This window comes from Pseudomonas sp. PSPC2-3, assembly GCF_049898265.1.
In the GTDB taxonomy this organism is placed as follows: domain Bacteria; phylum Pseudomonadota; class Gammaproteobacteria; order Pseudomonadales; family Pseudomonadaceae; genus Aquipseudomonas; species Aquipseudomonas veronii.
Genome location: NZ_JAFCXJ010000005.1, coordinates 1 through 56,645, shown reverse-complemented (window position 1 = coordinate 56,645; position 56,645 = coordinate 1). Strand labels below are relative to the sequence as shown.

Here is a 56,645-nt window from a genome sequence, read left to right as displayed (position 1 = left end):
GCCTTGGTCGCTACAGCCTGGCGCGTTGGATCAAGGGTTCGGTAATGCCGCCGGAAGACCAAAACACACTCAGTGACTGGTTGTGTCGGCAGCGACATGTCAGCCCTATTGTCGCGGCAGAGGGTTGGCAATCTCTGATTTGGCCCGAGTGGTGTGACGGACAAATCGTCTGGCGCCTGAGTACCAGCGCTGAGGCGGTTGTCACTCGATGTGAGGCTCAACATGGTTTCGACGAGTTATCGAGTTACCTCGTGCAGGGGGGCGCGTATGCGCAAACCCGCAGTCTTGATGCAGCAGGATCCCGAAACATATATGAGCGCCTACTTAAGGCTGAATGCATTGGATTGATGGCAATTGCGGTGGGGGCTTTGGAGCGAGGGCAAACCCTCGCCGTCGAGTATGCCGCCATTCGCAAGCAAGGAAGCAAGCGTATCGATCACCACCCAGCCGTACAGTTCATGCTCGGTGAGGTGGAGATGACGCTCCAGCACGCAGAAGCAGTGCTCAGCATGTTGACGCGCCCGCTCGATGAGCTGGATTTAGGCGTGGTGTTGTCCATGCGAGCGAGGCTGCATGAAAGCCTCTGCCAGGCAGCCAACCATGTCGTACAGGTGCACGGAGGCATTGGATACATGCGCGAGTGTGGGGCAGAAAAGATTGTCCGCGATCTGAACATGCTTAAGTTGCAAAGCGGTGGCACGAGAGAGATCCCTTTATTCCTTGCTGCATGGATGGAGAAGTAACCATGTCCCTGAATATGCACCTTGATGGGCATCTGCCATCCAATCATCAACTCTCGCCACACTGGCAGTATGGCGAGTTTTCAGCCCTCGCTCGACCGTTCACCCACTACGTTCGTGGGGATTTGTGGGAAACCGATACAGCTCGGCTGCCAAAGGCGCTGGCCAAGATTCGTCGCTCCGCGCGCCTCTTCGCCGATCAGCATATTGCTCCCCTGGCCAGCGAAGTGGATTTAGCAGCACACCTGCCGGTCGGTGAATGCCTACCCGTAGTCCAACGACTTCTGGTTGAGGCGGGAAAAGCCGGATGGTTGAGCTACTTTATGCCGGCACCGCTCGGAACCATGCCGTGGGGGGCCGTCACTCAACCGCCGATTTGGCAGTGCGCGCTAGTCGTTGAGGAGTTCAGCCGCGCTTGCGGCGGCCTGATGTTATTGCTGTCAGCGCATCACCTCGGCTGCATGCCATTGCTTCTTTCCGGCAGCCTGGGAACTATCACGCGGCACCTGGCCCCGGTATACCGCAGCTGCCTGAGCGGTGACCCGCATCTGGTGGCATTTGCGATCACCGAACCCGGTGCAGGGTCAGATGCAGAGGAAGGTCATGGCGCAGAAAGCTATCGCCCCGGCGTAATAGCGACGCCGACACAAGGCGGCTTCCTCCTCAATGGCCGAAAGTGCTTCATCAGCGGCGGAGATCTTGCAAAGAGTACAACCGTGTTTGCGGCGCTCGACGGCGAAGGAATGGACTCGTGGACGTGCTTCTACGTCGATGCTGATAGCCCAGGTTACAGCGTTCCACGTATCGAACTTAAGATGGGGATGCGAGCTTCCGGCGCCGCCGAGCTTGAATTTAATGACGTCTTCGTTCCCCACAGCCGGGTCATCGGTGGATTGCGCAAAGGATGGGCACTCAACAGAGCAACCCTCAACGCCTCCCGAATGCCTGTTGCCTCCATGGGTGTTGGCTTAGCGCGTGCAGCCACAGAGATCGCCGTTGACTTCGCACGCACGTACAAGCTTGGCGGTAAAGAACTCATTCACTACCAAGACGTGCAACTGCACCTTGCAACGATGGTGGCGGAAACCCGTGCCATACGCAGCTTGGTTTGGCAGGAGGCAAAGAGCGCCTGGAAACCTCGTCAGTTGCATGCATCCCTCTGCAAGTTCCACGCTACTGACCGGGCGCAGCATGTCGTCGAAATGGCGATGGATCTCTTGGCTGATCATGGTGGTCTTCATGAACAAAAGATCGAAAAGATTTTCCGGGACATACGTCTGACACGGATTTTCGAAGGCACCAACCAGATAAATCGCTTATCGCTCATTGAGGATTGGCAGGAGCAGATTCTGCCGCTCAATCCACATAACCCTATTGTTGGAGTTTGAGTCATGACTACCTTGCTCCAGGATCCATTCTTTCAGTACCCCTTGACGCCGTTCGAAAGCTCGGAAGGTCATGTTGACTTACCCATACTTTATTTCGACAACTCCAATTTCATGGCCATGTTTGAGGTCGAGTTCGAAATCGCAAATGCCTTCCTCAAGGATGCGGGTGTAACTGCCGTTCAATTCGCCAAGGGGAAAGCATTGGTGGTTGTCGGCTTCTACGAATACAGGAAAACAGCGATCTCTGCCTACAACGAGGTCGGTGTAGCCATAGCCTGTGTTCCCAACGGCGTACAGACGCCGCACTGTCCACTGCTTTCGCTTTATAAGTCCTTGGACAAACAACAGATTGGATTCCATGTGATCGATTTGCCCGTCACCACTCAAGCAGCGTGCGCAGCGGGAAAAGAGATCTGGGGATACCCTAAATTCGTTACTCCCATCGGATTTTCGTTGGAGGCGAAGCGCTTTAAAGGAACGGTAAGCGATCCCGAATCCGGGGACACTATGGTGGAGCTATCTGGAGATCTAGGTATAGGCCTACCAGCCCCGCAGTTGGACTTGGTTCTGTACTCCCACCACAACGGATCGCTGCTGCGCACGCTGATCAACACCCGCGGTGGCGGCAGAAGCTGTCTTCCAGGATCGCTTCGTCTGAAGCTCTCAAACAGTACGCATCCGATGGCGCAACGACTTGCCCAACTGGGACTGGCCAATGCTGCGCCAAAAATGGTTTTCCATAGCCATGGGCTGCAACTTCGCCTGAATGCTGGGGCGGACATTACGCATGCTAGAGGCATTCACACGTGAACGTGCGGAGGCTGAGACTGCTAACACATACGCCAGTGCCTCGTTACAAGGACCTTGATTCATGACAGCGGCTCTTATCGAGAAGCGCCAGAGCATTCTCATTACGGGTGCTGCAAGCGGAATCGGCCGAGCAGCCGCGCGATTGTTTGTAGAGCGCGGTTGGTTTGTCGGGCTGGGTGATATTAATAACGCGGCGCTTGCGGAACTGAAAGCTGAGTTAGGTGCACAGAATGTGCTTTCGATGCAATTTGACGTCGCTAGCCCGGAAGAATGGAGTCAAACCCTTAGTGAATTCCATCGACGCACGGGGCGACTGGATGTGTTGCTTAACAATGCCGGCATTTTGATTTCAGGCCCTTTTGAGTCCAGTCCACTTGAACGCCACCACACGGTGATCGATATCAATATCAAGGGACTGCTTAATGGTTGCTATCTGTCCTTGCCGTATTTAATTGGCACCCCAGGCGCTTGTGTTATCAATCTATCTTCGACCGCAGCAATCTATGGCCAGGCGTCATTGGCTACTTACTCAAGCACAAAATTTGCCGTGCGCGGATTAACCGAAGCGTTGAACATTGAATGGCAACGTCATGGGATTCGCGTGATCGACATCATGCCGCCCTTCGTGCAAACCGACATGATAAAGGGTATGAATGCCCGCAGCATTGAGCGTCTTGGTGTTCAATTAACCCCCGAGAATGTTGCCGAATCGATCTGGGCGGCAGCCAATGACCAAGGAGATTTTAGCAAGCCTCATCGTCCGGTTGGTTTCATCGCGGCGTGGCTTTTTCGCTTGACGAACCTGGCGCCGAGCAGACTTCGTCGGTATATCGCAATGAGGATAGCCACCTAGTAACGAATAATCTGGTAGCCATCCAATTAGTTAACAAACTTATCACCACAGAAGTTTTCGCCATCACCACCAATACCAAAACACAACTTCACTAATGCAGTCTTCTGTTTCATGTTTCATCAGGACAGGCTGGTTTGTTATTAATAGCATCCAGTATCATTTCGCACCTGAGACTGTCAGGATGGCATTGACACCGCAATGACAGGACAAGTATTAACGCCACTTAAAGGAATGACACGTAGTGGCAATTGCTTTAGTATTTAGGCCATTACTCTATCTAAAAAAGAGCCTGCCTGATGAGCTTCTGGGACTTCACCCGCGACGTCGGTAGTGTGCGACTTCTCGTCGAGATCGGACATAACCTAGGTATGAGTGCAGCCACATTGTTAAGAGGAACAGGCCTCTCATTCAATCAGCTAAGGGACCCTAACGTGCAGGTATCCGCTTCGGCTGAGCTTCGCGTGATATCCAACTTGTGTCAGTCTTCGTTGTTACCGGAGACGCTGGGATTCCAGGCCGGTTTGCGTTACAGCTTTTCCACCTATGGTCTGTGGGGATTTGGTCTTATCAGCAGCGCGACCTTAGGCGATGCGATGACTCTGGCCCTGCGCTTTTTACCACTGACTTATGCCTTCACGTTGATCTCCTTTCACCGAGATGGGGAGCTCGGTGTACTGAGTTTCGGAGAGCCCGAATTGAAGGATGAGCTTAAGCGCTTTCTGGTAGCGCGAGACATGGCAGCAGCGTATGTACTCATGCGAGAGCTCGCCGGAAGCGGTTTCTTGCTAGAGCGATTAACACTGCGCAACCCTCTTCCCAGGCATGCAAAACTGGAAATCAGTCCAGAGAGCTTCGGAGGGGCTCATCCACGATTTGGAACAGGCATAAATAGCCTCGCGTTCGGATTGAGGTTTCTCGAACATCAGCTCCCTCAAGCCAATCCTGTGACTGCTTTGATGTGTGCTCAACAATGTAGCGAGCTATTGGAAAAACGCCGTGTGAAGGCAGGTACAGCGGGCATTGTCCGTCAGTATCTCAGCATTGCCGGAAGTATGCCGCCGGATCAAGTATCCATGGCCAAACTGATGAACACCAGTGAGAGAACCTTCAAGCGTCGTCTCAGCGAGGAAGGTACTTCATTTCGCTCGTTGCTCATGGAGGTCCGCTATGCAATGGCCAAGGAACTTCTGGAAAGTCACTCGCTATCAATGAGAGATATTGCGGAGCGGTTGGGATTCAGCGACGCCTCAAGCTTTTCTCAGGCATTCAAGCGTTGGCATGGCTGTGCGCCCCAGAATTACCAAAAAAATCGCTGAACTGGGGACGTCTGCGTTGCTTCTGACTACACCTACTCCAATCGAAAGGTTCGGAGCATTTTTCTGGATCAATCGAGCGCCATTTTTTTCAAGCGTGATGCCAAGGTCGTCGGCTTGATCCCCAGCAACTGCGCGGCACCGTCCTTGCCGAACATCTTGCCGCCGCAGGCCGCCATTGCGGCGCTCAAATTATCCCGCTCAAGTGTGCGCAACTCCTGCTCGGTCATGATCCGTACATTGTCCTGCACCGCGGCCACCTGTGTGGACGTCGCGGTATTGGGCAGGTCGATGTTCAGTTCCGCTCCGGTCGCGGTAATCAACGCGCGCTCGATGACGTTTTGCAGTTCGCGGATATTGCCTGGCCATTCGTAAGCCTGCAGGCGCGCCATGTCGCCCTTGTTCAAGCGATGACCGGGCATGTTCAAGCGGGCACCAATGAGCTGGAGAAAATGCGAGGCCAACAATGGCACATCGGCACGACGCTCACGCAGGCTCGGGGAGTGAACGGGGAATACATTGAGCCGGAAAAACAGGTCTTCGCGAAAGCGCTTGGCCTGCACTTCCGCACGTAAATCGCGGTTGGTGGCGGCAATGATCCGTACATCCACACTGCGGGTTCGTTCCTCACCGACCCGTTCGAACTGCCCTTCCTGCAACACACGCAAGAGTTTGCTCTGCAACTCCAGGGGAATCTCGCCAATCTCATCCAGAAACAAGGTGCCGCCGTTGGCCAGTTCGAAGCGGCCGACACGATCACGTACCGCCCCGGTGAACGCGCCACGCAAATGGCCAAAGAATTCGCTTTCAAACAGTTCTGCCGGAATCGCCGCACAGTTGACCCGGATCAGCGGCTGATCCCGACGCTTGCTGGCCTGGTGAATGGCCCGGGCAATCAGTTCTTTACCTGTGCCTGATTCACCGTGGATCAGTACGTTGGCATCGGTCGGGCCGACCACATCTATCTGCTGGACGATCTTCAGAATCGGCTCGCTCTGCCCGACGATATCGCGGTAATTGTGCTCAATATGAATTTCCTCCTGCAGGTAGGCGTTCTGCTCTTCGAGTCGCTGCTTCAGGGTCTTCAATTCAACCAGCGCGTTCTGCAACTGCAACTCGGTGGTGCGCCGCTCGGTGATATCACGAAACACCACCACCGCCCCGATGATGCGGCCGTCACTGATTACCGGCGTGCTGGTGAACTCCACGGCAAACGATGTGCCATCGCGCCGCCAGAACACCTCTTGCCGGCCCTCATGCACCATGCCGTCATGTACGGCCTTGTAGATCGGACAGTCCTCCACCGGATAGTGGGCGCCATCGGCATGCGTATGGTGATGGATACGATGGATATTCTTGCCGATCATTTCTTCGGGCGCCCAGCCCAACATGCGGGCACCGGCTGGATTGACGAAGGTCGCCAGCCCATCGCTGTCGATGCTGTAGATACCATCGCCCACCGAACTGAGCAGTAGTTGCTTGTCACGCTCGGTCTCCTGAAACAGGTTCAGGATATTGCGCCACTCGATAAGGCCACCACGCATGGTGCGCTCGGTTTCAGCCTGATCGCGCTGGTAGCGCTGCTGACTCTTTTCACGCAGCACCAGGATCAGTTGCTGTACGCCCTTGACCAGCAGGCGGGTGGCGGAGATTTCCAGCTCGATCCGCTCGCCACTCTTGCAATTGCAACTGAGTTCATCGGTCCAGCCCCGCCCTTTGTCCATGACCGCCTGGGTAAACACGATCAAGTCCGCCAATTGGTGGCCGAACAGCTTGCTCACGGGAAATTCCAGCAGCTCCTGGCGCGGGTAGCTGAGCAACTGGCAGGCCGCGATGTTCAAGTCCACGAAGCGGTCGTTATAAGGGTCGAGTAACGCAATGGCTTCGGCACAGTGCTCGAACACCATATGACGTGAGGGGTAGGCCAGGTCGGTCCAGCCGTCGAGGGAGTCAGTGTCACGCATGCTACGAAGTCCCGTAATTACCAGGTTTGGCCAACCTCACTTATACGGAATTTCGTAACCCACCGACAGTCCCAGTTCACCCTGAAAAAGCCGGTTCAGACCTCCGTTCAGGCGCGGCCAAAAACTACGAATATTCGTTAAAACCAGTACGAATATTCGTACATCTACGTAATTAAGTAGTGTTCCGCGCAACCTCAATTGATCCTTTTCCCATCGTATAAAAAATAAATATCGATATTTATCAGTTAGATAAGCAATAACTCAGTGGGTTACGCACAACCTGGCACGCCCTTCGCTCTCTGTCTCTCGACGACTCGCCGATTCCGGCCGTCGATGCCAGCCATTCAGCACTGCGGAGTAAGACATGCCAAATGTAGAAATTGCCCACTATCAGGACGGTGACTTTCTGGTCAATTACGAGGAGAAAGTCTTCGAGGACGTCAAAGCCGAACCGGGCGAAAAAGCCTTGCTGACATTCCACACCATTGCCTTTGAAGGCTCCATTGGCCTGGTCAACATGCTGCAAGCCAAGCGCCTTCTGCGCAAAGGCTTCGAAACCAAGATCCTGCTCTACGGGCCTGGCGTACAACTGGGCGTGCAACGCGGTTTTCCGACCCTGGGCGCCGAAGCCTTCCCTGGGCATCTGGCCGTCAACAACCAGATCAAGGCATTCATGGCCGAAGGCGGTGAGGTGTACGCCTGCCGCTTCGCCTTGCAGGCCCTGTATGGCCAAACCGAGAAAGCACTGATCGAAGGTATCCGCCCCATCAACCCGCTGGACGTGATGGACCTGCGCCTGCTGATGCGTCGTGAGGGCGCCATGATCATAGATACCTGGACGGCTTAACGCCCCCCTTCTGAAAGGAGCGTGCGGTGGCAACCTTCCGTGCCATCGCCGACACCGAACGCTCAAGGCCATTGAAACGTCGATCATCCCTGACAGGATCCCATCACATGCCAACTATTCGCGCCGCAGCCGTTCAGTTCAGTCCGGTGCTGTATTCCCGTGAAGCCACGGTCGCCAAACTGTGTGACACGCTCCTGGACTTGGGTCGCAAGGACGTTCAGTTCGCGGTGTTCCCGGAAACTGTGGTGCCTTACTACCCTTACTTTTCTTTTGTGCAACCGCCCTTCGCCATGGGCAAGGAGCATCTGCGCCTGCTTGAGCAAGCAGTCATCGTGCCCTCTGATGTCACTCGGCAAATAGGCGCAGCGTGCCGCGAAGCCGGTATCGTGGCCTGCATCGGCGTCAACGAGCGGGATGGTGGCACGCTTTATAACGCCCAGTTGCTGTTCGACGCTGACGGCACGCTGATCCAGCATCGCCGCAAAATCACCCCCACCTACCACGAGCGCATGGTCTGGGGGCAAGGCGATGGCTCGGGGTTGCGCGCCACCGACAGTGCGGTCGGTCGCATCGGCGCGCTGGCCTGCTGGGAACATTACAACCCGCTGGCACGTTATGCGCTGATGGCCGACGGCGAGCAAATCCATGCTGCGATGTTCCCAGGCTCACTGGTCGGGCAGATCTTCGCAGACCAGATCGAAGTCACCATCCGCCACCATGCGCTGGAGTCCGGTTGTTTCGTGGTCAACGCCACCGCGTGGCTGGACCCCGAGCAACAGGCGCAGATCATGGCCGACACCGGCTGTGCCGTCGAACCGATTTCCGGTGGCTGCTTCACCGCCATTGTCTCGCCAGAAGGGAAATTGCTTGGCGAACCGCTGTGCACTGGCGAAGGCGCGATCATCGCCGACCTCGACTTCGCGCTGATCAACAAACGCAAACGCATGATGGACTCGGTCGGTCATTACAGCCGCCCCGAGCTGCTCAGCCTATTGATTGACCGGCGCGTCACCGCACATGTGCAAGAACGGCGCGAAAGCGTCGAGGACGCGCTCCATGAATAATCTGACTGCGTCCTCGCCCGACAGCCTGCTGTTGAACGCATTGCAATGCCACGGTGTGCGCTGGCAAGGTGCCGACGGCCTCACGCGCAAAGGCGGCGCAGGCCCTTCGGACCACAAGGCGCTGACCCTGGGCGAACACACCGCGATGGTGCCGATGCTCAACCATGCGTCGCAAAACTCCCCCTACTCCGCCGTACCTGATGCGTCGGGAGCTCAAGCGCTGATCTTTCGCGAAGGGCTGCAGGTGGGCCAGGTGCAGTTGCCGGGCATCCCCAACTTCTACGCCCTGAACACCGAAGACGGCACGCCCTACTGGAAAATCGCCACCCTGCACAGCAAGGATGTGCTGGCCACGACCGTTCTACAGCACTGCATTCGCATGAACGAGGCCGCCACGGCCTGCCAGTTTTGCGCCATCGGCCATTCCCTGGCATCGGGCAAAACCATCGCCCGCAAACGCCCGGCGCAATTGGCGCAAGTGGCCAAGGCCGCGGTGGAGCTCGATGGCGTCAAGCATATGGTCATGACCACGGGCACGCCGCTGACATCCGATCGCGGCGCCGCCATTCTGTGCGAGTCGGCGGCGGCCGTCACCGCCGCTGTCGACCTGCCGATCCAGGCCCAGTGCGAACCGCCGGATGACGATGCCTGGTTCATGCGGCTCAAGGACAGTGGCGTGGTATCGCTGGGCATGCATCTGGAGGCGGTCACTGATGCCGTGCGCCAACGCATCATGCCGGGCAAGGCCCAAGTGCCGCTGGAGCGCTATTTCAGCGCCTTCGAAGCCGCCGTCAACGTGTTCGGGCGCGGCCAGGTGAGTACCTACATCCTGGCTGGGCTGGGCGACAGCGAAGAGGCAATTGTGCAGATGAGCGAGCGTCTCGCCCACGCCGGCGTTTACCCGTTCGTTGTGCCGTTCGTGCCCATCGACGGTACCCCGCTGGCCCATCACCCCAAGCCCGACAGCGCCTTCATGCAGCGGCTCTACCCGCGCATCGGTGCCAGCCTGCGCAAGCACGGCCTGCACTCGGAGAACATCAACGCCGGCTGCGCCAAATGCGGCGCGTGCTCGGCCCTGAAACATCACGAGTAACGGGAGCCGCCAGCATGCCAACACAGACCTTTGCCCTGATCGACGATACGTTCGCCGACTTCCTCGCCGATGACCTGCTGGTCAAGCCCGCACTGGCCACATGGGAGCGTCAGGACTACTACACATTACGCCGCGCGGTGTTTTCCGACGAGCAGCAATTACTGGCTCAGGACCGCGACGAAAAAGACTTTCAGGCGATTCCGATCGTTGCCGTGGCGCATCACTGCGGCATGCCCGAACGGGTGGTCGGCGCGGTACGCATCTATGAAACCGAACCGGGCGTCTGGTACGGCGGACGTTTGTGCGTGGAGCGCGCTTACCGACGCCACGGCATGATCGGCAAGGCCCTGATCAATGAGGCGGTGTCGCGTGCGATCGACCTGGGCTGCCACACCTTTCTGGCCACCGTGCAACAGGCCAACGAGGGCTACTTCCTGGGCCTGCACTGGCAAACCTTACAAGCAATCGATGTGTTCGGACACGCGCACTGCCTGATGCAGGCCCAACTGGACTGCTACCCCTTCATGCCTCGCAACGTGGCACTGCCGCCACGCAAGGTGGTGCGGCATGGCTGACCCGCAGACCACCCTGCACGATCTGCTCGCGGCACTGCGCAACTCACCGGCCATGCTGGCCAAGCAAGCCATCGGCCAGGCGGCAGCGGCACAGCCGAGCCAGGGCGCCAGCGGCGACGACCTGTACGCGTTGCCCGGTGATGACACTGCGGCTATCCGCTGCGGCGATCAGTACCAACTGCTGGCCATCGAAGGCATGATCCCGGCGTTTGTCGAACAGGCGCCGTGGTTCGCCGGTTGGTCGGCCGTTATGGCCAATGTCAGCGACATCACGGCCATGGGGGGGCGCGCCACTGCCGTGGTCAATGCCTATTGGCACCATGACCAACAGGCCACCGACAGCCTGTTGGCCGGTATCCGTGACGCCTGCGCGGCCTACGGCCTGATCATGGCCGGCGGTCATACCAGCCTGGCGGCCGGCAATCCTGTGGCGCTGGCAGTCGCCATCACGGGCTGGGCGCGCAATCTGCTCTCGACCCTGCACGTCGCGCCAGGCCAACTCATCGTCATGGCGGTGGACCTGGATGGCCAGTGGCACGGTAACGCGCCCTATTGGAAAGCCTTCGAGAACGTGCCCGCCGCTCGTTTGCGCGAGAAACTCGAGGTGATCCCACGCCTGGCCGAAGCCGGCCTGCTGCTGGCGGCCAAGGACATCAGCAACGCCGGGATTCTAGGCACCCTGTTGATGCTGCTCGAACCCACCCACTGCGGGGCGCGGGTTCACCCTGAAGCGCTGCCCATCCCGGTTGACACGCCGATGGAGCGCTGGCTGCAAGCGTTCCCCAGTTACGGCTTCCTGCTCACGCTTGAGCGCGAAAACCTCGCCGCCGTGGAGGCTGCGTTCGCCGCTCAAGGCATTCACTGCGCCTGTATCGGCGAAGTCGATGACAGCGCCCGGCTGCAAGTGATTCAAGGCCAGGAACAGGTCGAGTTCTGGAACTTGGCCAGCCACGCTTTTACCGGATTCAGCTATCGCGAATTCGCTCACCCCGTTTTGTTAAAGGAGCACTGACATGCCCGCCGTGAACATTCGCCTGCGCTGGCCCGATGGCCAGGAAAGCAACACCTATTCACCGTCAACGACCATCTACGAGCACCTCCAGGAAGGTTGCACGTATCCCATGGCCGAATTTTTACAGCGCGCGGAAACCGGTTTGAACGCGGCCTCGGAGCGCGTCAAACAGGTCAAGGGTTTCTACTGCAGTTCGGCAATGGACAGCCTGGGCGGCCTGCGTATGCGGGCGCGCAACTTCGCCGACCCGCACGCTCAGGTCGAGGTCGTGGAAATCAAACATCAGGGCACCGGCACGGTTCATTACTCAGGCTTCGGCGACATCTGACGGCGCTGTTCATTTTTTCAAGAGGACCTCAACATGACTCACTACACCACCATCGTGGTCGGCGGCGGCCAGGCCGGCCTGTCGGCCAGTTACTACCTGCAACAACAGGACATTGATCACGTGGTCCTGGAAAAACATACCCTGACGCACACCTGGCGCAGCCAGCGCTGGGATGCCTTTTGCCTAGTGACGCCGAACTGGCAGTGCGCCCTTCCAGGCCACCCATATACGGGTGATGCGCCCCATGGTTTCATGACAAAAGATCAGATCATCGATTACCTCGACGGTTTTATCGCCAAGGTCAACGCCCCGACCAAGGAAGGGGTTGCGGTACAGCGCATGACCGCACGCCCTGAAGGCGGCTACCTGCTCAATACGTCCAAGGGCGACTTCACCGCCGACCACGTCATTATCGCCAGCGGCGGCTATCACACGCCGATCATTCCGCGCCTGGCCGAACGGTTGCCGGCGCAGATCACGCAGATTCACTCCGAGCAGTATCGCAACCCGCAGGCCTTGCCCGAGGGCGCCGTGCTGGTGGTGGGTTCCGGGCAGTCCGGTGCGCAAATCGCCGAAGACTTGCATCTGGCCGGGCGCAAGGTGTACCTGGCCGTCGGCGATGCACCGCGTTGCGCGCGCTTCTACCGTGGCAAAGACGTGGTCGACTGGCTGGCGCAGATGGGTTACTACGACATTGGGGTGGACACTCACCCGCTTCGCGAAGGTGTGCGCGACAACACCAACCACTACGTCACAGGGCGTGATGGCGGACGCGATATCGACCTGCGCCGCTTCGCCCACGAAGGCATGCAATTGTTTGGCAGGCTCGAAAGCCTGGAAGGCACCACGCTGAAATTTGCCTGCGACCTGGGCGCCAACCTGGAGGCCGCCGACGCGGTCTACAATCGCATCAACGCCAGCATTGACAAGTACATTGCCGAGAACGCGATCGATGCACCAATCGGCACGCCCTACACGCCGCTGTGGGCGCCGCAAGAAGAGCGAAGCGAACTGGAGCTCACCGCCAACGCCATCACCAGCATCATCTGGTGCATCGGTTTCCAGCCGGATTTCAGCTGGGTCGATGTGCCCGTCTTCAACGGCCGCAGCTATCCCGGCCATACCCGTGGCGTTACCGCTCGGCAGGGCTTGTACTTCCTCGGCTTGCCGTGGCTGCACACCTGGGGCTCCGGGCGGTTTTCCGGGGTGGCACGCGATGCTCAATACGTGGTGCAACACCTGGCAGCGACAGGCCTGTGCCAGGAACGGCAACAGACAGCCGCGCGCTGAAGGCGCTTTGCCCAATTGGCGCAGCAACATGGGCCTTGGGGGTGGCCCATGTCGGTTGAGTTGAAAACCGGCGCGGTTGATTGGCTCGCATACACGTGCTGCGCAAACTCGGCGATGGCGTCGGCCATTGCACGAGGCTGCTCGGGCGCCATGGCGCGTCCGGCGTTGGCGATTGTTTTGTGTTCGACCTGCCGCAAAGCGGCGCCCTGACGCCGGTGCAGAGCAATGCGGCCAATACGCTGCGCGATCTGGCGCGTGCGGTCGCCGGCAGCTGGAACGTGCGCCGGCGTCGGTCCCGACGGGCAATGGCCGCAGGTCTGGGCATTGACCGCAGCGGGCTCGATCCTGGTCCAGCGCAACCAGAAACTGCTGGGGGCCGACGGGCCCTCGACCAATCCGGCGTTCGTGTTCCAGACCGACCGGGCTGGAGCAACGTTGACGCCGCTCAGAGGATGATGTGCGGCGTGACGGCTGCACATCCGAGGGGGCTCTCACCGTCCTGCCGTTTGTCAGCCTTACCCCCCTGCCGACTTGGCAGGGTTGCGGAACGCATGGCGGCAACTGGAGGATGCCGCCGTTCGTTGCTGATTCAAGGCTTCAGGGCCTCAGCAGATTCTCGGCAGCTGTTCGCCCGACAACCAGTCCACCACCCTGCGCCCGCCGAATCGGGTCTGCATCTGCACAAAACCGTGGGCGTCTTCAAGGACCGTGCCGATACGCACCGCATGTTCGCCCAACGGGTTGAGGCGCATACAGTCGAGCAGCGGCTGGGCGTCTTCTTCGGCGCAGATTGCGATCAGCTTACCCTCGTTGGCGATGTACAGCGGGTCCAGGCCCAACAGTTCGCAGGCGGCTTCAACCTGCGGCAGCACGGGAATCGCCGCTTCGTCCAACAGCATGCCGACTCCGGACTGACCGGCAATTTCGTTCAGCGTGGTCGCCAAACCGCCTCGGGTCGGGTCGCGCAGTACGCGCAGGCCGGGAGCGACCGCGAGCATCTGCGCCACCAAGCCATGCAGCGCCGCACTGTCAGACAGGATTTCGGTCTCGAACGTCAGCCCTTCTCGCTTGGACATGATCGCCACACCGTGTTCGCCGATGCTGCCGGACACCAATATCGCATCGCCGGGGCGTGCGCGATGCCCGCCCGTGTCGACCCCGTTGGGGATAATGCCGATGCCGGTGGTGCTGATGAACACGCCGTCGCCACTGCCGCGTTCCACGACTTTGGTGTCGCCGGTGATGATCGGCACCCCGGCATCGCGGGAGGCGCGGCCCATCGACTCAACGATGCGCTTGAGGTCAGCGAGGGCAAAGCCCTCCTCGATGATGAAGCTGGCAGAGAGATAAAGCGGCCGCGCGCCGCCCATGGCGACGTCGTTGAGGGTGCCATGCACAGACAAGCTGCCAATGTCGCCACCAGGGAAAAACAGCGGCGACACCACGTGTGCGTCGGTGGCCATGACCATGCGTTCGCCGGGTTTGAGTTCCGGGCTGAAGGCGGCGCCATCGTTGCCCTGGCGCAACCACGGGTTGTCGAAGGCGGCGACAAATAGCTCTTCGATCAACTGCGCCGAAGCGCGCCCGCCAGCACCGTGGCCCATATCGACCACGCCGTCGCGAAAATTGAGGGGGCGTACATAACCGCGTTTTACGGGGGAACGGCCGGTCATACTGCAACAACCTCGATGTCTTTATAGCGCCCGTAGGCGTAATGAGCGGCGCAGGCGCCTTCGTTGGAGACCATGCACGAGCCCATGGGGTTTTCCGGGGTGCATACGCTGCCGAACAGGCGGCAGTCGGTGGGCTTTTTCTGGCCGCGCAGGATCGGCCCGCATTCGCAGGCTTTGTTATCGGCCACGGCGCGGTAATGCAGGTCGAAGCGTTTTTCTGCATCGAAGGCGGCGAATTTCGCGCGAATGCGCAAGGCGCTGAACGGCACCTCGCCAAGCCCGCGCCATTCGAAGCTCTCACGCAGTTCGAAGATCTCGTCCATCAAGGTCTGGGCGGCGCTGTTGCCATTGCGGCCGACGGCGCGGACGAATTCGTTTTCGACCTCGGCGCGCCCGTCGTTGACCTGGCGCACCAGCATCAAAATCGCCTGTATCACGTCCAGCGGTTCGAAACCGGCAATCACCACCGGCTTGCGGTATCGGCGGGCGAACTCGGCGTAGGGTTCGGAGCCAATGATAATGCTCACATGCGCCGGGCCGACGAAGCCGTCCAGTTCCACCGCCGCCGGATCTTGCCCGGGGGCCGCAAGGATATGCTCGATGGCCGCCGGGGTCAGGACATGGCAGCACAGCACGCTGAAGTTTTTCAGGCCGCGAGCGGCGGCGTCGCGGATCACCAGGGCGGTCGGCGGCGTGGTGGTTTCGAAGCCAATGGCCAGGAACACCACTTCACGCTCGGGGTTGGCCTCAGCGATTTTCAGCGCATCGCTGGGCGAGTAGATCATGCGGATATCCGCGCCTTGTGCCTTGGCGCGCAGCAGCGAGAGGCCACCGGACGCCGGCACGCGCAGGGTGTCGCCATAGCTGCAGAGGATCGCTCCGTCCTCCAGCGCCAGCTTCACCGCCAGGTCGATACGCCCAATCGGCAAGACACACACCGGGCAGCCGGGGCCGTGGATCATGCGGACATTGGCGGGCAGCAAATCGCTCACGCCGTAACGCGATATCGCATGGGTGTGGCCGCCACAGAATTCCATGAAGCGGTATTGGCGTTCCGGCCGGACTTCGTCGCGGATGCGCTCGGCAATGCGTTGTGCCAGTTCGCCGTCGCGGTATTCATCGATGTACTTCATAGGGCTTCCGGTTGCAGGCGGTCCAGTTCTTCGAACATGGCCAGGGTCCGCTGGGCTTCTTCGGGATCGATCAGGCCGAGGGCGTAACCGACGTGGACGATCACGTAGTCGTCGACCTGGGCTTGCGGCACCAGCGCTAGGGAGATTTCCTTGCGGATACCGCCCAAGTCGACGAGTGCGTTATCGCCGGCGCGCAATTCGATCACGCGTGCGGGAATGGCTAGGCACATGCTTGGGATTCCTTCAATGGCAAAGCGGGTTGGCGCTGCGGGTCGCGCCAGTGCGCGGCAACCCAGGCTTGACCCAGGGCCAGCCCGGCATCGCCGCACGACACAGCCTGCGCGCTGAAAACCGCTAAGCCCCTGGCGCTCAATCGTTGCGTGAGCCGGGCACTGAGCAGGCGATTGGCGAAGCATCCGCCCCCGAGCAGCACCGGCAGCGTGGTGGATTGGTGCTCGACCCAGTCAGCGAGAGCGGCGGCCAGCGTCAGGTGAAACAGCGCCGCGCCTTCTGCGCTGCGTGCGCTGTCGGCGAGTTCGAACAGGCGGGTCAGCAGCGGGAGCAGATCGAGCACGCCGTCAGCGCGGAGATGCCACAGGCCGTCGATGACGGGCTCGGCGTGGGTTGCCAGGTATTCAGCGGCCAGACGCTCCAGGGCAATGGCCGCCTCGGCCTCGAATTGTTGACGCACGCTGATGCCGAGAATCCCCGCAGCAGCATCGAACCAGCGGCCGGCGCCACTGCTCGGCGGGCAGTTGAGATTGCGCGCGAGCATCTGCGCGACAGTGTTCGCGCTTTGTTCGCCGACCAGCGGCCCGAGCCGCCTGAGGATTTCATCGTCGCGCCCCAGCAGGTGCAGCGCCGCGGCGGCCAGGCGCCAGGGTTCGCGGGCGGCCACATCGCCACCGGGCAGCGGCAGCGGCAATAGATAGCCAAGTCGGCGCCAGGCATCGCTGGCCACCCAGAGCAACTCGCCGCCCCAGGCTGCGCCATCGCTGCCAAGGCCCACGCCGTCCAGCGCCAGGCCGAGTACCGGGCCGTCGAGGCCATGTTCGGCCATCAGCGCGGCAATGTGCGCGTGGTGATGCTGCACGGCTACGGCGGGCACGTTGAGTTTTTCCGCCAGCGTCACCGCCAGTTGCGAGCTATAGAAATCCGGGTGCAAGTCATGGGCGATGGCTTGCGGCGTGACTTCAGCGCACGCCAACAGAGCGTCCAACGACGCCGCCAGGTCCAGGCAGCTTTGCGGGTCGCCCAAGTCACCGTGGAGTGGCGACCACAGCACCTGATCGCCCTGCAACAGGCAGGCGGTGTTCTTCAGCCACGCGCCACAGGCCAGCACCGGCGGCCAGACCTGCGCGCCGGGCAGTTTTTCGCTACGCATGCGGGGCCTCCACCTGAGCTTTGAGGCGGGCCAGTTCAGCTTCCAGTTCGGCGATGCGCGCGGCGCGGCGGTCAACCGCGGGGGCGCCGGCCAGCAACCAGTCGAGCCAGGCATCCAGCCCGGTGCCGTCGCGGGCGCTGAGCTGGATGATCTGGATCTGCGGGTTGACCTGTCGCGCATAGTCCAGGCAGCGCTGCACGTCGAAATCCAGGTGCGGCAACAGGTCGATCTTGTTGAGGATCATCAGGCGCGCTGCGGCGAACATGTCCGGGTACTTGAGGGGTTTGTCTTCGCCCTCGGTCACCGACAGGATCGCCACTTTGCCCGCCTCGCCCAGATCCCAGAGCGCGGGGCAGACCAGATTGCCGACGTTCTCGATGAACAGCATGCCGGCCGGCTCACCGCCGTCATGGGCGTGATGGCTGTGTTGATGCTGTTGAGTCTGTACGTGGGCGTGCGGCTGCTGATCAACGTGGCTATGCATAGGCGACTGATGCGTGTGACCGGCCGCGTGCAGCGCGTCGTGCAGCGGCAGGCGGCTGTAGGCTTCGGTGATCATCCGGGCATCGAGGTGGCAGCCTTTGCCGGTGTTGATCTGGATCGCGGGTACGCCGGTTTCGCGGATGCGCTCGGCGTCGTGACGGGTTTGCTGATCGCCCTCGATCACCGCCAGCGGCAAGTCGGCGCGGCGCTGGCGCAGGGCCATGAGGGTGCTGCACAACAGGGTGGTCTTGCCGGAACCGGGGCTGGACACCAGATTGAGGGCCAGTACGCCGTGGGCGGTGAAGTTTTCCCGGTTACGCGCGGCGTGCCGGTCGTTTTCGCCGAGGATGTCTTGCTCCAGGCGGATGGTGCGGGCCTGGCTCATGCCGGGCACTGAAACCCGCGCCTGACCCGCGCCGTAATGCAGGTCGCCGGTAGCGTCGACCTGCACATCGCTATCGGTGGCCGGAGCTTCGGTCTTGTCGTGTGAATGCCCGGTTCCGCAACCGCAGACGACGCACATGGTGTACCTCCAAAATCAAACGATTAATGATCCTCGACCTGCAGGTCGAGGATGCGCAATTCAGTCCCACCGGTGGGTTGCAGCCAAAAGCCGCCGCATTGCGGGCAGCCGGCGCCGCGCTCGATCAGCGGCACGCTGATGGCGCAATCCAGGCACCAGGCCTGGCCCGGGGGTTGTTCAATGTCGATTTGCGCACCGGCCAGCAAGGTGCCGGGCGCCAGTGCTTCAAGGGCGAAACGCAGCGCCTCGATTTCAACGCCGGCCAGCTTGCCGGCCTCCAGGCGCAGGCGGCTGACCCGCACGAACGGATCGCGCCTGGCCGCCGCCTCGACGGCGCTGAGAATGCCGCCCGCCAGACTCACTTCATGCATGAATAATGTCCTCGCTCGGTACGGCTTCAAGCTCAAGGGTGAAGCCGATGCACGGGTCGAAAGCCGCGATCAACAGCTCAGCGCGACGTCGCGTGGCCGGATCGCCGGCTGACATCGTCGCCAAACCCTGGGCCAGCGCGCCGTGGGGATGAAGGTTCCATTCGGTCGGCGCGATGACCTGATAGTCGCGGATCAACACACCGGCATTCATTCGCTCCAGACAGACCCGGTGCAACAACAGGCCGCGCGACGTTTCGCTCCAGGCCAACGCCTCGTCGGGCCCCAGCGCCAATGCGCCGAGTGCCAAGCCAGCGGGCTGTGGCAGCGAGAGCCGCGCCAGTTCGGCGAGGCGCGCGCCCAGACGCAGCCAGACGCTGGCGTAGCGTTGTGGGTCGGCCTCACGCGCGCGGGTCCAACTGCCCGTCTCACAGGGTAGCCCGAAGGCCACCGGATGCAACGCAAAATCGCTGGCCTCTCGCAGTTGGGCGGCCACCACCTGCAGCGCTTGGGTGTTGCCGGCCAGCGACAGGGCATGCACCGGCAGTTGCAGGGCGTGGGCATCCTCGCGGCAATCGGCCAGGGCGTGCGCCAGCCAATGATCGCTGCGCTGGCTCCACTCATCGAGCGCGCTGAACGGCTCGGCGTCCCACCGTTCAAGCCATTGCGCCACCGATTCGCCCAGCCAGGCGGCCATCGCCTGTTGCGGGGCGTGTTCCCAGGCATGCAGTAGGCTGAGATCGGGGCGCACCGACGGGTTACCCAGCAACCGCGGCCATTCGAGCAGCATACGCCGCACATGCTCGCGGCGGGTTTCGGCCTCCAGCATGCGCTGGGTGTTGGGGTCGATGGGGGTTTCGCCATGCAGTGCGGTGTCGACGGCCAACGCTGCGGTCAAGCGGTGCGCTTGCCCGCACAGGCTATAGAGCAACGGCAAGTGGTGCGCGGCAGTCTGTGGCGGCTGGCCGCGCAACAAGGTGGCGGCCAGCGCCGGACGCCCGCCGACAATCGCGGGCTGCTGACCGGGACGCACCCGCAATGAGCCGCCGAGCCGCGCCAAGCTTGCCATGGCGGTCATTGCGCGCCCCCGGACACGCGTCCGAACAGCAAGCCACGGCGGCTGATGGCCGGGCGTTCGGGTGCGCGTTCGGGCGCGTCCCGCAACAGCGCCAGCACCTGTTCGGCGGTTTGCCGGGCCGCGTCCTGATCGGCAAATTCAAACATCGGTGAAAACAGCGAACAGCTCTCGTAGCCACCGATGCCTTCGCCGTCTGCGCCAATGAAGGTCAGGCACTGCCCGCCAAATTGATGTTCGCCTGACGCCCCCTGGGCCAGGAGTGTGTCGCGGTTCTCCGGCAGCCAGATCAGGTTCATGAACCAAGGGCTGATCAGAACACCCAGCACCCCGGTTGCCGCGTTTTCCCCGGCGATTTGCGCGCTGAAGCCCACCGCCTCGACCGCCAGCTGTTGATTGAGAAACGGCAACCCGCGCATGCGTGTCTCGGCGATGCCCTGGAAGTGCGCGCACAGGGTTTGTGCCTGTTGCGCCGGGCCGTCTTGGCGCTCAGACAGGTTCATCGATCACCATGAACTGCTCGGCATCGCCATCGCAATTCGGGCAACGCCAATGTTCCGGCAATGCGGAGAACGGCGTACCCGGCTCAATCTGCCAGACCGGGTCGCCGTCGCGCGGGTCATACACCCACCAGCAGATTTTGCATTCCAGGCGGGTGGCGTCGCTGATCCGCGCGTTGTCGCCGCCGTAGCTGCCTTCGAAGCCGGTTTTTTCGTTCATCGTGACCTCACTGCCCTTCGAACCACTGGATAACGTCTTCGAAGCGCTCCAGTGAGTCGGCCAGGTCTTCGGGGGCGGCGCAGATCACTTCCGGCAGGTCGGTGATTTCGATGGTGTCGAGGATCTGCGCATCCTGTGAGTTGAAGTACGTGATGCGCCAGCAGTTCTGTATCCGGGTCGCGCTGATCAGGCAATTGCCATAGCCACGGGCCAAGGCGCGCACCGGGCCGGCGGGCAAGTAGGCGTCGAGGAAGGCGATGTCCTGTTCGGACAACGGCAGCAAGGTCAGGTTGATGACATGCACCTGATCGCCGGGTTGCCAGTGTTGGCTGCGGTCTTGTACCTCGGTCAGGATCGCCGGGGCGTTCATGACGCCCAGCGGCAACGCTGACGACAAGTCGAAATCCGCCGGTCGGGCCGCCGCGCGGGCATTGCCGCGCAGTTGCGAAGGCGCGGCGCCCACTTCGACGTGATCGTAGCCCTGGCCGTAGATGCGCCATACGCCGGCGAAGATCGATTCCTGGATACGCAACGACGGCTGCGCGGCAATGATCGCGCTGACCTCGCCTTCGCCCAGCAATTGGTCGAGCAGCTTGCGGTCGCCTGTTTCCAGGCCACTGAGGTCGACACTTTGCGTGGTCAGGCCGTTATTGCAGTCGCGCAGGCATTGCAGCAACGCTTGCAACGCGTGCCGCGCACCGGGCAGCGCCGCAAGCTCTTCAGGTTCGGGCAGCACCGGAATGCTATGGGTATACATGCCCTGAGGCATGCTGATGTATTCGAGCACGTCCTCATCGTCGGGTTGCGAGCCGGGGCCAATATCCACCACGGGGATGTAGCTCAGCGGATCGAACTCCACGGCGTGGCTTTGTGCATCGCGGTGATTGGCATCGTGGTTCATTGGCAACCTCCGGGGGCGCTGACCGGGGCACCGGCAAGCAATGGAATGCGCGCGTTGCTTTGGCTCACGGCAGCTTCCGCCAGGCGCAGGTATTCGTCCCAGTCGAGCATGCCGCTGAAGGTGCTGACGTAACCCGCATCGCGCAGCCACACCAGCGACGGCCAGCGGCGCACGGCAAAGCGCGCGGCGATGGCTTCTTCATCGGCGCGACCGACCACGCCCAGGCGCAGGCTCAATTGGTGGCGGCGCGCGATTTCCACGCGCAGTTCCGGCAACACCACGGCCACGTCCAGGCATTCGGGATGGCGTACCGGGTCACCGCACAGCAGCAACAGGCAGTCGCCCCCTTCGGCAAGCCAGGCATCGAGGTTGTCGGCGTCGATCCAGGTCGCGTCGAATTGCTCCACCAGCCGGCTGATCAAGGCCGGGATGGCGGGTGTCACGGGAATGGGCGCCATGAAAACAGCGGAGTCGCTCATGTGGGGTCCTTGACTGACGGTTGAGGTGGGGTGAGCGCGGCAGGCGCAAGGGGTGGCGACGCGTGGCCCAACAAGGCCGCCAGTTGCTCGGCGTTCATGGCCGAGGGCAGGCTGAAACCCGGCACGCTGTCGGGCTGCGGGGCCGTGCCGAACAGGGCCGCTTCGAGCAGGCGCAGGGTGGAGTCGATTTCGCTGGCGCGTTGGGCGTCGAGGCGTTCACGGGCGGCGTCGAGAAAGATCAACAGCCAGTCGCCGACCGCACACGGGCCGACCAGTGACAGGTCGATACGGCGTTCTTCGCCGTGGCGGTCGCGGCAGCGGGCGAAGCCCAACTCGGCCGCGATCACTTGCATGGGCAATCCGATGCACATATCAGGCGCGCCTGGCGAGGATGCGTTCGTCGCCGATCCGGCAGGCTTGCTGTTCGGACGGGCGTTCGTTTTCGTAGCGTTGCAGCTCGAGGTGCGGCAGGGTCACCGCCTCTTCACCCGCGAGTGGCGAGGCGCGCTTGTGCGGTGCCGCGCCCCAACCCTCGAGCACGCGCAGCGCCTCATCCAGCGCACCTTCCATGGCGGCCCTGACGCTGGGGCGCAGGCTGCCGCCGTAGTCCATCATGTTTTCCGGCTGGCAACCGATCAGCAGCACGCGTGTCGGGTAATGGCCGGTCAGTTGCGCGAGCATCAGCACCTCCTGAAAGCCGGTCTGGTGCAGGCTGAGCTTTTTGATGCCGAGGAATTTGGGGACATCGTCGTCGGCGATGAACTTCAGTTCGCCAGGCGCGAGGTTGTAATCCACGGCGTCGAAAATCAGCAGGTAATCGGCTTGCTGGACATGCTGGATCAAGTACAGGCCTTGCGTGCCGCCATCGATCAGCGCCACGTTGTCGGCGAACTCATAACGCTGTTGCAAGGCTTCGACGCAACGAACGCCGAAGCCTTCGTCGGCCCACAGGAGATTGCCGATGCCCAGCACAGTGATCTGCGGCAGTGTCGGTTGGAGAGGACTCATGGCGGTTTCTACCATTCTGGTCATTTTTTAAAGGTCTTGTAGCCGGAAATCATTGCCCCGACCAAGCTCAGGCGCCCGTTGATTTCTTCGCGCACGGCGGCATAGATGTGGAACATGACGAATAGCACAATCACCCACATGCCCAAGTGATGCAGGACATGCACATTGTTGGATTGCCCCAGCAGCGGCAGTACCCAACCGAAGGTGCGTTCCTGCCAGGAGCCCATTTGCGCGCCTTCGCCATACAGCGCGAAGCCGGTCAGGATCATGAACAGCGAGGACAGCAAGAAGATGAAAAACATCGCGAAACGCGACAGCGGGTTGTGGCCGAACATCGGTTTTGGCGTCGGCCCGATGAACAGGTAGTAGCGCACCCAAGCGAGCATGTCGGTCCAGTAGACCTTGCTGGTCAGCGGCACCGAGAACAGTTCGCGGGCGTGGTGATTGCCCACCAGCGCCCAATAGGCGCGCCCGATCATGGCGATGGTGAAAATGTACGCCGCGCTGAAATGCGCAAAGCGGATGTAGCCCATCACGAAATGGTCGCTGGCTTCGCCCGGTTGGGTCGCCAGCGGCGAACCGATCAGGTAGCCGGTGATGGCCAGCACCACAATGCAGGCGGCATTGATCCAGTGCCACAGGCGCACGGGCGCCTCGTACACGTATTCCGACGCGTCGAGGGGGCTTTGAGTAGGTTGGGTCATAGCGTCACCTTTGGATGGGCAGGCGCCGTGGCGCCTGCCGAATGCAGCGTTGAACAATCGATCAACTGACCTTGACTGTGCTCAGCTCCGCGCCGTCCTCGCTCATCACGTGGGTGGCGCAGGCCATGCAAGGGTCGAAGGAATGCAGCGTGCGCAGGATTTCCACGGGCTGATCGGGGACGGCCACCGGCGTGTTCATCAGCGCGGCCTCGAAAGCACCGATCTGGCCCTTGGCGTCACGCGGGCTGCCGTTCCAGGTGCTGGGCACGACGCACTGGTAGTTCTCGATCTTGCCGTTCTTGATCCGGATCCAGTGGCCGAGTGCGCCGCGTGGCGCGGCAACGATGCCGACCCCTTTGGCCTCGGCAGGCCAGGTGGACGGGTCCCATTTTTCGACGTTGGCGGTGGCACGGTCGCCGTTGCGGATATTGGTCATCAACTCGTTCCAGTCGTCGACCATCATTTCTGCGCAGTACTCGGCTTCCAGGGCGCGGGTCAGCGTTCGGCCGATCGTGCTGGGCAACAGTTGCTTGGCACTGAGGTTGGTTTCCGCCAGGCCCAGGGCTTTTGGCAAGTCGAGGTTGACGGCTCGCAGCGAACCTTCCAGTTGTTCCTTGACCCGCTGGCAATGCGGGTTGCCTTTGAGGGCATGGGCATAGCCCAGGATGTAACGCGCCAACGGCCCGACTTCCATGGCATGACCGCGCCAGCGCGGCGATTTGACCCACGAATATTTGGCGCTTTCGTCGACTTCTTCGATGTTGGTGCGGGTGCCCTTGGTCTTGGCGCCCAGCTCGTAGTTCGGCTCGGTGATGCCGTCCCACGGGTGCAGGCCCTTGTCGTTGTCCGGGTAGTTGTACCAGGAGTGGGTCACGAACTCTTGCACTTGCTCGGGGTCGCGCGCGTCGACAGGCAGGATTTCGTCCCAGTTACCGTTGAGGATCGCCCCGCCCGGCAATTGGTTGGTGCTGTCGTCGTAATTGACCTTGGCGTAGGTGCCGTAATCCATCACGTTGGTCGCCGACAAACCGCCGCCGTGCAGCCAGCCTTTTTGCTTGTAGATAGTGCCAATGGCCAGCACGTCCGGCACATACACGTTGCGGCAGAAGGTCAGCGCTTCGTCGATGCGCGCCCGCACGAAGTTCAGGCGTTCCATATTCAACGGCGCACCGGCGGCCAGGTCGCCATCGATATTGATCGCGCAGGGCACGCCGCCGACCAGGTAGTTGGGGTGCGGGTTCTTGCCACCGAAGATGGTATGGATCTTCACCCACTCTTTCTGCAGGTCGAGGGCTTCAAGGTAATGGGTCACGGCCATCAGGTTGGCTTCAGGCGGCAGTTGGTAAGCCGGGTTGCCCCAGTAACCATTCATGAACGGCCCGAGCTGACCGCTTTCGACGAACTTCTTCAGACGGTTTTGCACGTCGCGGAAATAACCCGGCGAAGACAACGGGTGAGCCGGCGAAACGGTCTGCTGCAATTCCGAGGTGCGCTTGGGGTCAGCCTTGAGCGCAGACACCACGTCCACCCAGTCCAGTGCATGCAGGTGGTAGAAATGCACGGCGTGGTCATGGACTTGCAGGGTCTTGGCCATCATCTCGCGAATCAAGTGCGCGTTCGGCGGGATGCGAATGCCCAGCGCGTCCTCTACCGAGCGCACCGAGGCCAGCGCGTGGCAACCGGTGCAGACGCCGCAGATGCGCTCCACGAATGCCCAGGCGTCACGTGGGTCGCGGCCCTTGAGGATGACTTCGAGGCCGCGCCACATGGTGCCGGTGGAAACGGCGTTGCGGATAACGTTGTTGGCATCGAGGTTGACCTCGACGCGCATGTGGCCTTCGATACGGGTCACAGGGTCGACAACGATACGTCGGCCTGTGTTGTTGAGGTCGAAACCCTGAGTCGAATAGGTGCTCATTGGTGCTTATTCCTGTCTTGTCGCTGGGGCGTCGGGCGAGGTAGTGGGCGCTTTGCCGTTGCTGGCGCGTTTGAGGGCGGTGACGGCAGCGTGGGCAGTGATCGCTGCGCCGACGGTGACGCCGGCAACCAGGCCGATTTCGTCCGCGTTCGCTTCAACGCCAAACTGGTTGATGCCGCTCAAGTGCTGATAGAACGAGCCCTTGTCCCAGAACCCCTCCTCCGAACAACCGATGCAGCCGTGGCCGGACTGAATCGGGAAGCTGGTGCCGCCATTCCAACGCACGGTCGAGCAGGCGTTGTAGGTGGTCGGGCCTTTGCAGCCGACTTTGTAAAGGCAGTAGCCCTTGCGCGCCGCGTCGTCGTCCCAGGACTCGACGAACTGACCGGCGTCGAAGTTCGGACGGCGGTAGCACTTGTCGTGAATGCGCTGGCTGTAGAACATTTTCGGCCGGCCCTGACGGTCCAGCTCAGGAATGCGGTCGAAGGTCAGCATGTAGGTGATCACCCCGGTCATGACTTCGGCGATCGGCGGGCAGCCCGGCACTTTGATGATCGGTTTGTCGGTGATGACCTTGTGAATCGGCACCGCCTGGGTCGGGTTCGGCTTGGCGGCCTGTACGCAGCCCCAACTGGCGCAGGAGCCCCAGGAAATGATCGCCTTGGCATCGCGTGAAACGCGCTTCAACTGCTCGACGAAGGGCTTGCCGCCAATGATGCAACTCATACCGTCCTGGTTCAGTGGCGGGTTGCCCTCGACGGCCAGGATGTAGTTGCCCTTGTACTTGGTCATGACCTCGTCAAGGATCGCCTCGGCCTGATGCCCGGCGGCGGCCATCAAGGTGTCGTCGTAATCCAGGGAGATCATCGACAGCACCACGTCCTTGGCCAGCGGATGCGCGGAGCGGATGAATGACTCCGAGCAACAGGTGCATTCCAGGCCGTGCAGCCAGAGGACTGGCGTGCGTGGCTTGTTCTCCATGGCCCAGGCGATTTTGGGCATGAATGCCGGGCCCAGCCCCAGCGACGTTGCGGTCAAGGAACAAAATTTGAGAAAGCTGCGGCGCGAGATGCCTTGTCTGCGCATCACCTCGTAAAACGTTTCCATTACTTTATTTCTCCTCCCCGAGAAGGTGCTTCAACGGGGGCTGCACTCGGTGTGTTGGAAATCTGTGCCCGACCAGGTGAGTCAGGCGCCATGCCGTCGGCTACAAAGGCCATCAGTTCTATGGGGTGTTGAGGCTGCAGCCTGGGCATGATTGCGACGGCTGCTGGAAACATGCGGGTAACCCATGACGTTCAGTTATCTGGTAAGTACAAGACCTGTGCCATTTCGCCGCGGTGTAGATAAATTGCTTACTAATTAATTTATCTATCTGTTTTTAAAGGACTTTTACTTTTTTACCGAGCGCATTGAGACACCTTGTAACAAACCTAAGCTGGAATGTTTGTTTCCACTATTTATGCAGCCTGGAAACCATATGTCCGGCTTGGCAAGTGGCTGGCGAGAGAACCTCGCCAGGCGCTGAAAGGAAGAGAAGGCTCAGGCGGGCGTCGCGTCCAGGCGGTCGTAGCCCTTGAAGCGGTAGAACAACACGGAAACGGCCCAGGTCAGGATGAATATCCCGACGATCAGGTAGCCGATCATGCCGAAGTTGTCGGTCAGCGCAGTGATGAAATCCCACACACCGCCGTGCAGATCCCAGCGCGCCGCGATCAGCCCGAGCACTTCCACCCCGCCCACCAGCAATGCCACCAACACCGACATGGACGTGATGGTCAGGTTGTAATAGAGCTTGCGTGCCGGGTTGACCAGTGCCCAGTGGTAAGCACCGGTCATCATCACGCTGTCGGCGGTGTCGACCAGCGCCATGCCGGCCGTGAAGAGCGCCGGGAACACCAGAATCGACCAGATCGGCAGGCTCTGCGAGGCTTGCACCGCAGCGATCCCCAGCAGGCCGATTTCCGTGGCGGTATCAAAACCCAGGCCGAACAGCAGGCCCAGCGGATACAGGTGCCAGGGACGGCTGATCAGGCGGAACAGCGGGCGCAACAGTCGGGCGATGGGGCCACCGCCGGTGAGTATCGCGTTCATTTCTTGCTCGCCGATCCGTTCGCCGCGCCGCACGCGGCCAAACGCCTGGTACACCGAGCGCAGGATGAGCAGGTTGATCAACGCCACCAGCAACAGGAAGGCGGCAGACACCGAGGTGCCAATCAGCCCGCCGAGGCCGTGAAAGGCTTCGATTTCGCTTTTGAACGCCGTGGCCGTCAGTGCGATGCCGAGCGAAGCCAGGATCACCACGGTGCTGTGCCCGAGCGAGAAAAACAGGCCGACACTCGCGGTCTGCCGGCCTTCCTGGATCAGCTTGCGGGTGGCGTTGTCGATGGCGGCGATGTGATCGGCATCCACGGCATGGCGCAGGCCGAAGCTGTAGGCCAGAAAGGCGGTGCCGAGCAACAGCGGATAGTCATGGAAGGCCGTGAAAGCCCAGGCCCAGGCCAGCAGGTTGGCAGCGACCAGGCCGGCGAAAATGGCCAGGACGCGATGTTTGAACGTCAAAGGCGCACGAGTCGGTGAAACAGGATGCAAGGGCATGCGAACTCCAGAAAGATGGGTTCAAGTATGAAGAAACGAAAAAACCTCATACAAACCCTGTGCCAGTTTGCGTGCCGAGTACCATTCAGGCGTGGTCGGGCGCTCGCAGAACATGGCGGCTGGACAGTGACTGTCCAGCCGAGCCGATAACTGGACAATGAGCTTCCAGCGCCGCTGCCGGATTATCGGCTCAGGCGGGCCCGGCTTCGGGCAGCGTCACGGTGAACTGCGCACCGCCCTCGGGGTGATTGGCGGCCACCATCCGACCGCCACAGCGTTCGATGATGCCGTAGCTGATCGACAGGCCCAGGCCCGTGCCTTTGCCCACGGACTTGGTGCTGAAGAACGGGTCGAACACCTGGCTCAGGTGTTTCTCTGCGATGCCCGCACCGTTGTCGCGTAAACGCAGGGTGACCCAGCCCGGCTCCTGGGTCACCTCGATCCAGACTGTCGGCAAGGCCTGGTTGGCCGCTTGCGCGGCATCGTAGGCGTTCTGCATCAGGTTCATCAGCACTTGCAGCAGTTGCCCGGCATTGCCGCGCACCGGCGGCGTGTCAACGGCCTGCCAATGCACCTGCAGATCGGGCGCGACGCCACGGCAGACCCAGTGGATGGCGCGCTCGATGACGTCATTGAGGTCGACCTCGCCCAGCGCTTCACGATCCACCGCCGAGAAGCGCTTCAGGGCGCTGACGATGTCGGCGGTGCGTTGCGCGCCTTCCATGCTGCCCTCGATCAACGACGGCAAATCGCTCAGCAGCGGATCGATGCGTAGCTGTTGGCGCAAGGCTTGAAGACCGGCGTGCGACTCGCCGCCGTGGACCGCTTGCAGGTACTGCTGCAGGCGTTTGCCATAGCTGTCGAGCACATGCGCGTTGGCCAGCACGAAGCTGATGGGGTTGTTCAGTTCGTGGGCGACACCAGCCACCAGGCGCCCCAGCGAGGCCATTTTTTCCGCGTGCAACAGTTGCTGTTGAGTGCGCTTGAGCGCCTCGTGGGCCTCGTGCAGTTGGCGATACGCGTGCTGGAGTTCGCCCAGCGGTCGCCCCACCAGCACGTGCCCGATAAAGCGTCCGTTGCCCGTGCTGCGCACGGTGCAACTGACGTCCACGGGCACCGGCGCGCCGTTGACATCCTTGAAGTTGACCTCCAGCGAGGCGCTGGCGTTGGGATGGCGCAGGCTGGCGAGGGTCTGGCGCAACTGGGTTTCACTGTGGGGGTCGGCCAACAAGACATAGGCCGGGCTGCCGGACAATGACTGTTCATCACGGCCGACCAGCGTGCGCAGCGCGCTGTTGCTCTCCTCGATGCGCCCTTGCGGGTCGCAGGCCAGCAACACGTCGGACATCGACGACAGTAACCCGGCGATGAACTGCTGCGACTGCTCCAGTTCGACGTTCTTCTCTTCCAGGGCGATTTCATCTTGCACCAGCTTGGAATAGACCTCGTCCATCCTCGCGATGACTTCGATCCAGGCGTCTTCGTCGAGGCTGCCGGGTGGCGGTTTACGGGCCATGGTCGTCAGCTTTTAGGGTGCAGATGCAGGTGGCTGTGGACTTGCTCGTGGCTCGCACCCTGCTCCACCGGGATCAGGTTCAGCGAGCCATGACGCACGCCGCGTTCGGCGCACACGCGATGGGCGAAATCGCGCACTTCATCGGACGAGCCCTTGAGCATCAGGCTTTCCAGGCAGTTGTCGTGATCCAGATGCACATGCTGGCTGGCAATGGTCAGGTGATGATGCGCGTGCTGCAGGTCCATCACCCGTTCGGTAAGGGTGCGCGAATGGTGATCGTAAACGAAGCTCAGGTTGGCCACGCAATGCGGCGCCTGGCCTTGTTCCAGGCGCGCCTGTTCGATATGCCGCCGCAAAATGTCGCGCATGGCCTCGGAACGGTTGTGGTAACCCTGGTCGCGAATCAGCGCGTCCAGTTCCTCAGCGAGGCCACGGTCCAGGGAAATGGTCAGGCGTTCCATGGGATTTCCTTTTCAATGCACCGTGCAAACCATGCACGGGTCAAAAGAACGAACGATATGTTGCACCGCTACCGGGCTTTTTTCGCCGGGTAGCACGGGAGCACCCTGCAAGGCTTGTTCCAATGCCCCAGGCTGGCCCCGGGCATCGCGTGGCGAGAAGTTCCAGGTGGTCGGGGCGATGATCTGGTAGCGGGCGATTTTCCCGTGCTCCACCTCCAGCCAATGCCCCAGTGCGCCACGTGCCGCTTCGGTCAGGCCGACCGCGCGGCCTTTGTCGGGTAATGCTGCGGCGCGGTAATACGGCTCGCCGGGGCGCAGGGCGATCAACCAGCTTTCCATCAGCGGCACCACCTGCGCCAACTCCAGCAAACGCGCGAGCAGGCGGGTATAAACCGTTGCCGAACAGCGTGCCACGGCATCGCGCAGCAGCGCTTGGCCGGCAATCAACTGACGCGCAATGGCGCCGGTTTCCAGCACCGCGCCGGCCAGGCGCGGGGCTTTGTTCCAGGTATACGCGTCGGTTTTTTCCATCAACGGCTGGGTTTGCCCGTCGGCCGGGTGGCGCGGGCCGCCAGCGTCGTCGAGCCAGGCATGCGCGCTGTCTTCGCGGATATCGTCCAGGTCCAGCGCTTGCGCACACTGGGTGACGCCATTCCACAGGCCGCGCGGGAACACCATCGAGCCATCGGCTCGCGGATACGCCCCGTAGGAAAGATACAGCCCCGGCCCCGGCCCCAGATGCTCAAGCCCGGTGTCCAGGGCGATTTGCAGAAATTGGCGGAAATCGCCCTGCCCCAGCGCTTCGGCGTGCCATGCCCAGAGCTCGCTTTCGCTGGTGAAACCATTGATACGCTCCAGCGGCGCGGCGAACAGCTCGCTTTCCAGAAACTGCCGGAACTCGCGAACGCGGGTCAGCAGGCGCAGGCGCTCGGCGGCATCGATGGCGCGGGTCGAGCCACCCGGTTGGATCGAGCCGGTGTGCGGCCACTTGCCGCCCAGTGTGCCGATCAAATCCAGCCAGCGTTTGCGCGCAGAAATGGCCAGGCGCTGCTGGCTGCCCTGAAGCGGGGTAAAGCGCGCCACCGCGTCTGGATACCAAGGGCGCTCGGCGTACACCGGGCGCACGAAATCCGGCATGAAAAACAGGTAGAAATGACTCAAGTGATCGGCGAGGTTTTCGGTGGCGGCCATCAGGTTGATTGCCAGCAGGCCGTTGTCCGGCGGCTGTACACCGGCCAGCCCGGCCAGGGCGCGGGCGGCGGCGATCGATTGCGACACCGAGCAGATTCCGCAGATGCGTGGCGCGTAGGTCAGCGCATCGAGCGGTGCGTGTTGCAGCAGGATTTGCTCGAAGCCACGGTACATGGTGGCGTTGACCCGTGCCGAACGCACATGACCATCTTCCACGTCCAGTTGTACTTCCAGATCGCCTTCAACCCGATTAAATGGGCCGACCACCAAACGTGACATGCAAACTCCTAACGGCGGGGGGTGCGTACCGACGGCGCGATCAGCGGGTGATCGGACGTCGCATTCTGTTTGACGCGCTTGGGGGTGGCGGACTTGGACAGCGCCGACAGGGCGACGAACCAGGCCTTGGGCATGTCGATGGGCAAACCGATGGGAATGCCCGCCAGCTTCGGCGTGCGCTGAAACGCGTGCCCCGGTTCTTCGAAGCCCGGGGCGGTGCAGTTGATGCAGGCAAACCCGCCACGGGTACACGAGCCCTCGCCGTTCCACAGGCGGGTATTGCAGTCGCCGTGGGCCTGGGTGCCTTTGCAGCCGAGGTTTTCCATCATGCAGCCCAGGTCCGAGGGCTTTTCCGCACTGGCTTTGTATTCGTAGAACTCATTGCGCGTGCAGCCCTGATGCACCAGTTGGTCGGCGTAGAAACGCGGGCGCCCGATGACGTCCAGATCGGCCTCGGCGAACAGCCCGGCGGCCAGCGCCATCAAGGTGTCGGTCACCCAGCCGGGGTGCGTCGGGCAACCGGCCACGTTGATCACCGGCAAGCCGCGCAACGACCGATAATCGGCACCCAGCAGGCCGCCGCGATGCTCACCGTCAAATTGCAGGCCGCAGGCGTCGGTCGGGTTGCTGCCCGCAGCGGTGATGCCTCCGTAGGCCGCACAAGTGCCGATGCCCAAGGTGTATTGGGCCACCGCCGCGAGTTTGCGCACCCAGTCGATCATCGGCGCATCGGTGCCCGCCAGCATGTGAAAGCGCCCGGTGCCGTGCGGGCCGCGCAGCAATGAGCCTTCGATGCACAAGGCATCGAGCCGGGTACGACCTTGCAGGCAGTCCTCCAGGATATCCAGCACCTGATCACCGCTTTCAAGGGACAGCGATGGATGCCAGAGCAACTCAATCCCCGCACTGCGCCACATCGCGGAAAAATCCTGGGTATCGGCGCACAGCAAGGACATGTTGCAACCACCGCAACCGCCCGATTGCAGCCACAGCACTCGGAATGGGGTGTTCATCGGGCTTCCTCCAGGCCAAGACGGCGCAATTTCTGGCGCAGGCCCACGCGCGACAAGCCCAGTTCACGGGCCGCATGGGTTTTGTTCCAGCGGTGACGCAGCAGCGATTCCTTGAGTATGGTCGCTTCGATAGCGTCCAGTTGTTCTTGCAACGTGCCCGTGGGGGGCGACAGGCGTATGTCGTTGGTGTTGCGTCCCTGGCCCTGCATGACGCGCCAGGAAAACGAATGAGCACCGATTTGCGAGCCTTCCGACAACGCAGCGGCGCGGTAGATTTCGTTGCGCAACTCGCGAATATTACCGGGCCACGGGTAACCGATCAGGCTCGCCAGGGCGTCGTCGGCGAAGTGCAGGTTTGGCAGGTCCAGTTCCAGGCGGGCATCGTCGAGCAGCTTTTTGGCGATGGGCATCAGGTCGGCGGTGCGCTCGCGCAACGGCGGCAAGCCCAGGCTGACCGTGGACAGCCGGTAATAAAGGTCGCTGCGAAAACGTCCGGTGGCGACATCCTGCTCCAGGTCGCGATGGGTCGCCGCGATCACCCGCACATCGACCCGTACCGTGCTCGAGGCGCCGACCGGGCGCAGTTCGCCCTCTTGCAAGACGCGCAACAACTTGACCTGAAAAGCCGGCGAGGTGTCGCCGATTTCATCGAGTAGCAAGGTACCGCCATTGGCACGCTGGAACAGCCCGATGTGATCCTGATGCGCGCCGGTGAAGGCGCCGCGCTTGTGCCCGAACAGCTCGGACTCCAGCAAGGTATCAGGCAGCGCCGCGCAGTTCTCCATGACAAAGGCATTACTCGCACGCGGGCTGGCGTAATGGATGGCGCGGGCCAGCAGTTCTTTGCCCGTGCCCGATTCGCCCAGCAGCAGCACCGACAAATCATAGCGGGCGACCCGGGCGGCCAACTCACAGACCGCATCCAGCGGGCCGCCGGGGCTGCGCACGATGCGCGAGAAATCGAAGGTGTCGCGTACCCGCTCCAGGGTTTCGCGGCTGCGGCGACGCAGCGCTGGCGTACCGGCGCGCAGTTCCAGGTCCAGCCGCTGCATATGGTTTTGCAACGATTGGCTCTCGACCGCATTGCGCACGGTGTTGAGCAGGTTTTCAGGCAGCCAGGGCTTGAGCAGGTACTGATAGATACCGGCCTGATTGACGCCCGCGATGATGTCTTCCGAATCGGTGTAGCCCGACAGCACGATGCGGACCACCCCCGGCCAGCGCTCGCGCACTTCCTTGAGAAATTCGATACCGCTGACATGGGGCATGCGCTGGTCGCAGAGGATCACCGCGACCACATGCTGTTCCAGCAGTTCGCGTGCTTGCCCGGCCGACTCGGCCAGCAGCACCTGGAACTCCTGATCGAGTACCCGGCGTAACGATTCGCGCGAACGCAGCTCATCGTCCACTACCAGGATCATGGGCAAGTCGGATTGCGAGTCGAATGGGGAGGTCATGAGTCAGCGAAAGGCCGATTATTGAAGTTCATTGCAACATTATGTTGCTGCAAGTCATGGCGTCGATGGTAGCACGGTGCCAAAAGCAGACGAGGGTTTTCCTTCTGAGGAGGCCGCCCTGTTCAATTGTTTTCTGGTCTGCCTCGTCGCCTTCGTCAGCAAATTCCCAGGAGGCTATGGCGCCGGGCGCAGCGCAGCGACCAGCCGAAGTTCATGCCCACAGCCGCCAGCAGGATGGCGCTGTACAGCAGGGTCGACATGAGATCACACCGATAATGGCAGGTAACTCCAGGCACCCTCCCCGGGTGCCTTAGAGCACGTGGTGCTGTGCAGTGGCGCAAATCCTAGCCCGATTCAGGACACCTTCGGCTGCCCATCAGACGCCGTCACGCCCCCATCCACCGGCAAGTTCACCCCATTGACGAAACTCGCATCCGGGCTGGCCAAAAACGCAATCGCTGCCGCCACTTCGCTGGGCAAGGCCTCGCGCTGCATCGGGATGCGCTCGTTGAATTTGTCACGAATAGACTGCTCCCAATCCCAGGTCATCGCCGTACGCGTCAGGCTTGGGCATACCGCGTTGGCACGCACACCCTGGGCGCCGTGATCCAGCGCCAGGGCCCGGGTGAAGTTGACTACCGCGCCCTTGCTCGCGCAGTAGAACGCCGCGCCCCAGTCGCCGCCCAACCCAGAAACAGAGGCGGTGCTGACAATATTGCCCTTGCTTTGAATCAGGTGCGGCAACGCCAGCTTCGAGCAGAAAATCACCCCGTCGATGTTCACCGAGGCGATCTTGCGCCAGTCGGCTTCCGTGGTTTCAAGGGTGGTGCCGGGAATATGTACGCCGGCGTTATTGACCAGCACATCCAGCCGACCGAAACGCTCGATGGTTGCGTCGATCATCTGCTGTACAGAAGCCATGCTCGACACGTCGACCTTCACCGCCAGCACCTTGTCGACTGGTAGCTCGCTGGCCACCGCTTGGGCTTTTTCAAGGTTCCAGTCGGCCAACACCACATTCGCACCCTCATCGGCAAAACGCCTCGCGGTGGCTTCGCCGATGCCGGCTGCGGCGCCGGTGACCAATACGACTTTGTTCTGAAAACGTTGCATCGCTGCTTCCTTCTGCGGATGAACAATCGCGGTTCCAACACTCCGGAACCGCTGTCTTTTACTGATGCAGAGCCTTGCCACTGGCGGCCAACACCGCTTCGTGCATAGCTTCGCTCAATGTCGGGTGGGCGAAGATGACCTGGCTCAAGGCCTGGGCAGTCGCCTCCAGGCTATGGGCGATGCCAAAACCCTGGATCTGCTCGGTCACTTCCGGCCCAACCATATGTGCCCCCAGCAACTCGCCGCTGTCCGCATCGAAAATGGTCTTCACAAACCCCTTGGCCTCGCCCAACGCCAGGGCCTTGCCGTTGGCCTGATAGTCGAATCGGCCAATGTTCAGGTGCTTGCCGCTGGCCCTGGCCGCCGCTTCTGTCAGGCCCAGGCTGGCCACTTGCGGACGGGCGTAGGTGCACCCCGGAATAAAGGCTTTGTCCAGCGGGTGAACCCCGTCCACCCCGGCCAGTTTCTCGACACACAACACCCCTTCATGGCTGGCTTTGTGAGCCAAGCACGGCGCGCCAGCGACATCGCCGATGGCGTAGAGCCCGGCGACATTGGTGCGGCACCAGGGGTCTGTCTTGATAAACCCGCGCTCAATCTCCACCCCCAGCGCCTCCAACCCCAGGTCTTCAGTGTTGGCCTGAATCCCGGCGGCCAGCAGCACACGCTCCACCGCCAGCACCTCTTCGCGACCATCGGCCAGGCGCAAGGTGCAGCGCGCCTGATCGGCCTCACTGAATACTTCGGTCACAGTGGCCTGGGTCAGCACCCGGATACCGCGCTGTTCGAACTCGCGCTGCACCAGGCTGGCCACTTCCTGGTCTTCGACCGGCATGATCTGGCGCGCCACTTCCACCAGGGTCACGGCGCAGCCCAGGTCGTGGTAGAGGCTGGCAAACTCCACGCCAATGGCTCCCGAACCCACAATCAGCAAGGACGCCGGTACGGTCTGCGGCACCAGCGCCTCGAAGTAGCTCCAGATGCGTTGCCCGTCCGGCACTATCGCCGGCAGCGAGCGCGGCCGGGCGCCGGTGGCGAGGATGATGTGCTTGGCCCCAAGGGCCCGCTCACCCTCGCCCGAGGTGACACTGACACGCCCCTTGGCAGTCACGCGGGCACGGCCGTCAACCACCGTCACACCGTTTTTCTTGAGCAAATAGGCAATACCACCGGTGAGCGTTTTCGACACGTCCCGGCTGTGGGCCACCAGTTTCTGGATATCGAACTGAATGTTCTCGGCGCTGAAACCAAAGGCCTCCAGGTGCCGCAAGGTATGGGCCACCTCCGCGCCCTTGAGCATGGCCTTGGTGGGAATGCAGCCCCAGTTCAGGCAGATACCGCCCAAGTGCTGTTTTTCCACCAGGGCGGTATTGAGCCCCAGTTGCGCGGCACGAATCGCCGCCACATATCCGCCAGGGCCACCGCCGATAATCAGCACATCAAATTGATCGCTCATGGCAACTCCTAGACCAGCATCAGGGTGGGGTTTTCCACCAGGCGCTTGAGTTCCTTGAGGAAGGTCGCCCCCAACGCACCGTCGATAACCCGGTGGTCGCAAGACAACGACACGCTCATTTGCGTGCGTACCGCAGGTTGTCCTTCATGGGCCACCACGCGCTTTTCTCCGGCGCCGATGGCCAGGATTGCCCCTTGGGGTGGGTTGATAATCGCGTCGAACTGGCGCACACCGAGCATGCCCAGGTTGGAGATGCTGAAGGTGCCACCCTGGAACTCCTCGGGTTTCAAGGTACCGGCCTTGGCCCTGGTCGCCAGGCTGAGCATTTCCCCGGAGACTTCGGCCAGGCTCTTGCGGTTGGCCTGGCGGATGATCGGCGTGATCAGGCCACCGGGCAGCGCCACGGCAATGGAAATGTCTGCATCGCGGTAACGCCGTACTTCCTGGCGCTCGTCGTCGTATTGCACATTGACGTCGGGCACCTTGACCAGCGCCTGGGCGCAAGCCTTGATCAGCAGATCGTTGACCGAGATTTTCACCCCCGGCACCGAGGCGTTGATCTCAGCGCGCAATGCAAGCAAGCGCTCCAGATCAAAATCCGCATGCAGGCGAAAGTGCGGCGCATCACGTTTGGAGGCTTGCAGGCGCGCGGCAATGGCCTTGCGCATGCCGTTCATGGGCAGGGTTTCAAACGCCTCGCGACTATCAACCGTCGGCGCAGCCTGGGCCTGTGGCACCGCATCGGCGCCCCGGGCTTGGAGCACATCGGCCTTGCACACCCGACCGCGAGTGCCTGTAACGCGGCAGTCGTGGAGGTTGATGCCCCACTGCTGCGCCAGACGCCGGGCCACCGGTGTGGCGAGAACCTGGCTGTCATCGAGGCGCGAAGGTGCGGCCTGATTGGCTTTTTGCGCAGCCGCTCGGCTGGCGACTTGCCCGCCCTCGGCGCGCACTGCGGCTTCAATATCCGCCACGCTGATGCGCCCTTCACGGCCCGAACCAGGCACCCGGCTCAGGTTGATATTGAGCTGCGCCGCCAGTTTCAATGCATGGGGCGTGGCGAACAACGCTTCGTCACTGGCGCCCAGCAACGCCTGTGGCACCTGCCAGGCACCCGGCGTCTTGACCGACGGTTGCGACGCAGCGGCCGGCGCGCTGGCGGCCAACTTGACCAGCGGTTGTGCCGTGGTCTCAGCGGGTACCGATTCAGAAACTGGCGCCGGCTCAGCGACGCCACGCTGCGCCAGATACGCATCGATCTCGGCATCGCTGACCGAAGCGTCGGCGACAATCCCCAGCACACCGCCCACGGGAATGGTTTGCCCCGGTTGCGCCACTTTGCGCCGCAACACACCGGCAAAAGGCGCCTGCATCACGTTGGAAATCTTGCTGGTTTCAATCTCGCAGACTTCCTGCTGCGCGGCGAAGCTGTCGCCTTCCTCGATCAGCCAGTCAGTCAGCGTGCCCTCTTCCATCGACAGTCCCCATTTGGGCACTTCGATTGCGCGGATATCACTCATGGTCAGCCCTCCATCACTTTGCGAACGGCGGCTTCGATGCGTTGTACGCTAGGGATCCACGCTTGCTCCAGCACCGGTGAGAACGGAACCGGGGTGTGCGGCGGCGTGACCATGATGATCGGTGCCTTGAGGTGGTAAAACGCCTGGGACACGATCAGCGCGGCAATGTCATGGGCAAAGCCGATGCGCGCGGCCGACTCGTCGACAATCACCACGCGCCCGGTAGAGGCCACGGATTCAAGAATGCCCTCTTCGTCCAACGGCGACACGGTGCGCGGGTCCACTACCTCCACAGAGATCCCTTCAGCCGCCAGTTTGTCCGCCACCTCATTGGCTTTGTGCACCATGGCTGCCAGGGCAATGATGGTGACGTCGGTGCCTTCGCGGGTGTAGTTGGCGACGCCAAAAGGGATGGTGTAGGCGTGCTCGGGCACTTCGCCCTTGATGTCGTAGAGGATCTTGTGTTCACAGAACACCACCGGGTCGTCATCGCGGATCGCCTGGATCAGCAGGCCTTTGACGTCGTAAGGGCTGGACGGCACCACCACCTTGAGGCCCGGGGTGGTCGCGAAGATGTTGTAGGGCGACTGCGAGTGCTGGGCGGCCGCGGAGAACCCGGCGCCAATCATGCCGCGAATCACCAGCGGGGCCTTGGCCTTGCCGCCGAACATGTAACGGAACTTCGCCGCCTGGTTGTAGAGCATGTCGTGGCACACGCCGAAGAAATCCATGAACATCAACTCGGCCACCGGCCGCAGACCGGTCACCGCTGCGCCTGCGGCCATGCCGACGATCGCCGACTCGGTGATCGGTGTGTCGATCACCCGGGACGAGCCGAACTGGGTCCACAAGCCTTTGGTCACCCCCAGCACGCCACCGAAGGCTTCGCCCTTGCTGCCGACCTCGGCGGTACCGGCCTGGCCGCCGCAAACGTCTTCCCCGATCAACACGACGCGCGGATCGAGTTCCATCTCCTGGGCCAGGGCTTCTTTGACTGCTTCACGAAAAGTACGAATTGCCATATTCCAAATCCTCAGTAAGAGACGTAAACGTCGGTCAGCAGGTTGTCCACCGATGGGTAATCGGCGATGCGAGCCTTGGCCACCGCGTCATCGACCTGGGCCTGGACCTCGTCATCGATGGCTTGCAGTTCCTCTGCGGATATTTGCCCCTCGACTTGCTTACTGAAAATTTGCAGCGGGTCGTTGTCTCGGCGCAGGCGCTCCACTTCGCCGTCGGCGCGATACAGCATCGGGTCGCCTTCGAAATGCCCGTGCCAGCGGTGGGCAACAGCCTCGATGGCACTCGGGCCTTCACCATTGCGTGCCCGCTCCACCGCGACGGCTACGGCTTCGTAGACGGCAAAGAAGTCGGTACCGTCGACCTTCACCGCAGGCATGCCGAAGCTGGCGGCGCGGTTGGCGATATCCCGGCCACCGACCGCGTAATCGTGGCCGGTGGCCTCACCGAAACCGTTGTTCTCGAACACGAATACCGTTGGCAACTTGAGCACCACGGCCATGTTCATGGCTTCAAATACCAGGCCTTGGTTGGAGCCACCGTCGCCGGTGAACGACACCGCCACATTGCGCGTGCCCAGGGTTTTCGCCGTGAGTGCGGCGCCAATGGCCAGAGGCGGTGCGCCGCCGACGATGGCGTTGGCGCCCAGCATGCCCTTGCTCAGGTCGGCAATGTGCATGGAGCCGCCCTTACCCCGGCACAGGCCCGACTCCTTGCCAAAGATCTCCGCCATCATGCCGTGCAGGTCACAGCCCTTGGCGATGCAGTGGCCGTGACCACGGTGAGTCGAGCCGATATAGTCAGCGTCTGTCAGGTTCTCGCAGACGCCAACGGCGATTGCTTCCTCGCCGCTGTACAAGTGGATGAAGCCGGGGATATCCCCAGTGGTGTTTTCCTGGTGCAGCCGCTCCTCGAACACGCGAATCTCGCGCATCTTGCGATAGGCCTGAAGCAGTTTTGACTTGCTAAGCGACATGGGCTCGCCCTCATCTCTGGTTTTTTATAGGGGGGTCGATGACCTGAATCAGGCGACCGACGATGGCGTGGCGGTACGGTAAGAGGCTCTGGCCGATGCCATAACTACCCGGATGGGGGGGCGGTAATTGCCGCTTGAGGGGATTAACCTTGCAAAACGAGGGTCTACAAAAATAATGATCGATACTCGACCACACCAAGACGACCATCCATGGATCACCTGACATTGCCTGCCTACAGCCAGGGCGCGTTCAGCCTCCGTCATGGCTTGCCGCTGATCAGCACCAAGCTCGGCCCGCCCCGCGCGGCCGGCACCCTGCTGAGCCGCTCGCGCCTGCTGGAAAAACTCGACCTATTGCACGAACGCAGTCTGGCACTGGTGTGCGGCGCGGCCGGTTTCGGCAAGACCACCCTGCTCAGCCAATGGCGCCAGTGCCTGCTCGACCAGGGCCACAGCGTGGCGTGGTTGAGCCTGGACGAGCAGGACGATAGTCCCGAATACTTTCGTCGTTATCTGCTGGCCGCCCTGCGCAGCGCCGACCCGGCCTTGGCCGATTTGACCGGCGACCTGCAGCCGTCCGCACAAGGCTTTATGCGCGCCTTGATCAACCAACTCAACCTGCGCCAACAGCCGCTGTATTGGGTGCTAGACGATGTGCATCTGGTCCGCCATCAGTTGATAGAGCAAGACCTGCTCGAACTGGTGCTGCACGCCCCCGCTTGCCTGCACCTGTTGATAGGCAGCCGTAACGCCGCGCAATTGCCCTTGAGCCGCCTGCGCGCACGCAACCAACTGGTGGAAATCGACGCCAACGCGTTGCGCTTCAACCTCGACGAAGCAGCGGGCTATTTTTCCCGCACCACCGATCTCAAGCTGGACACCGCCGACCTGCAACGCCTGCTGAGCCTGACCGAAGGCTGGATCACCGGGATCCAGATGGCATCCTTGGCACCGCCCACCGGCAGCGACCCGGTGCGCCGCTGGGCACATCTGGAACGCGGATCGCGGGTGATCGGTGGTTATCTGCAAGACGTGGTGCTGGAGCCTCTGCCGCCCCGGGTGCAGAGCTTCCTGCTGCACACCTCGATCCTCAATCGCTTCACCGCGTCTTTGTGCAACGCCATTACCGGGCGCGAGGACGGCGAACAGATGCTAGGGTTCATCGAACAGCACAACCTGTTCATTTGCTCCCTCGATCCCCAGGGGCATTGGTTCCGCTACCACGCGCTGTTTGCCGAGACCCTTCACCAGCGCCTGTCCGCCAGCAACACCGATGTTGCCCAACTGCATCAACGCGCCAGCAACTGGCTGGCCGCCCATCAATACTGGGCTGAAGCCATCCGCCATGCCTTGGCCGCCGGACAACTGGCCAACAGCACCACCTGTGCCGACAAGGGTGCCCAGTCCCTCGCCGAAGAAGGCGATATCGACACCCTGGTGCGCTGGCTGCAAAACCTGCCGCTGAGCGCCTTGTCGCCCCTGGACGAGCAACGCATCGACCTGCAACTGAACCTGAGCTGGGCCCTGGCCCACCACTTTCGTTTCGACGAATCACGGCAGTTGCTGCTCGACCTGCACCCGTTGCTGGAACAGCCCGGCGTCAGCCCGCGCCTGCTGATCAAACGCCAGGTGATCTGCGCGATCAACGAGTCCTTCGCCGAACGCATCAGCCAGGGCCTGGAGCATGTGGAACCGCTACTGGCGCAGTTGCCCAGCGGGGATCGCTGGGTCGATGGCCTGGTGTGCAACATCCTCAGTTACGACTATCTGGTGCGCGGGCGTTATCAGGATGCGCAAGCCGTGCAAAGGCACATGCCATGCCCGGCGACGCCTTCGGAGAACCTGTTTGTCAGTGTCTACCGCGCTTTTATTCTGGGCCTGAGCCATGTCCGCCAGGCGGACCTGGAGAGCGGCGAGCACTATTACCGCCAGGCCCTGGTACACGCCGAGCAACTGACAGGGGCGCAATCGAGCGGCAGCGCCACCCTCACCGCGCTGCTCGCCGAACTGTGGTACGAACGCGGTGACTGGCAGGCCTTGCACCGCGAACTGCAGCCACGGCTGCGTCAGGTGGACGCGATTGCGCCGCTCGATGCCCTGTTCAGCGCCTACCGCGCCCTGGCCCGCAGTGCGTTACACGCAGGCGACTACAGCCAGGCGCATCGTTTGCTGGAGCACGCCCAACAACTGGCAACGCTACGGCGCTGGCCACGCCTGCAAGGGTTGCTGCTGGCCGAACAGATTCAGGCGCACCTTCACAGCAACGCCCCGTCCCAGGCCCGCCACTTGCTCCAGCAACTGGCCGACTTGAGCAGCCACCACCGGGCCGAGGCACCTTTGCACCAGGCCCTTGAGCGCAACCATCGAGTCAGCCATGCGTGTGTATTGGCCAATGACGGCAAACATGGCGAAGCCGCCCGCACCTGGGCACTGCAAGTGGATGAGGATGAGCGCGGCGGGCAAGTCCTCGATGGCTTGCGCGCACGTACGCACTGGGCGCTGAGCCTGTGGCGCGATGGCCAGGGCAAACAGGCGATGGAGGTGTTGCTGCCGGTGCTGGATACCGCACGCCGCCAACATATGAAACAGACATTACTCGACAGCGGCGCCGAGCTGACGGACCTGCTCAGCGCCCTCAAGGATCTCAAGGCACCGTTCAAAGACTACATACAAAGCCTGCTGGACTCGACGCCCATCACCGAGCCTGACCTGGGCTGTGCCCTGAGCGAGCGCGAAAGCCAGACGCTGTTGCTGGTGGCTCAAGGGCAATCGAACAAGGAGATCGCCCGCAGCCTGGACATCTCCAGCGAGACCGTGAAATGGCATTTGAAGAATCTCTACGCCAAGCTCCAGGTCACCAGTCGCATCCAGGCCATGAGCCGGGCCCGGGAGCTTAGTCTGCTCGATTAGGCGCCGGGCGCTGGCCTAGAAGTTCGCCGGGGTATTCGCGCTGATGATTTCCGCCTCATCCTGCCCGATATTGCGGAACCTGTGGGGCAAGGTGGTGGGGAAGTAATAACCATCCCCCGGGTTCAATATGCTGACCTGGCCATCGACAGTGAGTTCGACGGTGCCACGGGTGACGAGGCCGCACTCCTCGCCTTCGACATGCACGATCGGCTCTTCGCCGGAACTGGCGCCGGGTGCGTACTGCTCGCGCAGAAAGCGCATCTGGCGGCTGGGGATCGGCGCGCCCACCAGCAGCAGGCGCAGGCCGTCGCGACCCAGGTCGGGCTGTTCGTTGGCGCGGAAGACGTATTGGTGTTCGCGTGGCGGCTGGTCGAAGGTGAAAAAGTCCGCCAGGGACATGGGGATGCTTTCCAGCAGCTTTTTCAGGGAACTGACGGAGGGACTGACGCGATTCTGTTCGATCAGGGAAATGGTGGCGTTGGTCACGCCGCTACGACGGGCCAGCTCGCGCTGGGAGAGTTTGTAGCTTTCGCGAACGAGTTTGAGTCGGGTGCCCGTGTCCATAGCTGCCTTATATAAGGGGTGAGTGTCGTGATGTTTATTGGTTGCGATAGCGCTGCAGGAGCTGGGGCGAGCGCGGGCAGGCAATGTTGCGAAATTCGCCGATTACCCGACCCGGAAACCTGAAAGGCGGCTATTAAATCACGTTTGCGGGTGGAGCTGTAGCGCTGCTGAATATGCCTGCATGCGCAAAAAAAGCAAGCCCGCGGCCGCGGCCGAAGGTGGCGTGGGCCGGGGGCTCGCGGCGCGTGTGTGGCTGACCGGTCAAATACCGAGTCGGTCGCGCAGGGCGTAGTAGGCGGCGCCCATGGCCGTCAGCGGGGCCTGGAAGGTGCGGCCGCCGAACATCGGCATGTGCGGCAGCGAGGCGAAGGCGTCGAAGCGTTCGGCGTCACCGCGGATCACTTCGCTGATCAGCTTGCCCGCGAGGTGCGAACAGGTGACGCCGTGGCCGCTATACCCTTGCATGTAGTAGGCGTTCTTTTCGATACGGCCGAATTGCGGCATGCGCGACATGGTCAGCAGGAAGTTGCCGGTCCAGCGGTAGTCGATCTTGACGTTTTTCAACTGCGGGAAGGTCTTGAGGATCTTCGGCCGGATCAGTTGTTCGATGTCGTCCGGCTCGCGGGCGCCGTAGACCACGCCGCCGCCGTACAGCAGGCGGTTGTCAGCGGTCAGACGGTAATAGTCGAGCAGGTAGTTGCAGTCTTCGACGCAGTAATTGTGGGTAATCAGGCTGCGTGCCACTTCCTCTGACAGCGGCTCGGTGACCACGATCTGCGAGCCGCAGGGCATGCTTTTGCGCGTCACCCGTGGGTCGAGATTCTGCGGCAGGTAGGCATTGCCGGCGATCAGCAGGTACTTGGCGCGAACCACACCCTTGGCCGTGCGTACCACGTTGGGTTCGCCGTAGGTGATTTCCTCGGCCGCCGATTGTTCGAAGATCTTGCCGCCCAGGCCGATAATCGCGCTGGCTTCGCCCAGGGCCAGGTTCAGCGGATGGACGTGGCCGCCCTGCTTGTCCAGCAGGCCGCCGATGTAATTTTCACAACCCACTTCGCCTGCCATGTCCTTGGCGTCGAGCAGTTGCAGGTTGCGGTTGCCATAGCGCTCCCAACTGCTTTTCTGTTCGACCAGGCCTTTGAGCTGTTTTTTGTTCAACGCGGCGAAGATCCCGCCCGGGCGGTAGTCGCACTGGATGTCGTAGTGCTGGATGCGCTGGCGAATGATCTCGGCGCCTTCGAACATCATGCTGCCGAGGATTTCGGCGCTCTTTTCGCCGTAGCGCTGCTCGATGACATCCACGTCACGGCTGTAGGAATTGACCAGTTGCCCGCCGTTGCGCCCGCTGGCGCCAAAGCCGACCTTGGCCGCTTCGAGCACGGTGACGCTGTAGCCGGCTTCCGCCAGGAACAGCGCCGACGACAGGCCGGTGTAGCCGGCGCCGATGACACAGACATCACACTCGACCAACTCTTCAAGCACAGGGAAGTCGCCGGTGTGGTTGCGGGTCGCGGCGTAATAGCTGTTTACATGGGGTTGCATGGTTAGGACTCCCTGGCGACTGGCCGGCACGCGCCGGCAATCGCCGTTGTTATTTGGGCTTAGAGCTTGATCCAGGTGGCTTTGAGCTCGGTGTACTTGTCAAAGGCGTGCAGCGACTTGTCGCGGCCATTGCCCGACTGTTTAAAGCCGCCGAACGGCGCGGTCATGTCGCCGCCGTCGTACTGGTTGACCCACACGCTGCCGGCACGCAGGCCCCGGGCAAAGCGGTGGGCGCGGCTGAGGTCGGCGGTCCACACTGCGGCGGCCAGGCCGAAGATGCTGTCGTTGGCGATCGACAGCGCTTCTTCTTCGGTGTCGAAGCTGATCAGCGACAACACCGGGCCGAAGATTTCTTCGCGGGCGATGGTCATGGCATTGGTCACGCCGTCGAAAACCGTCGGTTCCACGTACTGGCCACCGGTGTCTTGCAGGGCGCGCTGGCCGCCAACCAAGAGTTGGGCGCCCTGCTCTTTGCCGATCTCGATGTAGCGCAACACGTTGTCCAGTTGCCGCTGATCGACCACTGCACCGACCTTGGTCGCCGGGTCCAGTGGATGCCCCGGCTTCCAGGCCTGGAACGCCTCCACCAGCAGCGCAATGAAGGGCTCGCGGATCGACCGCTGCACCAGCAGGCGCGAACCGGCCACGCAGACTTCGCCCTGGTTGAAGGCAATCGCTGCAGCCGCAGCGGCGGCGGCACCGCGCAAGTCCGGGGCATCGGCGAACACCACATTGGGGCTCTTGCCACCGGCTTCCAGCCACACCCGTTTCATATTGCTCTGGCCGGAATACACCAGCAGTTGCTTGGCCACCGCGGTGGAGCCGGTAAAGGCCAGCACATCCACATCCCTATGCAGGGCCAGCGCCTTGCCGACGGTGTGACCGTAGCCCGGCAGCACGTTGAACACGCCTGCGGGAATGCCGGCCTCAAGCGCCAGTTGGGCCAGGCGAATGGCGGTCAGCGGCGACTTTTCCGAAGGTTTGAGGATGAACGAGTTACCCGCCGCCAGGGCCGGCGCGAACTTCCAACTGGCCATGATCATCGGGAAGTTCCACGGCACGATGGCCGCGACCACGCCGCAAGGTTCGCGGGTGATCAGGCCCAACTGGTCGTGGGGCGTGGGCGCCACTTCGTCGTAGAGCTTGTCGATGGCCTCGGCGCTCCAGCGGATCGCGTTGGCGGTGGCCGGTACGTCGATGGCCATGGAGTCGCCAATCGGCTTGCCCATGTCGAGGGTTTCCAGGAGCGCCAGTTCTTCCTGGTGTTCGAGGATCAGATCGGCGAAACGGATCAGCACGCGCTTGCGCGCCGCCGGGGCCTGCAAGCGCCAGATCCCGGATTCGAACGCCTGGCGTGCAGCGATTACCGCGGCGTCGGCGTCGGCCTCATCGGTGCTGGCGACCGTGGCCAGAAAACGCCCGTCCACCGGGCTGATGCTGTCAAAGGTTTCGCCGCTGGCGGCCCAACGGTATTCGCCGCCGATAAAGGCCCGGCCTTCAAGGTTCAGGGACTGGAAGTACTGCTCCCAGTCGTTGCGATGCTTGGTCATAGGGTGTGCTCAACGCAAAAAGTGGGAGGGCCGTCAGACCGTGTGCAGGTACCAGTTGTACTCAAGGTCGGAGATCGAGTTTTCGAACTCGGCCAGTTCGCTTTCCTTGCACGCGACAAACACGTCGATGTACAGCGGGTCGATGTACCGGGCCATGACCTCGCTGTCGTCCAGCTCGCGCAGGGCGTCGCGCAGGTTGTTGGGCAGGCTCTGCTCGTTCTGTTCGTAGGAGTTGCCTTCGACCGGCGCCCCCGGCTCGATCTTGTTGGTCAGGCCGTGGTGGATACCGGCCAATACCGAGGCCATCAGCAGATAAGGGTTGGCGTCGGCGCCGGCCACCCGGTGCTCGATACGCACGGCATCCGCCGCGCCGGTCGGCACGCGCACGGCCACGGTGCGGTTGTCGATGCCCCAGCTCGGCGAGTTCGGCACATAGAACTGCGCACCGAAGCGGCGGTAGGAGTTGACGTTCGGGCAGAGAAACGCCATCTGCGCCGGCAGGGTTTCCAGCACGCCGCCGATGGCGTGACGCAGGGCGTCGTTGGTCTCGGGGTCTTCGCTGGCGAAGATGTTGTTGCCCTGTTTGTCGAGGATCGAGATGTGTACATGCAAGCCATTACCGGCCTGGCCCGGGTAGGGCTTGGCCATAAAGGTGGTGTCCATCTCGTGGTCGTAGGCGATGTTTTTCACCAGGCGCTTGAGCAGTACCGCGTAGTCGCAGGCTTTGATCGGGTCGCTGACGTGGTGCAGGTTGACCTCGAACTGCGCCGGGGCGCTTTCCTTGACGATGGCGTCGGCAGGGATGCCCTGCTCTTTCGCGCCTTCGAGGATGTCCTGCAGGCAATCGACGTATTCGTCGAGGTCATCGATCAGGTAGACCTGGGTCGAATGCGGGCGCTTGCCGGAGATTGGCGAGCGCGGCGCTTGCGGACGGCCGTTCACGTTGTCCTGGTCGATCAGGTAGAACTCCAGCTCGAACGCGGCGCAAATGGTCAGGCCCAGTTCGTCGAACTTGCTCACCACCTGGCGCAGCACTTCCCGTGGGTCGGCGAAGAACGGCTGGCCCTCGAGTTCATGCATGGTCATCAACAGCTGCGCGGTGGGGCGCTTCTGCCAGGGCTCGATGCTCAGGGTGTCGGGGATCGGGTAGCAGATGCGGTCAGAGTCGCCGATATCCAGGCCCAGGCCAGTGCTTTCCACGGTGGAGCCATTGATGTCCAGGGCAAACAACGACGCGGGGAGGTTGATGCCTTTTTCATACACCTTATGCAAGGCGGTGCGTTCGATACGCTTGCCGCGCACCACGCCATTCATGTCTGCAATCAGCAGATCGACGTACAGGACCTCCGGGTGTTTTTTCAGAAAGGCGTTGGCTTCGTTGAGCTGAACGGTACGCAGTGGGACCGACATGATGCACCTATGTGTTAATTATTATGTTCAAAGCTGTTTCGTGGCAGCAGTCAATCCGAAAGCCAAAGTGAAGTCAATAGCGAGAACGGGCACCACACGTTAATTATATTGGTAGCTATAGCACCAAAATTGGGCACCAACCCAACCAATCAACACAAACACACTCGCAAGCGTTTAGAATTTTTTACATTGAAGTTGTTAATTAAAATCAACGGAGATAAGCTCTGGAAAAACTCGTTCCAGCGTGAATTTCGAGGTGATAAAAATGGCACTCAAGCCATTGATCGGTGTTACAGCGTGCGTCAAAGAGATTGGCTTGCACCCCTACCATGTCAGCGGCGACAAGTATTTGCGTGCTGTCAGCGTCGCGGCCCTCGGGCTGCCGGTGATCATTCCTTCCCTGGCGGACCTCTGCGAGATCAAGGACCTGCTGCACTACGTCGACGGCCTGCTGTTCACCGGCTCGCCGTCCAATGTCGAACCCTTCCACTATCAAGGCGCTCCCAGCGCGCCGGGCACCGCCCATGACCCGCAACGCGACGCCACCACCCTGCCCCTGTTGCGGGCTGCGGTGGCGGCCGGCGTGCCAGTCCTCGGCATCTGCCGCGGCTTCCAGGAAATGAACGTGGCCTTTGGCGGCAGCCTGCACCAGAAGGTGCATGAACTGCCGGGCTTTATGGACCACCGCGAAGCCGACGACCCGCGCCTCGACGTCCAGTACGCCCCGGCACACCCGGTGGCGATCCAGCCCGGCGGCATGTTCGAGGCCATGGGCCTGGCCGGCGAGATCCAGGTCAACTCGATCCACAGTCAGGGCATCGACCGCCTGGGTGACGGCCTGCGGGTCGAGGCCCTGGCCCCGGATGGCCTGATCGAAGCCGTTTCCGTGGAGCACAGCCAGGCGTTTGCCTTTGGCGTGCAGTGGCACCCGGAATGGCAGGTCCTGTCGAACCCGGCCTACCTGAGTATTTTCCAGGCCTTTGGCGATGCCTGCCGGCAACGTGCCGCGCAGCGTCAGCGCCTTTGACACCAGGCGGCCCGCACCGGGCCGCCAGCACTCGCTTTACCGATTGACACGCCCTGCCCACGCGGCGCGCGCACCTGTGTGCGCCTGCCGTGCGGCGTGAACGGCAATACCCGAACAACAACAAGCAAGGCCAGGCAGCCAGGACGGCGGTGCCGAATAAACCTGCATTGCACTGAGGGTGCAGGTTTGCAATCAACCTTATTACGTCAGGCCGCATTGGCCCGACGACCTGTTGGGAGTTTCACATGGCAAACGCCTCCAGCATTTATCGCAAGGCACTGGAAGGTCATCAGCAACCGCAAAAGGTGCTGGTGAAGATCGACCGCGTGACCAAGAAGTTCGACGAAACCGTGGCCGTGGACGATGTGTCCCTGGAGATCCACCAGGGCGAGATCTTTGCCCTGCTCGGCGGTTCGGGTTCGGGCAAATCCACCCTGCTGCGCATGCTCGCCGGTTTCGAACGGCCCACCGAAGGCCGCATCCTGCTGGATGGCGTGGACATCACCGAGATGCCGCCCTATGAGCGGCCGATCAACATGATGTTCCAGTCCTATGCCCTGTTCCCGCACATGACCGTGGCCCAGAACATCGCCTTCGGCCTCAAGCAGGACCGCCTGCCAGCCGGCGAGATCGAGGCGCGGGTCGAGGAAATGCTCAAGCTGGTCCACATGACCCAATACGCCCGGCGCAAACCCCACCAGCTCTCCGGCGGCCAGCGCCAGCGCGTGGCCCTCGCCCGCTCCCTGGCCAAACGCCCGAAATTGCTGCTGCTCGACGAACCCATGGGCGCCCTGGATAAAAAGCTGCGCTCGCAGATGCAACTGGAACTGGTGGAGATCATCGAACGCGTCGGCGTGACCTGCGTGATGGTGACCCACGACCAGGAAGAAGCCATGACCATGGCCCAGCGCATCGCCATCATGCACTTGGGCTGGATCGCCCAGATCGGCAGCCCGGTGGACGTTTACGAAGCGCCGGTGAGCCGCCTGGTCTGCGAGTTCGTCGGCAACGTCAACATCTTCGACACCCAGGTGGTCGACGACGCCGAAGGCCACGCGGTGCTCAAGTGCGCGGACCTGGACCGCAACATCTACGTCGGCTACGGCATCGCCACTTCGGTGGAAGACAAGTCGGTGACCTACGCCATCCGCCCGGAAAAGCTGCTGGTCACCACCCAAATGCCGACCTGCGCGCACAACTGGTCCAGCGGCAAGGTCCACGACATCGCCTACCTCGGCGGGCACTCGGTGTTTTACGTCGAGCTGCCCAGCGGCAAGATCGTCCAGTCGTTCATGGCCAACGCCGAACGCCGTGGCTCCCGACCGTCCTGGGGCGACACTGTGTACGTGTGGTGGGAAGACGACAGCGGCGTGGTACTGCGGGCATGAGTACATCGACCATGAGCACTTTCCATCAAGCGTTGATCCGTGTGCTGCCCAGCGGTCGCAAGCTGGTGATCGGCATTCCCTTCCTCTGGCTGTTCCTGTTTTTCATGCTGCCGTTTTTCCTGGTGATGAAGATCAGCTTCTCCGAAGCGACCGTCTCGATTCCGCCGTATTCGCAGATCTACGGCTTCGTCGACCAGAAACTCCAGGTGCTGCTGAACCTGGGTAACTACAGCCTGCTGGGTGCCGACGAGTTGTACATCTCGGCCTACCTGGGCTCGCTGAAGATCGCCCTGCTCAGCACGCTGATGTGCCTGCTGATCGGTTTTCCCATGGCCTATGGGATTTCCAAGACCCGCAAGGAAATGCAAAACGTATTACTGCTGCTGATCATGATGCCGACCTGGACCGCGATCCTGATCCGCGTCTATGCCTGGATGGGCATCCTCAGCAATAACGGCCTGCTCAATGCGTTCCTGATGGGGTGCGGCCTGATATCGAGCCCGATTGAAATCCTCAACACCAACACGGCGGTCTACATCGGCGTGGTCTACGCCTACCTGCCGTTCATGGTGCTGCCGCTCTACGCCAACCTGGTCAAGCACGACCAGAGCCTGCTGGAAGCCGCCTCGGACCTGGGTTCGAGCAACTTCAACAACTTCTGGAAAATCACCGTGCCGCTGGCCAAGAACGGCATCGTCGCCGGCTGCATGCTGGTGTTCATTCCGGTGGTCGGCGAGTTCGTGATCCCGGAACTGCTGGGCGGCCCGGAGACCCTGATGATCGGCCGCGTGCTGTGGCAGGAGTTCTTCAACAACCGCGACTGGCCGGTGGCGTCCGCCCTGGCGGTGGTGATGCTGGCGATCCTGATTATTCCCATCGTGCTGTTCAACCGCAGCCAGGCCAAAGAAATGGAGGCACGGGCATGAAGCGTTTCAGTTTTTCGACCCTGATGCTGGTGCTCGGCTTATTGTTCATCTACCTGCCGATGCTGATTCTGGTGATCTATTCGTTCAACGCCTCCAAGCTGGTGACGGTCTGGGGCGGCTGGTCGCTCAAGTGGTACCTGGGGCTGTTGGACAACACCCAACTGATGGGTTCGGTGGCCCGCTCCCTGGAGATTGCCTGCTACACCGCCGTGGCCGCCGTGGTCCTGGGCACCCTGGCCGCGTTCGTGCTGACCCGGGTCACCCGCTTCAAGGGCCGGACCCTGTTCGGTGGCCTGGTGACCGCGCCCCTGGTGATGCCGGAAGTGATCACCGGGCTGTCGCTGCTGCTGCTGTTCGTGGCGATGGCGCAGATGATCGGCTGGCCCATGGAACGCGGCCTGGTGACGATCTGGATCGCCCACACCACGTTCTGCGCCGCGTATGTCGCGGTGGTCGTCTCGGCACGCCTGCGCGAGCTGGACCTGTCCATCGAAGAAGCCGCCATGGACCTCGGCGCGCGGCCACTCAAGGTGTTTTTCCTGATCACCATCCCGATGATCGCGCCGTCGTTGGCAGCGGGCGGCATGATGTCGTTCGCCTTGTCCCTGGATGACTTGGTGCTCGCCAGTTTCGTCTCCGGGCCTGGCTCCACCACCCTGCCGATGGAGGTGTTCTCTGCCGTGCGCCTGGGGGTCAAGCCGGAGATCAACGCCGTGGCCAGCCTGATCCTGATGGCGGTGTCGCTGATGACGTTCATGGTCTGGTATTTCAGCCGCAAGGCCGAAGCCAACCGCAAGCGGGCGATCCAGGAAGCCATGGACCAGACCGCCAGCGAAACCTGGCAGCCGCAACGCACGCCCGCGACGGCCTAGGCCGTCGTGTGTTACCCCAAATGAACCCCTGCGCACCTTCACTCGGCGCGCCCCGCTTCCGTTCCCGTCGCGCCTTACCACCGCGACCATTGCTGTGAACGGCTTCACCCGGCTCCCTCGGTCAGGGTGAACCCCTTGGCGCCTTCGGGCGCCTTTTTTGCGTTCAGTGGGCCGACAAAGCGCCTGATCCCCTGGGCTTTTCATTGGTGCGCGGCACTGAGCAATTAAAAAGCTTGAGGATGCCCTGCACTTTCTGGCCCACTTGATCCTGCGCTCGTGCGAACCCGGCACCTCGTGGAACCCAAATGACAACGCCCTACCCACCCTACATGGCCTTCGGACACCCCTTATGAACGCCAGCGTCAGCCACTGCGCTCTCCCGCTCGACTCAAGCATTGCCCGCCATGCCATGGGCGCCAGCTTCATCGATTGCCAGAGCACCTTCGCCGATGACCGCGAGCGCAGCGCGTTGCGGCATGGGCTGCGGCTGATGGCCCGGACACCGGTCTGGATCGACCGATTGATGGCGCTGCGCAATCGACTGGTGCAGGTGTTTGGCCTCAAAGACCTCGGCAGGCTGACACGCATCGACCTTGAGCGTGCGGACGCCGACTATCGGCCCGGCGACCGGGTGGGGATTTTCACGCTGGTGTCGCAAACCCCCGACGAAGTGCTGCTGGTCGACCAGGACCGGCACCTGGATGTGTACCTGGCCATCAACCTTATGCCACTCGACGCGCAAGGGGCGCGCCGGGTGGTGCTCTCCACCGTGGTCCGGCCGCACAACTGGCTGGGCCGCCTGTATATGCTGCCGGTGGCGCCGTTCCATCGCTTTATCGCGCCACGCATGCTGGCCATGCTCAATCAGCGCTAGCGTGGCGTTCGGCGCGGGGCAGCCTCAACGAGGGAGATCGGTCCAGCCGGGAAATCCCGGCTCGAGGGTGGCGATACTGCCGTCATGCATATACGCCGGCCCAACTCGACTTTGACCATGGAGCCCCCCGCAACGCCTGACGAACCTCGTCAACAGGCACAAGCGGGCTTAGACAAACGCGGTCATGCGCGATCCGCAGCAACCAGCCGCCTTCAGAGCCTGAGCTGCTCGACCTGCCCTTCCAGCACCCGTGCCAACTGCCGCAACGCGTCGCTGGAATCACGCGTGCTGACGCTGGACGCGCCGCTGACCGTCACCAGCGTATGGATGCGCGCCAGGGTGCGGCTGATTTCATCCGCCGTCACCGCCTGCTGCTCGGCCGCACTGGCGATCTGCAAGGTCATGTCGCTGACGGTCGCGGCCGACTGGGTGATCCGCTTCAAGGCGTCGCCCGCCCGCGCCGAGATCTCGACCGGCACACGTGCCGTTTCGACGTTTGCGACGATGCGCTCCAGCGCCCCACGGGCACCTGACTGCACCTGCTCGATGATCTGCTTGATCTCCACCGTGGAGGCCTGCGTGCGCTGAGCCAAGGTCCGCACCTCATCGGCGACCACCGCAAACCCCCGCCCATACTCGCCCGCCCGCGCGGCTTCGATTGCCGCATTGAGCGCCAGCAGGTTGGTCTGCTCGGCAATCGCGCTGATCACATCCAGCACACTGCCGACTCGGCTGGAGTCAGCCTCCAGTTGCTTGACCAGTGCATGGGTGCCGAACAGCGCCTCGACCAATTGCTGGATAGCGTCGATGGTCGACTGAACGATGTGCTGCCCATCGCTGGCCTGCCCTTCGGCCAGCCGCGTGGCATCTGCCGCCACGGCGGCGTTGCGTGCGACATCCTGCACGGTGGCGACCATTTCATTCATGGCGGTGACCAGGCTGTCGGTTTCCAACAGTTGGTGATCGAGGCTGGTCTGGGTAGCCGCTGTGACCTCGCCGAGGTCGTCACTCAAGCGCAACACCTGCCCGCTGGCCACTGCCGTGCCTCGACTGACTTCATGGGCGGCATGGATCAAGCAGTTGACACTGCGTGACAGTTGCGTGAGTTCGTCATTGCCAACGGCGGGCAGCCGTATCGTCAGGTCGGTTTGCCCGCTGACCGCTGCCCCCAGCACCTCGACCGTCTCACGCAGCGGCCGGGTAATGCTGCGGATGATCATCCAGGCAAACAGCATCAACCCGAGCAGCACCACGGCGCTGATCCATGCCGGCGCCACCAACACGCGGTTGACGACCCGTTGCACATCGCTGGGGTAGATGCCGCTCGCCACCACCCAGCCCCAGGGCTTGAACAGGCGCGCCTCAGACAGTTTGTATTCGGCCGGCGCGCCATTGGCACGGGGAAAGTAGTAATCCACCAACACCCGCCCCTGCTCGCGCGCGCCCTCCACGAACTGGCGGGAAAACGGCTTGCCGTTCTGGTCCTTGAAGTCGCCCAGCGCCTTGCCCACCAACGCTGGCGCCGTCGGGTGCATGATCATCCGATAGTCCAGGTCGAGGATCAGCAAATAGTTATCGCCCAGGTAGCGCAGGGTTCCGACCACCTCGGCGGCCTGGCGCTGGGCCAACGCCAGGCTCATGTGGCCGTTTTCCACTTGCCCGGCGTAGTACGCAAGGATCGAATTGGCGGTGTTCAGCGCGGTGTCGACGCCCGCCATTTTTTCTTCGAGCAACGAGCGCTGCAGCAACAGGCCCAGCCAGATGGCCAGACAAATGATCAACACGCCCAGGCCAACCACCAACGCGCCAATACGCGTGGTGATGCGCCATTTTCTAAGATTCAGCACGCAAGCCTCTCAGGATTCTTGTTGTTGGACAGGCAAGCAAACCGGCGGCCTCGGGGAGCCGCCTGATTCACCTGGCCTGGGGGCACGCACGCTAAAAACGCGCACGGTCAGGCTCTAGACGAAGGCGTCGGCATAGAAGTCGGCCGCCTCCAGTTGCCGCAACTCGACGTAGTCGCGCCGCGCTGAATCAACCACGATCGGCGCGCCACAGGCATACACTTCAAACCCCTTGAGGCTCTGGAAGTCGCTCAGCACCTGGCGGTGGACGAAGCCGGTCGCGCCCTGCCAATCACAGGCCGGGGTAGGATCGGACAGCACCGGGGTGTAGCGCAGCCACGGCAACTGGGCCTCCCAGGCCAGCAACTGTTCATGCCGATACAGATCCTCACGGCGCCGGCCGCCCCAGTACAGGTAAACCGGACGCCGGTTGTGCCCCTGTTCGCGCAGCTGTTCGAGCAAGGCCTGGATCGGCGCAAAACCGGTGCCGCTGGCCAGGAAGATCATCGGCCGCTCGCTGTCGCGCAGGTAGAACGAGCCGAACGGGCCTTCCATGCGCAGGATGGCCTTGGGTTGCAAGGCGTTGAACACATGCCCGCTGAACACCCCGCCGGGCATGTGCCGGATGTGCAGCTCCAACTGGTTGTCCCGTGGGGTGTGGGTGGCCATCGAATAGCTGCGCCGGCTGCCATCCTTGAGCAACACCTGCACGTACTGGCCCGGAAAATAAGTAAACCCGGCGCCCGGGGCGAGTGTCAGCCGCAGCACTGCAACGTCACTGCTGACCTTGTCGAGGCTGGCCACACGCACGCCCATCTGCTGGATGCCGATACCGCGCAACGCCGTCACTTCCGGCGCCTCGATCACCAGGTCGGAGCGCGCCGTGGCGCAGCAAAACAGCGCCAACCCCTGCGCCCGCTCGGCCGCGCTGAGCACCTCCAGCGGGCTGTCGCCGTGCTCCACTTCACCGCTGAGCACCTGGCCCTTGCAACTGCCGCACGTGCCGGTGCGGCAGCTGTGCTTGAGCATCAGGCCGTCAGCCAGCGCCGCGTCCAGCACGGTTTGTTCAGGCAGTAGCGGACAACTCAGGCCGACCGGAAGAATCTGCAGTTGATAGCTCATGCGCGCCTCCTCAGTGTGTGTGCTTGCCAGCGGCCAACAGGTCCAGCGCGACGTCGACGATCATGTCTTCCTGGCCGCCGACCATCCGGCGTTTGCCCAGCTCGACGAGGATGTCCACGGTCTTCAAACCGTACTTGGCCGCAGCGATTTCGGCATGGCGCAGGAAGCTCGAATAGACCCCGGCATACCCCAGCGCCAGTGACTCGCGGTCGACCCGCACCGGCCGATCCTGCAACGGCCGCACGATGTCATCCGCTGCGTCCATCAAGGTGTAGAGGTCGGTGCCGTGGTTCCAGCCCAGGCGTTCGGCGGCGGCGATGAACACTTCCAGCGGCGCGTTGCCGGCCCCGGCGCCCATGCCGGCGAGGCT

General features: G+C 62.1%; 52 protein-coding genes and 1 pseudogene (1 of these 53 running past the window's edge). 18 read left to right on the top strand and 35 right to left on the bottom strand.

Annotation, left to right across the window (positions count from 1 at the left end; translation table 11 throughout):
• From ACP7E3_RS12895 to ACP7E3_RS12875, 5 genes are all read left to right on the top strand, one after another.
• Nucleotides 1-743 carry the 3' portion of an acyl-CoA dehydrogenase family protein gene (locus ACP7E3_RS12895; RefSeq protein WP_108524034.1) on the top strand. Its footprint begins 376 nt before the window's first position, so the window shows 743 of its 1,119 coding nt (coding positions 377-1,119); its start codon lies off the left edge, out of view; its stop codon occupies nt 741-743.
• Between the two features lie 2 nt (nt 744-745).
• Entirely contained in the window at nt 746-2,128 is a 1,383-nt protein-coding gene (locus ACP7E3_RS12890) for an acyl-CoA dehydrogenase family protein (RefSeq protein WP_108524033.1), read from the top strand.
• A gap of 3 nt (nt 2,129-2,131) precedes the next feature.
• Nucleotides 2,132-2,938, top strand: a complete 807-nt coding sequence (locus ACP7E3_RS12885; protein WP_046383300.1) for an acetoacetate decarboxylase family protein — start codon at nt 2,132-2,134, stop codon at nt 2,936-2,938.
• Between the two features lie 61 nt (nt 2,939-2,999).
• Nucleotides 3,000-3,791, top strand: coding sequence for an SDR family oxidoreductase (locus tag ACP7E3_RS12880; protein WP_426123270.1), 792 nt, complete (start codon nt 3,000-3,002; stop codon nt 3,789-3,791).
• 296 nt (nt 3,792-4,087) lie between these two features.
• Complete coding sequence (locus ACP7E3_RS12875; protein WP_108524032.1) at nt 4,088-5,107, top strand: AraC family transcriptional regulator; 1,020 nt, start codon at nt 4,088-4,090, stop codon at nt 5,105-5,107.
• 68 nt (nt 5,108-5,175) lie between these two features.
• On the opposite strand, the gene ACP7E3_RS12870 is transcribed toward ACP7E3_RS12875, so the two are convergent.
• Nucleotides 5,176-7,068 carry a sigma 54-interacting transcriptional regulator gene (locus tag ACP7E3_RS12870; protein WP_046383297.1) on the bottom strand — a complete coding sequence of 631 codons (1,893 nt, stop codon included), beginning with the start codon at nt 7,066-7,068 and terminating at the stop codon, nt 5,176-5,178.
• A 364-nt stretch (nt 7,069-7,432) separates the two neighbouring features.
• Here ACP7E3_RS12870 and ACP7E3_RS12865 point away from each other — a divergent pair, with 364 nt between their 5' ends.
• The 7 genes from ACP7E3_RS12865 to ACP7E3_RS12835 all read left to right on the top strand — a co-directional run bounded on the left by ACP7E3_RS12865 (nt 7,433) and on the right by ACP7E3_RS12835 (nt 13,277).
• The gene (locus tag ACP7E3_RS12865) at nt 7,433-7,915 is read left to right on the top strand and encodes an MSMEG_0572/Sll0783 family nitrogen starvation response protein (RefSeq protein ID WP_039012830.1); all 483 of its coding nucleotides are present in this window, start codon (nt 7,433-7,435) and stop codon (nt 7,913-7,915) included.
• Nucleotides 7,916-8,022: 107 nt separating this feature from the next.
• Entirely contained in the window at nt 8,023-8,979 is a 957-nt protein-coding gene (locus ACP7E3_RS12860; protein WP_046383296.1) for a Nit6803 family nitrilase, read from the top strand.
• A complete protein-coding gene (locus ACP7E3_RS12855) occupies nt 8,972-10,072 on the top strand; it encodes an MSMEG_0568 family radical SAM protein (protein ID WP_046383295.1) in 1,101 nt (366 codons plus the stop codon). Before ACP7E3_RS12860 ends, ACP7E3_RS12855 begins: the two co-directional genes overlap by 8 nt.
• 14 nt (nt 10,073-10,086) lie before the next feature.
• Complete coding sequence (locus ACP7E3_RS12850) at nt 10,087-10,647, top strand: MSMEG_0567/Sll0786 family nitrogen starvation N-acetyltransferase (protein ID WP_046383294.1); 561 nt, start codon at nt 10,087-10,089, stop codon at nt 10,645-10,647.
• A complete protein-coding gene (locus ACP7E3_RS12845) occupies nt 10,640-11,659 on the top strand; it encodes a sll0787 family AIR synthase-like protein (protein WP_426123266.1) in 1,020 nt (339 codons plus the stop codon). The genes ACP7E3_RS12850 and ACP7E3_RS12845 overlap by 8 nt, the downstream gene beginning before the upstream one ends.
• Nucleotide 11,660: 1 nt before the next feature.
• Entirely contained in the window at nt 11,661-11,987 is a 327-nt protein-coding gene (locus tag ACP7E3_RS12840) for an MSMEG_0570 family nitrogen starvation response protein (protein WP_046383292.1), read from the top strand.
• 33 nt (nt 11,988-12,020) lie between these two features.
• Nucleotides 12,021-13,277 (top strand): MSMEG_0569 family flavin-dependent oxidoreductase, encoded by a 1,257-nt coding sequence (locus ACP7E3_RS12835; protein WP_046383291.1) that lies wholly within the window; start codon nt 12,021-12,023, stop codon nt 13,275-13,277.
• Between the two features lie 605 nt (nt 13,278-13,882).
• Here ACP7E3_RS12835 and hypE read toward each other — a convergent pair.
• The 27 genes from hypE to ACP7E3_RS12700 all read right to left on the bottom strand — a co-directional run bounded on the left by hypE (nt 13,883) and on the right by ACP7E3_RS12700 (nt 40,246).
• Nucleotides 13,883-14,950, bottom strand: a complete 1,068-nt coding sequence (gene hypE / locus ACP7E3_RS12830; protein ID WP_046484092.1) for a hydrogenase expression/formation protein HypE — start codon at nt 14,948-14,950, stop codon at nt 13,883-13,885.
• Entirely contained in the window at nt 14,947-16,083 is a 1,137-nt protein-coding gene (gene hypD, locus ACP7E3_RS12825; protein WP_079443710.1) for a hydrogenase formation protein HypD, read from the bottom strand. Before hypD ends, hypE begins: the two co-directional genes overlap by 4 nt.
• A complete protein-coding gene (locus ACP7E3_RS12820; protein WP_017845603.1) occupies nt 16,080-16,313 on the bottom strand; it encodes a HypC/HybG/HupF family hydrogenase formation chaperone in 234 nt (77 codons plus the stop codon). Before ACP7E3_RS12820 ends, hypD begins: the two co-directional genes overlap by 4 nt.
• Nucleotides 16,304-17,467 (bottom strand): carbamoyltransferase HypF, encoded by a 1,164-nt coding sequence (locus tag ACP7E3_RS12815; RefSeq protein WP_426123263.1) that lies wholly within the window; start codon nt 17,465-17,467, stop codon nt 16,304-16,306. Before ACP7E3_RS12815 ends, ACP7E3_RS12820 begins: the two co-directional genes overlap by 10 nt.
• Entirely contained in the window at nt 17,460-18,473 is a 1,014-nt protein-coding gene (hypB, locus tag ACP7E3_RS12810) for a hydrogenase nickel incorporation protein HypB (RefSeq protein WP_046383286.1), read from the bottom strand. The genes ACP7E3_RS12815 and hypB overlap by 8 nt, the downstream gene beginning before the upstream one ends.
• A 23-nt stretch (nt 18,474-18,496) precedes the next feature.
• Nucleotides 18,497-18,844, bottom strand: a complete 348-nt coding sequence (locus ACP7E3_RS12805; protein ID WP_046383285.1) for a hydrogenase maturation nickel metallochaperone HypA — start codon at nt 18,842-18,844, stop codon at nt 18,497-18,499.
• Nucleotides 18,837-19,919, bottom strand: a complete 1,083-nt coding sequence (locus tag ACP7E3_RS12800) for a HoxV (protein WP_046383284.1) — start codon at nt 19,917-19,919, stop codon at nt 18,837-18,839. Before ACP7E3_RS12800 ends, ACP7E3_RS12805 begins: the two co-directional genes overlap by 8 nt.
• The gene (hybE, locus tag ACP7E3_RS12795) at nt 19,916-20,419 is read right to left on the bottom strand and encodes a [NiFe]-hydrogenase assembly chaperone HybE (protein WP_017845598.1); all 504 of its coding nucleotides are present in this window, start codon (nt 20,417-20,419) and stop codon (nt 19,916-19,918) included. The genes ACP7E3_RS12800 and hybE overlap by 4 nt, the downstream gene beginning before the upstream one ends.
• Nucleotides 20,406-20,636: a rubredoxin gene (locus ACP7E3_RS12790; RefSeq protein ID WP_017845597.1), complete on the bottom strand. Its 231-nt coding sequence runs from the start codon at nt 20,634-20,636 to the stop codon at nt 20,406-20,408. The genes hybE and ACP7E3_RS12790 overlap by 14 nt, the downstream gene beginning before the upstream one ends.
• Nucleotides 20,637-20,643: 7 nt before the next feature.
• The gene (locus ACP7E3_RS12785) at nt 20,644-21,537 is read right to left on the bottom strand and encodes a hydrogenase expression/formation protein (protein WP_426123259.1); all 894 of its coding nucleotides are present in this window, start codon (nt 21,535-21,537) and stop codon (nt 20,644-20,646) included.
• The gene (locus ACP7E3_RS12780) at nt 21,534-22,016 is read right to left on the bottom strand and encodes a hydrogenase (protein ID WP_017845595.1); all 483 of its coding nucleotides are present in this window, start codon (nt 22,014-22,016) and stop codon (nt 21,534-21,536) included. The genes ACP7E3_RS12785 and ACP7E3_RS12780 overlap by 4 nt, the downstream gene beginning before the upstream one ends.
• Nucleotides 22,013-22,387, bottom strand: coding sequence for a HypC/HybG/HupF family hydrogenase formation chaperone (locus ACP7E3_RS12775; protein WP_017845594.1), 375 nt, complete (start codon nt 22,385-22,387; stop codon nt 22,013-22,015). The genes ACP7E3_RS12780 and ACP7E3_RS12775 overlap by 4 nt, the downstream gene beginning before the upstream one ends.
• A 1-nt stretch (nt 22,388) precedes the next feature.
• The gene (locus ACP7E3_RS12770) at nt 22,389-23,024 is read right to left on the bottom strand and encodes a HyaD/HybD family hydrogenase maturation endopeptidase (protein WP_046484246.1); all 636 of its coding nucleotides are present in this window, start codon (nt 23,022-23,024) and stop codon (nt 22,389-22,391) included.
• A gap of 20 nt (nt 23,025-23,044) precedes the next feature.
• Nucleotides 23,045-23,728, bottom strand: coding sequence for a Ni/Fe-hydrogenase, b-type cytochrome subunit (gene cybH, locus ACP7E3_RS12765; RefSeq protein ID WP_046383281.1), 684 nt, complete (start codon nt 23,726-23,728; stop codon nt 23,045-23,047).
• Nucleotides 23,729-23,789: 61 nt separating this feature from the next.
• Nucleotides 23,790-25,646, bottom strand: coding sequence for a nickel-dependent hydrogenase large subunit (locus tag ACP7E3_RS12760; RefSeq protein ID WP_017845591.1), 1,857 nt, complete (start codon nt 25,644-25,646; stop codon nt 23,790-23,792).
• 6 nt (nt 25,647-25,652) lie between these two features.
• On the bottom strand, nt 25,653-26,753 hold the full coding sequence (locus ACP7E3_RS12755) for a hydrogenase small subunit (protein ID WP_017845590.1): 1,101 nt from the start codon (nt 26,751-26,753) through the stop codon (nt 25,653-25,655).
• 435 nt (nt 26,754-27,188) lie between these two features.
• A complete protein-coding gene (locus ACP7E3_RS12750) occupies nt 27,189-28,244 on the bottom strand; it encodes a HoxN/HupN/NixA family nickel/cobalt transporter (protein ID WP_057004039.1) in 1,056 nt (351 codons plus the stop codon).
• 190 nt (nt 28,245-28,434) lie between these two features.
• Nucleotides 28,435-29,760, bottom strand: coding sequence for a PAS domain-containing sensor histidine kinase (locus tag ACP7E3_RS12745; RefSeq protein ID WP_046383279.1), 1,326 nt, complete (start codon nt 29,758-29,760; stop codon nt 28,435-28,437).
• Nucleotides 29,761-29,765: 5 nt separating this feature from the next.
• A complete protein-coding gene (gene nikR / locus ACP7E3_RS12740) occupies nt 29,766-30,221 on the bottom strand; it encodes a nickel-responsive transcriptional regulator NikR (RefSeq protein ID WP_017845587.1) in 456 nt (151 codons plus the stop codon).
• 12 nt (nt 30,222-30,233) lie between these two features.
• Nucleotides 30,234-31,691: a nickel-dependent hydrogenase large subunit gene (locus ACP7E3_RS12735; protein WP_426123255.1), complete on the bottom strand. Its 1,458-nt coding sequence runs from the start codon at nt 31,689-31,691 to the stop codon at nt 30,234-30,236.
• A gap of 8 nt (nt 31,692-31,699) precedes the next feature.
• A complete protein-coding gene (locus tag ACP7E3_RS12730; RefSeq protein WP_046484070.1) occupies nt 31,700-32,704 on the bottom strand; it encodes a HupU protein in 1,005 nt (334 codons plus the stop codon).
• Nucleotides 32,701-34,161 (bottom strand): sigma-54-dependent transcriptional regulator, encoded by a 1,461-nt coding sequence (locus ACP7E3_RS12725; RefSeq protein ID WP_017845584.1) that lies wholly within the window; start codon nt 34,159-34,161, stop codon nt 32,701-32,703. The genes ACP7E3_RS12730 and ACP7E3_RS12725 overlap by 4 nt, the downstream gene beginning before the upstream one ends.
• A gap of 354 nt (nt 34,162-34,515) precedes the next feature.
• Entirely contained in the window at nt 34,516-35,274 is a 759-nt protein-coding gene (locus ACP7E3_RS12720; protein ID WP_046487322.1) for an SDR family NAD(P)-dependent oxidoreductase, read from the bottom strand.
• A 58-nt stretch (nt 35,275-35,332) separates the two neighbouring features.
• Complete coding sequence (lpdA, locus tag ACP7E3_RS12715; RefSeq protein ID WP_128191487.1) at nt 35,333-36,730, bottom strand: dihydrolipoyl dehydrogenase; 1,398 nt, start codon at nt 36,728-36,730, stop codon at nt 35,333-35,335.
• Nucleotides 36,731-36,738: 8 nt separating this feature from the next.
• On the bottom strand, nt 36,739-38,250 hold the full coding sequence (locus tag ACP7E3_RS12710; RefSeq protein WP_046383273.1) for a 2-oxo acid dehydrogenase subunit E2: 1,512 nt from the start codon (nt 38,248-38,250) through the stop codon (nt 36,739-36,741).
• 2 nt (nt 38,251-38,252) lie between these two features.
• Nucleotides 38,253-39,272: an alpha-ketoacid dehydrogenase subunit beta gene (locus tag ACP7E3_RS12705; RefSeq protein ID WP_046383272.1), complete on the bottom strand. Its 1,020-nt coding sequence runs from the start codon at nt 39,270-39,272 to the stop codon at nt 38,253-38,255.
• An 11-nt stretch (nt 39,273-39,283) separates the two neighbouring features.
• Complete coding sequence (locus ACP7E3_RS12700; protein WP_046383271.1) at nt 39,284-40,246, bottom strand: thiamine pyrophosphate-dependent dehydrogenase E1 component subunit alpha; 963 nt, start codon at nt 40,244-40,246, stop codon at nt 39,284-39,286.
• 210 nt (nt 40,247-40,456) lie between these two features.
• Between ACP7E3_RS12700 and ACP7E3_RS12695 the strand changes: the two genes are divergently transcribed.
• Nucleotides 40,457-43,156, top strand: coding sequence for a LuxR C-terminal-related transcriptional regulator (locus ACP7E3_RS12695; RefSeq protein ID WP_046383270.1), 2,700 nt, complete (start codon nt 40,457-40,459; stop codon nt 43,154-43,156).
• A 15-nt stretch (nt 43,157-43,171) separates the two neighbouring features.
• Here the strand turns inward: ACP7E3_RS12695 and ACP7E3_RS12690 are convergent, their stop codons facing one another.
• The 4 genes from ACP7E3_RS12690 to ACP7E3_RS12675 form a co-directional block, all read right to left on the bottom strand.
• Nucleotides 43,172-43,720, bottom strand: coding sequence for a cupin domain-containing protein (locus tag ACP7E3_RS12690; protein WP_010563061.1), 549 nt, complete (start codon nt 43,718-43,720; stop codon nt 43,172-43,174).
• 261 nt (nt 43,721-43,981) lie between these two features.
• Entirely contained in the window at nt 43,982-45,262 is a 1,281-nt protein-coding gene (locus tag ACP7E3_RS12685) for an NAD(P)/FAD-dependent oxidoreductase (RefSeq protein WP_232566566.1), read from the bottom strand.
• Between the two features lie 59 nt (nt 45,263-45,321).
• A complete protein-coding gene (locus ACP7E3_RS12680) occupies nt 45,322-46,812 on the bottom strand; it encodes an aldehyde dehydrogenase (RefSeq protein ID WP_426123250.1) in 1,491 nt (496 codons plus the stop codon).
• A gap of 33 nt (nt 46,813-46,845) precedes the next feature.
• On the bottom strand, nt 46,846-48,222 hold the full coding sequence (locus tag ACP7E3_RS12675; protein WP_017845581.1) for a glutamine synthetase family protein: 1,377 nt from the start codon (nt 48,220-48,222) through the stop codon (nt 46,846-46,848).
• Between the two features lie 265 nt (nt 48,223-48,487).
• Here ACP7E3_RS12675 and ACP7E3_RS12670 point away from each other — a divergent pair, with 265 nt between their 5' ends.
• The 5 genes from ACP7E3_RS12670 to ACP7E3_RS12650 all read left to right on the top strand — a co-directional run bounded on the left by ACP7E3_RS12670 (nt 48,488) and on the right by ACP7E3_RS12650 (nt 53,309).
• Nucleotides 48,488-49,249, top strand: a complete 762-nt coding sequence (locus ACP7E3_RS12670) for a gamma-glutamyl-gamma-aminobutyrate hydrolase family protein (protein WP_057004033.1) — start codon at nt 48,488-48,490, stop codon at nt 49,247-49,249.
• A gap of 245 nt (nt 49,250-49,494) precedes the next feature.
• Nucleotides 49,495-50,637 carry an ABC transporter ATP-binding protein gene (locus tag ACP7E3_RS12665; protein ID WP_046383267.1) on the top strand — a complete coding sequence of 381 codons (1,143 nt, stop codon included), beginning with the start codon at nt 49,495-49,497 and terminating at the stop codon, nt 50,635-50,637.
• A gap of 44 nt (nt 50,638-50,681) precedes the next feature.
• A complete protein-coding gene (locus tag ACP7E3_RS12660; protein ID WP_162231507.1) occupies nt 50,682-51,563 on the top strand; it encodes an ABC transporter permease subunit in 882 nt (293 codons plus the stop codon).
• Nucleotides 51,560-52,435 (top strand): ABC transporter permease subunit, encoded by an 876-nt coding sequence (locus ACP7E3_RS12655; RefSeq protein ID WP_057004032.1) that lies wholly within the window; start codon nt 51,560-51,562, stop codon nt 52,433-52,435. Before ACP7E3_RS12660 ends, ACP7E3_RS12655 begins: the two co-directional genes overlap by 4 nt.
• Before the next feature lie 349 nt (nt 52,436-52,784).
• Nucleotides 52,785-53,309: a DUF2867 domain-containing protein gene (locus ACP7E3_RS12650; protein ID WP_046383264.1), complete on the top strand. Its 525-nt coding sequence runs from the start codon at nt 52,785-52,787 to the stop codon at nt 53,307-53,309.
• Nucleotides 53,310-53,521: 212 nt separating this feature from the next.
• On the opposite strand, the gene ACP7E3_RS12645 is transcribed toward ACP7E3_RS12650, so the two are convergent.
• The 3 genes and pseudogenes from ACP7E3_RS12645 to mhpE all read right to left on the bottom strand — a co-directional run.
• Nucleotides 53,522-55,156, bottom strand: coding sequence for a methyl-accepting chemotaxis protein (locus tag ACP7E3_RS12645; RefSeq protein WP_046486945.1), 1,635 nt, complete (start codon nt 55,154-55,156; stop codon nt 53,522-53,524).
• 114 nt (nt 55,157-55,270) lie between these two features.
• Nucleotides 55,271-56,275, bottom strand: coding sequence for a CDP-6-deoxy-delta-3,4-glucoseen reductase (locus ACP7E3_RS12640; protein ID WP_128191493.1), 1,005 nt, complete (start codon nt 56,273-56,275; stop codon nt 55,271-55,273).
• Between the two features lie 10 nt (nt 56,276-56,285).
• Nucleotides 56,286-56,645 (bottom strand): annotated as a pseudogene (gene mhpE / locus ACP7E3_RS12635) (4-hydroxy-2-oxovalerate aldolase); the annotation flags it as partial.

Excerpts from the sequence above, each read along its gene's own strand:
- nikR (WP_017845587.1), bottom strand. The coding sequence starts at position 30,221 with ATGGAACGCCTGACCATTTCCCTGGACCGTGGCCTCGCTGAGGAACTG.
- ACP7E3_RS12670 (WP_057004033.1), top strand. The coding sequence starts at position 48,488 with ATGGCACTCAAGCCATTGATCGGTGTTACAGCGTGCGTCAAAGAGATT.
- ACP7E3_RS12760 (WP_017845591.1), bottom strand. The coding sequence starts at position 25,646 with ATGAGCACCTATTCGACTCAGGGTTTCGACCTCAACAACACAGGCCGA.
- ACP7E3_RS12780 (WP_017845595.1), bottom strand. The coding sequence starts at position 22,016 with ATGAGCGACTCCGCTGTTTTCATGGCGCCCATTCCCGTGACACCCGCC.
- ACP7E3_RS12680 (WP_426123250.1), bottom strand. The coding sequence starts at position 46,812 with ATGACCAAGCATCGCAACGACTGGGAGCAGTACTTCCAGTCCCTGAAC.
- ACP7E3_RS12700 (WP_046383271.1), bottom strand. The coding sequence starts at position 40,246 with ATGTCGCTTAGCAAGTCAAAACTGCTTCAGGCCTATCGCAAGATGCGC.
- ACP7E3_RS12675 (WP_017845581.1), bottom strand. The coding sequence starts at position 48,222 with ATGTCGGTCCCACTGCGTACCGTTCAGCTCAACGAAGCCAACGCCTTT.
- lpdA (WP_128191487.1), bottom strand. The coding sequence starts at position 36,730 with ATGAGCGATCAATTTGATGTGCTGATTATCGGCGGTGGCCCTGGCGGA.
- hybE (WP_017845598.1), bottom strand. The coding sequence starts at position 20,419 with ATGAACCTGTCTGAGCGCCAAGACGGCCCGGCGCAACAGGCACAAACC.
- ACP7E3_RS12730 (WP_046484070.1), bottom strand. The coding sequence starts at position 32,704 with ATGAACACCCCATTCCGAGTGCTGTGGCTGCAATCGGGCGGTTGCGGT.
- ACP7E3_RS12875 (WP_108524032.1), top strand. The coding sequence starts at position 4,088 with ATGAGCTTCTGGGACTTCACCCGCGACGTCGGTAGTGTGCGACTTCTC.
- ACP7E3_RS12705 (WP_046383272.1), bottom strand. The coding sequence starts at position 39,272 with ATGGCAATTCGTACTTTTCGTGAAGCAGTCAAAGAAGCCCTGGCCCAG.
- ACP7E3_RS12695 (WP_046383270.1), top strand. The coding sequence starts at position 40,457 with ATGGATCACCTGACATTGCCTGCCTACAGCCAGGGCGCGTTCAGCCTC.
- ACP7E3_RS12815 (WP_426123263.1), bottom strand. The coding sequence starts at position 17,467 with ATGCGTAGCGAAAAACTGCCCGGCGCGCAGGTCTGGCCGCCGGTGCTG.
- ACP7E3_RS12890 (WP_108524033.1), top strand. The coding sequence starts at position 746 with ATGTCCCTGAATATGCACCTTGATGGGCATCTGCCATCCAATCATCAA.
- ACP7E3_RS12745 (WP_046383279.1), bottom strand. The coding sequence starts at position 29,760 with ATGGCCCGTAAACCGCCACCCGGCAGCCTCGACGAAGACGCCTGGATC.
- ACP7E3_RS12880 (WP_426123270.1), top strand. The coding sequence starts at position 3,000 with ATGACAGCGGCTCTTATCGAGAAGCGCCAGAGCATTCTCATTACGGGT.
- ACP7E3_RS12840 (WP_046383292.1), top strand. The coding sequence starts at position 11,661 with ATGCCCGCCGTGAACATTCGCCTGCGCTGGCCCGATGGCCAGGAAAGC.
- ACP7E3_RS12885 (WP_046383300.1), top strand. The coding sequence starts at position 2,132 with ATGACTACCTTGCTCCAGGATCCATTCTTTCAGTACCCCTTGACGCCG.
- hypE (WP_046484092.1), bottom strand. The coding sequence starts at position 14,950 with ATGACCGGCCGTTCCCCCGTAAAACGCGGTTATGTACGCCCCCTCAAT.
- ACP7E3_RS12855 (WP_046383295.1), top strand. The coding sequence starts at position 8,972 with ATGAATAATCTGACTGCGTCCTCGCCCGACAGCCTGCTGTTGAACGCA.
- ACP7E3_RS12805 (WP_046383285.1), bottom strand. The coding sequence starts at position 18,844 with ATGCATGAAGTGAGTCTGGCGGGCGGCATTCTCAGCGCCGTCGAGGCG.
- ACP7E3_RS12850 (WP_046383294.1), top strand. The coding sequence starts at position 10,087 with ATGCCAACACAGACCTTTGCCCTGATCGACGATACGTTCGCCGACTTC.
- ACP7E3_RS12860 (WP_046383296.1), top strand. The coding sequence starts at position 8,023 with ATGCCAACTATTCGCGCCGCAGCCGTTCAGTTCAGTCCGGTGCTGTAT.
- ACP7E3_RS12800 (WP_046383284.1), bottom strand. The coding sequence starts at position 19,919 with ATGACCGCCATGGCAAGCTTGGCGCGGCTCGGCGGCTCATTGCGGGTG.
- ACP7E3_RS12750 (WP_057004039.1), bottom strand. The coding sequence starts at position 28,244 with ATGCCCTTGCATCCTGTTTCACCGACTCGTGCGCCTTTGACGTTCAAA.
- ACP7E3_RS12770 (WP_046484246.1), bottom strand. The coding sequence starts at position 23,024 with ATGAGTCCTCTCCAACCGACACTGCCGCAGATCACTGTGCTGGGCATC.
- ACP7E3_RS12835 (WP_046383291.1), top strand. The coding sequence starts at position 12,021 with ATGACTCACTACACCACCATCGTGGTCGGCGGCGGCCAGGCCGGCCTG.
- ACP7E3_RS12655 (WP_057004032.1), top strand. The coding sequence starts at position 51,560 with ATGAAGCGTTTCAGTTTTTCGACCCTGATGCTGGTGCTCGGCTTATTG.
- ACP7E3_RS12755 (WP_017845590.1), bottom strand. The coding sequence starts at position 26,753 with ATGGAAACGTTTTACGAGGTGATGCGCAGACAAGGCATCTCGCGCCGC.
- ACP7E3_RS12820 (WP_017845603.1), bottom strand. The coding sequence starts at position 16,313 with ATGTGCCTAGCCATTCCCGCACGCGTGATCGAATTGCGCGCCGGCGAT.
- ACP7E3_RS12790 (WP_017845597.1), bottom strand. The coding sequence starts at position 20,636 with ATGAACGAAAAAACCGGCTTCGAAGGCAGCTACGGCGGCGACAACGCG.
- ACP7E3_RS12640 (WP_128191493.1), bottom strand. The coding sequence starts at position 56,275 with ATGAGCTATCAACTGCAGATTCTTCCGGTCGGCCTGAGTTGTCCGCTA.
- ACP7E3_RS12870 (WP_046383297.1), bottom strand. The coding sequence starts at position 7,068 with ATGCGTGACACTGACTCCCTCGACGGCTGGACCGACCTGGCCTACCCC.
- hypB (WP_046383286.1), bottom strand. The coding sequence starts at position 18,473 with ATGTGCGTCGTCTGCGGTTGCGGAACCGGGCATTCACACGACAAGACC.
- cybH (WP_046383281.1), bottom strand. The coding sequence starts at position 23,728 with ATGACCCAACCTACTCAAAGCCCCCTCGACGCGTCGGAATACGTGTAC.
- ACP7E3_RS12845 (WP_426123266.1), top strand. The coding sequence starts at position 10,640 with ATGGCTGACCCGCAGACCACCCTGCACGATCTGCTCGCGGCACTGCGC.
- ACP7E3_RS12865 (WP_039012830.1), top strand. The coding sequence starts at position 7,433 with ATGCCAAATGTAGAAATTGCCCACTATCAGGACGGTGACTTTCTGGTC.
- ACP7E3_RS12720 (WP_046487322.1), bottom strand. The coding sequence starts at position 35,274 with ATGCAACGTTTTCAGAACAAAGTCGTATTGGTCACCGGCGCCGCAGCC.
- ACP7E3_RS12685 (WP_232566566.1), bottom strand. The coding sequence starts at position 45,262 with ATGCAACCCCATGTAAACAGCTATTACGCCGCGACCCGCAACCACACC.
- ACP7E3_RS12665 (WP_046383267.1), top strand. The coding sequence starts at position 49,495 with ATGGCAAACGCCTCCAGCATTTATCGCAAGGCACTGGAAGGTCATCAG.
- ACP7E3_RS12710 (WP_046383273.1), bottom strand. The coding sequence starts at position 38,250 with ATGAGTGATATCCGCGCAATCGAAGTGCCCAAATGGGGACTGTCGATG.
- ACP7E3_RS12775 (WP_017845594.1), bottom strand. The coding sequence starts at position 22,387 with ATGTGCATCGGATTGCCCATGCAAGTGATCGCGGCCGAGTTGGGCTTC.
- ACP7E3_RS12725 (WP_017845584.1), bottom strand. The coding sequence starts at position 34,161 with ATGACCTCCCCATTCGACTCGCAATCCGACTTGCCCATGATCCTGGTA.
- hypD (WP_079443710.1), bottom strand. The coding sequence starts at position 16,083 with ATGAAGTACATCGATGAATACCGCGACGGCGAACTGGCACAACGCATT.
- ACP7E3_RS12785 (WP_426123259.1), bottom strand. The coding sequence starts at position 21,537 with ATGAACCACGATGCCAATCACCGCGATGCACAAAGCCACGCCGTGGAG.
- ACP7E3_RS12690 (WP_010563061.1), bottom strand. The coding sequence starts at position 43,720 with ATGGACACGGGCACCCGACTCAAACTCGTTCGCGAAAGCTACAAACTC.
- ACP7E3_RS12650 (WP_046383264.1), top strand. The coding sequence starts at position 52,785 with ATGAACGCCAGCGTCAGCCACTGCGCTCTCCCGCTCGACTCAAGCATT.
- ACP7E3_RS12735 (WP_426123255.1), bottom strand. The coding sequence starts at position 31,691 with ATGTCACGTTTGGTGGTCGGCCCATTTAATCGGGTTGAAGGCGATCTG.